Genomic DNA, 57053 nt, shown 5'->3' on the forward strand with positions numbered 1-57053 from the left:
TGTCTCGGCGATGACGGTGTCCCGGGTGCTCAACGATCCGGAGCGGGTACGGGCCGAGACCCGGGCGCGGGTGCTCGCGGCGGTGCGCGAGCTCGACTACCGCCCCAACCTCGCCGCCCGGCAGCTGGTCACCGGCCGGTCCGGCGTGCTCGGCGTGGTGAGCATCGACACCACCCTGTACGGCCCGGCGTCCACGCTCTACGGCATCGAGCAGGCCGCGCGCGGCCGCGGCTACTCGGTGAGCATCGCGAGCCTCGAGGCGCTCAACCGCGCGTCGCTCGAGGACGGCGTGCGGCGGCTGCGCTCCCAGGCGGTGGACGGCATCGTCATCGTCGCCCCGCACGAGTCGGCCGCCGAGGGCCTGCGCAACCTGCCCGAAGGGCTGCCGGTGGTCGCGGTCGACGCGGGCGCCGACCTGCCGGTGCCCGTGGTCATGGTCGACCAGCGGCTCGGCGCGGCCCGCGCCACCCGGCACCTGCTCAGCCTCGGCCACGAGACCGTGTGGCACATCGCGGGCCCGGTCGACTGGACCGACGCGAGCGGCCGGATCGAGGGCTGGCGCGCCGCGCTCGAGGCCGAGGGCCGCCCGGTGCCCGAGGTGCTGCGCGGCGACTGGAGCCCGCGCTCCGGCTACCTGCTGGGTCGGCGGCTCGCCGCCGACCCGGAGGTGACCGCGATCTTCGTGGGGAACGACCAGATGGCGCTCGGCGTGCTGCGCGCGCTGCGCGAGGCCGGGCGGCGCATCCCCGAGGACGTGAGCGTGGTCGGCTTCGACGACGTGCCCGAGTCCGCCTACTACTGGCCGCCGCTCACCACGGTGCGCCAGGACTTCGGCGAGGTCGGCCGGGAGGCGTTCCAGCTGCTGCTCGACCGCATGTCCGGCGCCGAGGCGGCGGCCCGCCGCCTGGTCGAGCCGGAGCTGATCGTCCGGGACAGCACGGGCCCGGCCCCGTCCGGCGCGGCCCGGCGCGGGCGGTCCTGACCGTACCGCCCGCCGGAGCCGCGGACGCCGGGAACGGAGCCGGGCCGATCAGGGAGACGGTCAGCGTACGGCCGTGGCGGCGCGGCGCTTGGTCCACACGTCGAAGGCGACCGCGGCGAGCAGGACCGCGCCCTTGACCAGCATCACCCGCTCGCTGGGCGCGCCGATCAGCGACATGCCGTTGTTGATCACGCCCATGATGAGGCCGCCGGTGACCGCGCCGACCACCTTGCCGACCCCGCCCTGGACGGCCGCGCCGCCGATGAACGCCGCCGCGATCGCGTCCAGCTCGAAGGCGTTGCCCGCGGTCGGCCCGGCCTGGTTGAGCCGCCCGGCGAAGATGATCCCGGCGAGCGCGGACAGCACGCCCATGTTCACGAACAGCCAGAACACGATCGACTTGACCTTCACGCCGGAGAGCACCGCCGCCTGCAGGTTGCCGCCGATCGCGTAGATCTGCCGGCCTGCCACGGCGCGGTTGGTGAACAGCGAGTAGCCGAGCACGAGCGCGAAGAGCAGGATGAGCACCCACGGCAGGTTGCGGAACCGGGCGAGCTGCACCACCACGAACGCGATCACCGCCGCGTAGGCGGCGAGCCGCAGCAGGAACAGCGGCAGCGGCTCCACCTGCTGCCGGTAGCGCAGCCGCCCGGTGCGGGCCCGCCACTGGGCCACCACCAGCCCGGCGATCACCGCCGCGCCGACGAGCAGGCTCACCAGGTCGGCGCCGCCCAGCGGCCCGAGCCCGACGTTGCCGAGGTAGCCGTCGGTGAACCCGTTGGCGAGGGTGCGCACCTCGTCCGGGAACGGCCCGATGCCCTGGTTGCCGAGCACGGTGAGGGTGAGCGCGCGGAACAGCAGCATGCCGGCGAGGGTGACGATGAACGCCGGGATGCCGAAGTAGGCGACCCAGTACCCCTGCCACGCCCCGATCAGCCCGCCCGCGACCAGGGTGATGAGCAGGGCGAGCGGCCACGGCACGTCGTGGTTCACCATGAGCACGGCCGCGATCGCCCCGGTGACCGCGACCACCGACCCGACCGACAGGTCGATGTGCCCCGCGATGATGATCAGGATCATCCCGATCGCGAGGATCAGGATGTAGCTGTTCTGCACGATGATGTTGGAGATGTTCTGCGGCTGCAGCAGCGCCCCGTCGGTGATCACCGCGAAGAACGCGACGATCGCCGCGAACGCCACGTAGATGCCGCTCTGCCGCAGGTTGATCGGCAGCCGCAGGGTGCGGGCCGGGCGCCGGGGCTCCGGGGCGCGCGGCTCGGTGCCGCCGACCGCGGCGTCGGGGGAGGAGATGCTGGTCATCGGGGCCTACCCGAGTCCTTCCGTCACGTACCGCTCGATGTCGTGGCCGTCATGAACTGCATGAGCCGTTCCTGCGTGGCCTCCTCGCGGGTCACCTCGCCGGTGATGCGTCCGGCGGACAGCGCGTAGATCCGGTCGCACAGGCCGAGCAGCTCCGGCAGCTCCGAGGAGATCACCAGGATCGCCTTGCCCTCGTCGGCGAGCCGGTTGATGATCGTGTAGATCTCGTACTTGGCGCCGACGTCGATGCCGCGGGTCGGCTCGTCGAGGATGAGCACGTCGGCGTCCGTGAAGATCCACTTGGCGAGCACCACCTTCTGCTGGTTGCCGCCGCTGAGCTGCCCGGTGACCGCGAGCACGTTCGGCGCCTTGATGTTGAGGTCGCGCCGGAAGTCGTCGGCGACCCGGTACTCCTCGTTGTCGTCGACCCAGCCGCGCCGGGCGAGCTTGCCGAGCGCGGCGGCCGAGACGTTCCGCTTGATGTCCTCGATGAGGTTGAGGCCGTACCGCTTGCGGTCCTCGGTGGCGTACGCGATGCCGTGCCGGATCGCGTCGCGCACCGTGCGCACCTCGATCGGCCGCCCGTCCTTGTACAGCCGCCCGCTGATGCGCGTGCCGTATGCCCGGCCGAACACGCTCATCGCCAGCTCGGTACGGCCCGCCCCCATGAGCCCGGCGAGCCCGACGATCTCGCCCCGGCGCAGCGTGAGGTTGACGCCGGAGAGCACCGGGCGCCCGCGGGTGGGGTCGTGCACCGTCCAGTCCTCGATGCGCAGCGCCTCGGCCCCGGCGCCGGGCCGGGGCCGGGAGGCGCGCGGCGGGAACCGGTGGGTGAGGTCGCGGCCGACCATGCCGGCGATGATGCGGTCCTCGGTCACCTCGTCCCGGGCGGTGTCGAGGGTCTCGATCACCTGCCCGTCGCGCAGGATGGTGATCGAGTCGGCGATCGCGATCACCTCGTTGAGCTTGTGCGAGATGATCACGCAGGTGATGCCGTCCTCGCGCAGCCCGCGCAGCAGGTCGAGCAGGTGGGCCGAGTCCTCGTCGTTGAGCGCGGCGGTCGGCTCGTCGAGGATGAGCAGCCGCACCCGCTTGGCGAGCGCCTTGGCGATCTCCACGAGCTGCTGCTTGCCGACGCCGAGCTCGGACACCGGGGTGACCGGGTTCTCGCGGAGGCCGACCCGCTCCAGGAGCAGGCCGGCCTCGTGGTTGGTGCGGTTCCAGTCGATCAGCCCGCGCGTCGCCCGCTCGTTGCCGAGGAAGATGTTCTCCGCGATCGACAGCTGCGGGCAGAGCGCGAGCTCCTGGTGGATGATCACGATCCCGCGCCGCTCGCTGTCCCGGATGCCGGAGAACCGGCACTCCTCGCCGTCGAAGAAGATCTCCCCGGTGTAGGAGCCGTACGGGTACACCCCGGACAGCACCTTCATCAGCGTGGACTTGCCCGCGCCGTTCTCCCCGCAGATGGCGTGGATCTCGCCGCGCCGTACCGAGAGGTTGACGTCGCGCAGCGCCTGGACCCCGGGAAAGGACTTGGTGATCCCGCGCATGCGCAGGATGTGGTCGGTCATGGCGATCGGTCAGCCGAGCTGGGACTCGTTGTAGTAGCCGGTGTCGATCAGCGCCTGCCGGTAGTTCGTCTTGTCGACGATCACCGGCTCGAGCAGGTACGACGGCACGACCTTCACACCGTTGTCGTAGTCGGTGGTGTTGTTCACCTCGGGCGTGCCGCCCTTGAGGACGGTGTCGGCCATCTGCACGGTGACCTCGGCGAGCTTGCGGGTGTCCTTGAAGATCGTCGAGTACTGCTCGCCGGCGATGATCGACTTGACCGAGGCGAGCTCGGCGTCCTGGCCGGTCACGATCGGGTAGGGCTGGTCCTTGGTGCCGTACCCGTTGCTCTTCAGCGCCGACAGGATGCCGATCGACAGCCCGTCGTACGGCGAGAGCACGCCGTGCACCACGGTGCCGTCGCTGTAGGTGGAGGTGAGCAGGTCCTCCATGCGCTTCTGCGCGGTGGCCGGGTCCCAGCGCAGGATCGCGATGGTCTTGAAGTCGGTCTGGCCGCTGCGGACCACGAGCGTGCCCTTGTCCAGGTACGGCTTGAGCACGCTCATCGCGCCGTTGTAGAAGAAGGTGGCGTTGTTGTCGTCGGGCGACCCGGCGAACAGCTCGATGTTGAACGGGCCCTTGGCGTCGCCCTCGGAGCCGTCGGGCTTGAGCAGCCCGAGCCCCACCAGCAGCGAGGTCGCCTGCTGCACGCCGACCTTGAAGTTGTCGAAGGTGGTGTAGTAGTCGACGTTCGGGCTGTTGCGGATGAGCCGGTCGTAGGAGATCACCGGGATCTTCTCGTCGGCCGCCCGCTGCAGCTGGGTGGTGAGCGCGGTGCCGTCGATCGAGGCGATGATGAGCAGCTTCGCGCCGCGCGTGATCTGGTTCTCGATCTGGTTGACCTGGGTGGGGATGTCGTTCTCGGCGTACTGCAGGTCAACCTGGTAGCCCAGCTTCTCCAGCCCCGCCTTGACGTTCTCGCCGTCGCTGATCCAGCGTTCGGACGACCTGGTCGGCATGGTGACGCCCACCAGCGCGCCGGCGTTGCCCGCGGCGGACGCCTCGCGGTCGACGGTCTTCTCGCTGGAGCCGCACGCGGTGACGGCGAGCGCCAGCACCGCGACGGCCGTGGCGAATCGACGGATTCTCATGATCTCTCCTAGCGGGGGATGTGCGCCGGAAACCGGCGGAACAGGGGGGTGACGGGCCGGTCCGGTCCGGCCCGGGCAGGGGTGAGCCAAGGCGACCCGCGGATCCACGGCTGTGGCCCCGATTGTTTGCGCTAACAAAATCTCTGTCAATAGATCCGGGTAACGTCCCCGCAACACACACTGAGAGCGACGGAACCCGGCTGTGACCCGGGCGTAATAAAAGTCGGTCTTGACGAACAGTGATGTTAACGCTCACAGTCGTGAGGCAACGAGGACGAGAGGAGCACGACGTGGGCGCGGAACGCCGACCCCCGGTGATGGCCGACGTGGCCAGGGCCGCCGGCGTGTCGCACCAGACCGTCTCCCGGGTGCTCAACGGCCACCCCAACGTGCGCCCCGCCACCCGGGCGAAGGTGCTGGCGGCGATCGAACGGCTCGGCTACCGGCGCAACCAGGTCGCCCGCGCCCTCGCCACCCGGGACTCCCGCACCCTCGGCGTGATCAGCTTCGACACCACCCTGTACGGCCCGGCGAGCACGCTGCACGGCATCGAGCGGGCGGCGCGGGCCGCCGGGTACTTCGTCAGCATCGTCAGCCTGCGCACCATCGACCGGGACGGGGTGCGCGAGGCGATCGACCACCTCGCCGAGCAGGGCGTGGCCGGGGTCGTCGTGGTCGCGCCGCAGCGCTCGGCCGCGAGCGCCCTGGAGGACCTGCCCCCGGGCATGCCCGCGGTCGCGGTCGAGGGCGCCCACACCGGCCCGGTCTCCACGGTCTGCGTCGACCAGGTCGCGGGCGCCCGGCTCGCCACCGAGCACCTGCTCGCGCTCGGCCACGAGACCGTCTGGCACGTCAGCGGCCCGCCGGACTGGCTGGAGGCCGAGGGCCGGGTGGCGGGCTGGCGCGCCGCGCTCGAGGCCGCGGGCCGCCCGGTGCCCGAGCCGCTCGAGGGCGACTGGAGCCCGCGCTCCGGCTACGCCGCGGGCAGGCGGCTCGCCGCGCTCGCCGGAGAGGTCGGCGCGGTGTTCGTCGCCAACGACCAGATGGCGCTCGGCGTGCTGCGCGCCCTCGCCGAGGCGGGGGTGCGGGTGCCCGAGGAGATGAGCGTGGTCGGCTTCGACGACGTGCCCGAGTCGGAGTTCTTCTCCCCGCCGCTCACCACGGTCCGGCAGGACTTCGGCGCGGTCGGAAGGCACAGCCTCGACGTGCTCATGCGCCAGATCGCCGAGCGGGACACCACCCGCCACGAGCGCATCGTGGTGCCGCCCGCGCTCGTGCCGCGGGCGAGCACCGCCCCGCCCGCGGGCGGCCCGCACACCGGCCCACCAGCCTCCCTTGAGACCTGAGCGCCGGGACACCGGCGCATCGGCAGAAAGGACACCCCCCGATGAAGAAGATCACCAGGCTCCTCCTGATCGGCGCGCTCGCCGTGACGGCGGCGTGCGGCGGTGGCGGATCCGGCGGCTCCGGCGGCGGGGGCGGCGGAGGCGACGGAAAGATCGTCATGGGCTTCTCGCAGGTGGGCGCGGAGAGCGGCTGGCGCACCGCGAACACCAAGTCGATCCAGGAGGCGGCCAAGGAGGCCGGGATCGAGCTGAAGTTCTCCGACGCCCAGCAGAAGCAGGAGAACCAGATCAAGGCGATCCGCTCGTTCATCCAGCAGAAGGTCGACGTGATCGCCTTCTCGCCGGTGGTCGAGTCCGGCTGGGACCCGGTGCTGCGGGAGGCGAAGAACGCCGGCATCCCGGTGATCCTCACCGACCGCGCGGTGGACTCCACCGACACCTCGCTGTACCGGACCTTCCTCGGCTCGGACTTCGTCGAGGAGGGCCGTAAGGCGGCGCGGTGGCTGGTCGAGGAGTTCAAGGACGACCCCGGCCCGGTGAACATCGTCGAGCTGCAGGGCACCACCGGCTCGGCCCCGGCCAACGACCGCAAGGCGGGCTTCGAGGAGGTGATCGCCTCCGAGCCCAAGTTCAAGATCGTCGCCTCGCAGAGCGGCGACTTCACCCGGGCGAAGGGCAAGGAGGTCATGGAGGCCTTCCTCAAGTCCACCCCGGACATCGACGTGCTGTACGCCCACAACGACGACATGGGCCTCGGCGCGATCGAGGCGATCGAGGGCGCGGGCAAGGTGCCCGGCAAGGACATCAAGATCATCACGATCGACGCGGTGCGGGACGGCATGCAGGCGCTCGCCGACGGCAAGATCAACTTCATCGTGGAGTGCAGCCCGCTGCTCGGCCCCCAGCTGATGGACCTCGCCAAGAAGATCGTCGCCGGCGAGGAGGTGCCCGCCCGGGTGGTGACCGAGGAGACCACCTTCACCCAGGAGCAGGCCCGCGAGGTCCTGCCCAGCCGGCCCTACTGACCGCCCCGTGAGCCCGGACGCCGCCCCGGCGGCCTCCGGGCCCCGGCCGGGGACCGGTACGGCCCGGCGGGCCGAGCGCCCCCGCCGGGCCGTACCCCCTCCCCGCCGTCCGAGAGCCACCGGAGAGAGGAAGCAGCCCGATGACCGAACCGGAGCCGATCGTGCGCATGCGCGGGATCGGCAAACACTTCCCCGGTGTCAAGGCGCTGGACGGGGTCGACTTCCGCCTGCTGCCGGGCGAGGTGCACGCGCTCATGGGGGAGAACGGCGCGGGCAAGTCGACCCTGATCAAGGTGCTCACCGGCGTGCACCCCGCCGACGAGGGGGAGATCGAGCTGGCCGGGCGGCCGGTGGCGTTCTCCAGCCCGCTCGCCGCGCAGCGCGCCGGGATCAGCACCGTCTACCAGGAGATCAACCTCTGCCCGAACCTGTCGGTGGCGGAGAACATCTTCGCCGGCCGCCAGCGGCGCCGGTTCGGCCTCATCCGGTGGCGCGAGCTGCGCCGCCGGGCCGCCGAGCTCATGGCCCGCCTCGACATCGACGTCGACGTGTCCGCGCCGCTGTCGGCGTACTCCCCGGCGGTGCAGCAGATGGTGGCGATCGCCCGCGCCCTCGACATCGACGCCCGCGTGCTCGTGCTCGACGAGCCCACCTCGAGCCTCGACGCCGGGGAGGTGGAGCGGCTGTTCCGCGTGATGCGGCGGCTGCGGGACGAGGGCATCGCGATCCTGTTCGTCTCGCACTTCCTCGACCAGGTGTACGCGATCGCCGACCGGATGACGATCCTGCGCGACGGGCGGCTCGTCGGCGAGTACCGCACCAGCGAGCTGTCCCAGGTCGAGCTGGTGGCGAAGATGGTCGGCCGCGACATCGAACGGCCCGCCGCGCCCGCCCGGGCCCGGCGCGGGCCGGAGACGAACGGCAACGGCAACGGCAACGGGCGGGCCGCCCGGCCGCTGGTGGAGGCCGAGGGCCTCGGCCGGTCCGGCGCGATCAACCCGTTCACCCTCACCATCCCCGAGGGCGAGGTGGTCGGGCTCGCCGGGCTGCTCGGCTCCGGCCGTACCGAGCTCGCCCGGCTGCTGTTCGGCGCCGACCACGCCGACACCGGCACGGTGCGGGTCGGCGGCGAGACCGTGCACCTGCGCTCGCCGCGCGCCGCGATCCGCCACCGGATCGCGTTCTGCCCGGAGAACCGCCGGGCCGACGGCCTCGTCGACGACCTCAGCGTGCGGGAGAACATCGTGCTGGCGATGCAGGCGGCCCGCGGCTGGAGCCGGCCGCTGCCCCGCCGCCGCCAGGACGAGCTGGTCGAACGCTTCATCGCCGCGCTCGACATCCGGCCCGCCGACCCCGACCGGCCGGTGCGCACCCTGTCCGGCGGCAACCAGCAGAAGGTGCTGCTCGCCCGCTGGCTGATCATGGAGCCGCGGCTGCTCATCCTCGACGAGCCCACCCGGGGCATCGACGTCGGGGCGAAGGCGGAGATCGAGCGGCTGGTCGCAGAGCTGTCCGCGCAGGGCATGTCCGTGCTGTTCATCTCCGCCGAGCTGGAGGAGGTGCTGCGGCTCAGCCACCGGGTGGGCGTGCTGCGCGACCGCACCCTCGTCGCCCGGCTCGACAACGACGAATCCCTCACCACCGACGCGCTCATGCGCGCGATCGCGAGCGGAGCGGCCTCATGACCCCGATCTCCTCCCCGCCGCGCGCCACCGGACCGGCCGCGGCGGCCGGCACGGCGCGGGCCGGGCTGCGGTCCGTGCTCGGCGCGGCCGCCCGGCACCACCTCGCCTGGCCGTGCCTGGTGCTGCTCGCGCTGCTCGGCCTCAACGTCGTGCTCACCGACGGCTTCCTCGCGGTCGAGCTCAAGCAGGGCCACCTGTACGGCGGGCTGGTGGACATCGCCCGGTTCGGCGCGCCCCTGATCCTCGTCGCGCTCGGCATGACCCTCGTCATCGCCACCGGCGGCATCGACCTGTCGGTCGGCTCGGTGGTGGCGATCGCCGGGGCGCTCGCCTGCCTGCACATCAGCGGCCTGGACGACCAGAACTCGGTCGCCGGGGTACTGACCGCGGTCGCCCTCGCGCTCGGGCTCGCCGTCCTGCTCGGCGTGTGGAACGGCCTGCTCGTCGCGGTCGGCGGCATCCAGCCGATCATCGCCACGCTCGTGCTCATGGTCGCCGGGCGCGGCGTCGCCCAGCTCATCACCGACGGGCAGATCATCACCATCAACAGCGCGCCGTACAAGCTGATCGGCGCCGGTTACTGGCTCACCCTGCCGTTCTGCCTCATCGTGGCGGCCGCGATCACCGCGCTCGCCGCGCTGCTCACCCGGCGGCTCGCGCTCGGCCTGTTCATCGAGTCGGTGGGCGGCAACGCCGAGGCGAGCCGGCTGTCCGGCATCCGGGCGCGCGGCGTGCTCATCGTCGTGTACGCGTTCTGCGGGCTGTGCGCGGGCATCGCCGGGCTGATGATCAGCTCGAACGTGTCGAGCGCGGACGGCAACAACGCCGGGCTGTGGATCGAGCTCGACGCGATCCTCGCCGTGGTCATCGGCGGCACCTCGCTCTCCGGCGGCCGGTTCTCGCTCGCGGGCACCGTGCTCGGCGCGCTGATCATCCAGACGCTCACCACCACGATCTACGCGATCGGCGTGCCGCCGGAGACCACGCTGCTGTTCAAGGCCCTCGTGGTGACCGCGGTCTGCCTGATCCAGTCGCCCGCGTTCCGCCGCCGGGTCTTCCGCCGCCGCGGCCCACGGGGCGGCGGCGCGGCGGCCGAGGCCCGCCGTGACGTCCCCGAGGAGGTGACCTCGTGACCGTCCAGGGCGCAACCACGGTACGGCGGGCGGCGCGGCCGACCATCCCGCGGGCGCGGGTGCCGGTGCTGGTGACCGCGGGCCTGCTCGTGGCGATGTTCGTCGCCGGCGGCCTGCGCTACGACGGGTTCGCCAGCGGCCAGGTCGTGCTCAACGTCTTCATCGACAACGCGTTCCTGCTGGTGATCGCGGTCGGGATGACGTTCGTGATCCTGTCCGGCGGCATCGACCTGTCGGTGGGCGCGGTGGCGGCGCTCGCCACCATGCTCGCCGCCACCCTGCTGCGGGACGGCTGGCCCGCCCCGGTGGTGTTCCCGCTCGTGCTCGGTGTCGGCACGGTGCTCGGGCTCGCGATGGGGGCGATCATCCACTACTTCGAGATCCAGCCGTTCATCGTCACCCTCGCCGGCATGTTCCTCGCCCGCGGGCTGTGCTTCACCATCGGCACCGACTCGATCCCGATCAACGACCCCGGCTTCACCGCCCTCGCCTACGGCCGCATCGACCTCGGGCCCGACCTGTGGCTGTCGCCGAGCGTGCTCATCGCCGCCGCCGTCGTGCTCGCCGGGGCGTACACGCTGCACCACACCCGGCTCGGCCGTACCGTCTACGCCATCGGCGGCAACGAGCAGTCCGCGCTGCTCATGGGCCTCCCGGTGGCCCGCACCAAGGTCGCGGTCTACACGATCAGCGGGTTCTGCGCCGCGCTCGGCGGGCTGCTGCTCGCCCTCTACATGCTCTCCGGGTACGGCCTGCACGCGGTCGGCATGGAGCTCGACGCGATCGCCGCGGTGGTGATCGGCGGCGCGCTGCTCAGCGGCGGCTACGGCAACCTCGCCGGCACCGTGCTCGGGGTGCTCGTGCTCGGCCTCACCCAGACGATCATCAGCTTCGAGGGCACGCTCAGCTCCTGGTGGACCAAGATCTTCATCGGCCTGCTGCTGTTCGTCTTCATCCTGCTGCAACGGATCATCGTCGGCCGCCGCGAGTGACGGCGGCCGGCGGCCCAACCCGACGGACATCGACCCCCGCCTGCTCCTGGAGTGTCATGTGAACGCTAACCATGAAGACCGGTACGTGGTCGGCGTCGACTTCGGCACGCTGTCCGGCCGCGCCGTCGTCGTCCGGGTGCGCGACGGCGCCGAGCTGGGCTCGGCCGTGCACGAGTACGCCCACGGCGTGATCGACACCGAGCTGCCGAGCGGGGTACGGCTCGGCCCGGACTGGGCGCTGCAGGCCCCCGGCGACTGGATCGAGGTGCTGCGCGTCGCGGTGCCGAAGGCGCTCGCGGTCGCGGGCGTGCCCGCCGAGCACGTGATCGGCATCGGCATCGACACCACCGCCTGCACCGTGCTGCCCGCGACCGCGGACGGCACGCCGCTGTGCGAGGCGTACCCGGACCGGCCGCACGCCTGGCCGAAGCTGTGGAAGCACCACGCCGCCCAGCCGCACGCCGACCGCATCAACGCGGTCGCCGCCCGCCGCGGCGAGCCGTGGCTCGCCCGGTACGGCGGCAAGCTCTCCTCCGAGTGGCAGTACGCCAAGGCGCTGCAGCTGCTCGAGGAGGACCCGGAGATCTACCACCTCGCCGAGCGCTGGATCGAGGCCACCGACTGGCTCGTCTGGCAGCTCACCGGGGTGGAGACCCGCAACATCTGCACCGCCGGGTACAAGGGCGTCTACCAGGACGGCCGCTACCCGGGCGACGACTTCCTCGCCGAGCTCAACCCCGCCTTCGCCGGGTTCACCGCCAAGCTCGGCGGCACCCCCGCCCCGCTCGGCGGCCTCGCCGGCCGCCTCACCGCCCGCGCCGCCGAGTGGACCCGGCTGCCCGAGGGCATCGCGGTCGCGGTCGGCAACGTCGACGCGCACGTCACCGCGGCCGCCGCCGACGCGGTACGGCCCGGCCAGATGGTCGCCATCATGGGCACCTCCACCTGCCACGTGATGTCCTCCGACCACCTCGCCGAGGTGCCGGGCATGTGCGGCGTGGTGCGCGACGGCATCGTGCCCGGCCTGTGGGGCTACGAGGCCGGCCAGTCCGGGGTGGGCGACATCTTCGCCTGGTTCGTGGAGAACTCGGTGCCCGCCGCCTACGCCGAGCGCGCCGCCGAGCTCGGCATGAACCTGCACGAGTACCTCACCTCGCTCGCCGAGCGCCAGCCGGTCGGCGCGCACGGCCTGGTCGCGCTCGACTGGCACAACGGCAACCGCTCGGTGCTCGTCGACCACGACCTGTCCGGGGTGATCGTCGGCCAGACCCTCGCCACCCGGCCGGAGGACGTCTACCGCGCGCTGATCGAGGCGACCGCGTTCGGCACCCGGGTGATCGTGGAGACCTTCGAGGCGTCCGGGGTGCCGGTGGAGGAGTTCATCGTCGCCGGCGGCCTGCTGAAGAACCGCTTCCTCATGCAGGTCTACGCCGACGTGCTGCGCCGCCCGCTCTCGGTGATCGGCTCGGCCCAGGGCCCGGCGCTCGGCTCGGCGATCCACGCCGCGGTCGCCGCCGGGGCGTACCCGGACATCACCGCGGCCGCCGCGGCGATGGGCAAGCGCACCCCCGAGGCGTACCTGCCCGACCCGGCCCGGGCCGACGTCTACGACCGGCTCTACGCCGAGTACCGCAGGCTGCACGACCACTTCGCCGACGGCGCGATGCTGCACCGCCTCCGCGCGATCCGCAACGAGGCCCGCGCGTGACCGGCCGCCTCGGTCCGGCGGCGGCGCGCCCGCCCCCGCGCCGCCCGGCCCGCCCCCATCCGCGCCGTACCGCGGCCCCGCGGTGGCACGGCGCGCACGCACCCCACGTGACGAGGAGAGAGAAGTGACGGAGAACCCCGACAAGGCCGCCGCGGCGCCGGTGGCCGGCCCACCCGCGGAGGAGGCCGCGGCGCGCGGCACGCCCGCAGGCGCGGAGTCGCCGGCGGTCGCGCGCATGCGCGAGACGGTCTGCGCCCTGCACGCCGAGCTGGTCCGCTACAACCTGGTCGCCTGGACGGCGGGCAACGTCTCCGGCCGGGTGCCGGGGGAGGACCTGTTCGTCATCAAGCCGAGCGGCGTGCCGTACGACGAGCTCACCCCCGAGTCGATGGTCGTCTGCGACCTCGACGGCAACCGCGTGTCCGGCACGTACACCCCGTCGAGCGACACCGCCGCGCACGCGTACATCTACCGGCACATGCCGCACGTGGGCGGCGTGGTGCACACGCACTCGCCGTACGCCTCGGCGTGGGCGGCCCGCGGCGAGCCGATCCCGTGCGTGCTCACCGCGATGGCCGACGAGTTCGGCGGCGACATCCCGGTCGGCCCGTTCGCGCTCATCGGCGGTGACGAGATCGGCAAGGGCGTGGTGGAGACCCTCACCGGCCACCGCTCCCCGGCCGTGCTCATGCGCAACCACGGCGTGTTCACCATCGGCGACTCGCCGCGGGCCGCGGTGAAGGCCGCGGTGATGTGCGAGGACGTGGCCCGCACCGTGCACCTGGCCCGGCAGCTCGGCGAGCCGCTGCCGCTCGCGCAGGACGACATCGACCGGCTCTACGACCGCTACCAGAACGTCTACGGACAGAGGGGATCACGGTGAAGATCTGGTTCCTCACCGGCAGCCAGGGCCTGTACGGCGAGGCGACGCTGGCCCAGGTCGCCGAGCAGTCCCGGCGGATCGCGTCGGAGCTGAACGCCGCCCTGGGCGCGGCCCTCGGCGACGGCATGGCGGTCGAGGTGGAGTGGCGGCCGGTGCTCACCGAGGCGGACGCGATCCGCCGCGCGTGCCTGGAGGCGAACGCCGACGACGACTGCCTCGGCCTCATCGCGTGGATGCACACGTTCTCGCCCGCGAAGATGTGGATCGCCGGGCTGGACGCGCTGCGCAAGCCGCTGGTGCACCTGCACACCCAGGCGAACCTGGAGCTGCCGTGGGGCACCATCGACATGGACTTCATGAACCTCAACCAGGCCGCGCACGGCGACCGCGAGTTCGGCCACATCCAGACCCGGATCGGCGTGGCGCGCAAGACCGTGGCCGGGCACGTCTCCGACCCGCACGTGGTCGCTCGCATCGCCGCCTGGACCCGCGCCGCCGCCGGGCGGGCCGAGCTCGCCTCGCTGCGGCTGGTCCGGTTCGGCGACAACATGCGCGACGTCGCCGTCACCGAGGGCGACAAGGTGGAGGCCCAGCTCCGGCTGGGCGTGTCGGTGAACACCCACGGCGTGACCGAGCTCGCCGACGTGGTGCACGCCGCCTCCGACGCCGAGGTGACCGCGCTGGTCAAGGAGTACGCGGAACGCTACCGCGTGGCGCCGGAGCTGCTCCCCGGGGGCGAGCGGCACGAGTCGCTGCGGTACGCCGCCCGCATCGAGGTCGGCCTGCGGCACTTCCTGAAGGACGGTGGCTTCCGCGCGTTCACCACGAACTTCGAGGACCTCGGCCCGCTGCGCCAGCTGCCCGGCATCGCCGTACAGCGGCTCATGGCCGACGGGTACGGCTTCGGCGGCGAGGGCGACTGGAAGACGTCGGCGCTGCTGCGCACGGTCAAGCGCATGTCCGAGGGCCTGCCCGGCGGCACCTCGTTCATGGAGGACTACACCTACCACCTGGTGCCCGGCGAGGAGCTCATCCTCGGCGCGCACATGCTCGAGGTCTGCCCGTCGATCGCCGCCGACGTGCCGAGCTGCGAGATCCACCCGCTGTCGATCGGCAACCGGGAGGACCCGGTGCGGCTGGTGTTCGACGCCGCGCCGGGGCCCGCCGTGGTGGTCGGGCTCGCCGACCTCGGCGACCGGTTCCGGCTGGTGGCCAACGAGGTGGACGTGGTGCCGCCGCCGCACCCGCTGCCCCGGCTGCCGGTGGCCCGCGCGGTCTGGCGGCCGCGGCCGAACCTGCGCACCTCGGCCGAGTCCTGGCTGATCTCGGGCGCCCCGCACCACACCGTGCTCACCGCCGGGGTCGGGGTGGAGGAGCTCAACGACCTGGCCGAGATGCTCGGCGTCGAGCTGCTCGTCATCGACGCCGACACCACGCCCCGCCGGTTCGCCGCCGAGCTGCGCTGGAACCAGGCCTACCACCGCCTCGCCCAGGGCCTCTGACGCGCCCGCGCCGCCGTCCCCGCCGCGCCGCGCCCGCGTCGGCGGGGACGCGGCGAGGTCACGCGCGGCCGGAGCGGCCGGCGGGCGGCCCGTGGCCATCGCCGCCCGCCGTGCCGGCCGCGACGCCGCAGGCGGGCCGGGGAATGGCGGGCGGGCGGCGGGGTAGGCGGGTCGGGTCCGGACGACCGCACAACGGGGGAGGCGACATGGCAGGCAAGCCGAATCCGATCCAGCTGCAGAAGCACCTGTCCGGCGTGGACTATCCGGCGAGCCGGGACGACCTGGTGAAGGCGGCCCGCGAGCACGGTGCCGACGAGCAGATGGTCGAGGCGCTGCAGAACATTCCGGACCGGCGGTACGACGGCCCGAACGCGGTGAGCAAGGCGGTCGCGAGCGGCCGCTGACCGCGCACGCGGACGCGGGTACCGCCCCTTCCGCTCCCGAGCGGGAGGGGCGTGCCGGTAAAGGGCGACCCTTGTGCCGATAGTTAGGTAAGCCTAATCTAAACTGTCGGGAGCAGGAGGTCGCCCATGTCCGTATTCCAGAGGATCGCCGCATTTGCGGTCGTCCCCATCCTCATGATCGCTTTGTCCGCCTGTGGCGGAGGCTCCGGCGAGTCCGACACGCCAAGCCCCGCCGGCTCGGGCGCCGCGAGCGGCGCCGGAGGCACGCTCACCGTCTACTCCGGGCGGAACGAGAATCTCATCGCCCCGCTCATCGACAGGCTCAAGGCCGCCACCGGCCTCGACGTCCAGGTCCGGTACGGCGACAGCGCCGAACTCGCCGCCCAGATCCTCGAGGAGGGTGACAATACCCGCGCCGACCTGTTCTTCTCCCAGGACGCCGGGGCGCTCGGCGCGCTCACCAAGGCCGGGATGCTCGCCACGCTGCCGCAGCCGATCCTCGACAAGGTCCCGGCCGCCTACCGCGCCGCCGACGGCACCTGGGTCGGCGTCTCCGGCCGGTCCCGCGTGATCGTGTACGACCCGCGGGAGGTCGAGGCCCCGCCGCGCAGCGTGTTCGAGCTCACCGACGCCAAGTACCGCGGCCAGGTCGGCTGGGCGCCCACCAACGCCTCGTTCCAGTCGTTCGTCACCGCGCTGCGCGTGCTGTCCGGCGAGGACCGGGCCAGGAAGTGGCTCGAGGACATGAAGGCGAACGACACCAAGACCTTCCCCAACAACAACGCCATCCTCGACGCGGTCGACAACGGCGAGATCCGGCTCGGCCTGATCAACCACTACTACTGGTACGAGAAGGTCGCCGAGAAGGGCGAGTCGGCCGTGCCGTCGAAGCTCGCCTTCCTGCCCGGCGGCGACCCGGGGGCGCTGGTGAACGTCGCCGGCGTCGGCGTGCTGAAGGCCTCGGCGAACGCCGCGGCCGCGCAGCGGGCGGTGGAGTTCCTGCTCGGCCCCGAGGCGCAGAAGTACTTCGCCGACGAGACCAAGGAGTACCCGCTCGTCGCGGGCGTGGCGACCGCGCCCGGCCTGCCCCCGCTCGACTCGCTCAACGCGCCCGACCTCGACCTGTCCCGGCTGGAGTCGCTGGAGCAGACCCTCACCCTGCTCCAGGACGTCGGCCTGGTGTAGGCCGGGCCGTACCGTCCATGGGTGAGGCATGATCGCCACCAGGTCGAAGGGGCGTCCCGCGCGCGGCACCGCGCCCGGGACGCTCCGGCGCGTCCCGCCCGCGCTGCTCGTGCCCGCGGCGGTCGCCGCCCTGCTCGCCCTCGCCCCGATCGGCTACCTCGTGGTGCGGGCGGGGGAGGGCGGCCTGGAGACCGTGCTGCGGGTGCTGTCCCGGCCCCGCACCCTCGAGCTCACGGTGCGCAGCCTCGGCCTCGCCGCCGTGGTGACCGCGCTGTGCACGGTGGTCGGGGTCTCGCTCGCCTGGCTCGTGGTGCGCACCGACCTGCCCGGGCGGCGGCTGTTCGGCGTGCTCGCCGCGCTGCCGCTCGCCGTCCCCTCGTACGTGGCCGCCTACACGTGGGTGGCGGCGCTGCCGCGGGTCGCCGGGTTCGGCGGGGCGGTGCTGGTGCTGACGCTGTGCTGCTACCCGTACGTCTACCTGCCGGTGGCCGCCGCGCTCGGCCGGATGGACCCGGCGATGGAGGAGGTCGCGCTCTCGCTCGGGCGGTCCCGGTTCTCCGTGGTGTGGCGGCGGCTGCGCCCGGCCGCCGCGGCGGGCGGGCTGCTCGTCGCGCTGTACGTACTCGGCGAGTTCGGCGCGGTGTCGATCATGCGGTTCGACGTGTTCACCACGCAGATCTACACCTCCTACCGGGCGAGCTTCGACCGCACCCCGGCGGCCGTGCTCGGGCTGCTGCTCGTGCTCATCACCCTGGTCATCGTCGCCGCCGAGGCGCGGACCCGGGGCCGGGCGGCGTACGCGTTCCGGGGCGCGGTCGCCCGGCGGCCGGCCGTGGTGCGGCTGCGGCTCAAGCCGCTCGCGCTCGCCTGGGCGGGCGGGATCGCCGCGCTCGCCGTCGGGTTCCCGCTGGTGAGCATCGGCTACTGGCTCGTCGCGGGCGCCTCGGCGGCCCGGCTGCGGCCCGGCGAGCTGGGGGAGGCCGTGGCCGCCACGCTCGCGGTCTCCGCGGCCGGGGCGGTGCTCACCACCGCGCTCGCCGTACCGGTCGGCATCATCGCCGCCCGGTACCGGGGGCGGACCGCGACGGTCCTCGAGCAGAGCGCCTACGCCGGGCACGCGCTGCCCGGGATCGTGGTCGCGCTCTCGTTGGTGTTCCTCGCCGTCCGGTACGCCGAGCCGCTCTACCAGGAGGCGCCGCTGGTGGTGATCGCCTACGCCGTGCTGTTCCTGCCCGCCGCCGTCGGGGCGGTGCGGGCCGCGGTGCTCCAGTCGCCGCCGGTGCTCGAGGAGGTGGCGCGGTCGCTGGGCCGTACCCCCATGCAGGCGGTCCGCGAGGTCACGCTGCCGCTCGCGTTCCCCGGCGTGCTCGCCGGGGCGGCGCTGGTGTTCCTCACCGCGATGAAGGAGCTGCCCGCCACGCTGCTGCTGCGGCCGACCGGCATGGAGACGCTCGCCACCCGGCTGTGGACCGAGACCGGGTCGGCGTCGTACGCCGCGGCCGCGCCGTACGCGGCGCTGCTCATGCTGCTCGCCGCGATCCCCGGCTTCCTGCTCGGCCACCGACCCGCCACCCGGGATGAGGCGTGATGCTCACCGTCACCGAGATCCGTAAGTCCTTCGGCCGCACCCAGGTGCTCGACCGGTGCTCGCTCACCGTGGAGAAGGGCAGCCTCGCCGCCGTGCTCGGCCCGTCCGGCTGCGGCAAGACCACGCTGCTGCGCATCATCGCCGGGTTCGAGCACGCCGACGCCGGGACCGTGACGATCGGGGACCGCGACGTCACCGCCCTGCCGCCGGAGCGGCGCGGCGTCGGCATCGTGCCGCAGGAGGCGGCGCTCTTCCCGCACCTGTCCGTCGCCCGCAACGTCGGCTTCGGCCTGCCGCGCGGCTCCCGCGAGCGGGTCGAGGAGTGCCTGGAGCTGGTCGGCCTCGCCGGGTACGGCGAGCGCATGCCGCACGAGCTGTCCGGCGGCCAGCAGCAGCGGGTCGCGCTCGCCCGGGCGCTCGCCCCGCGGCCCGGCGTGGTGCTGCTCGACGAGCCGTTCAACGCCCTCGACCGCTCGCTGCGCGCCGCGGTGCGCGACGACGTGCGCGCCGCGCTGGAACGCGCCGGGGCCACCGCGGTGCTCGTCACCCACGACCAGGAGGAGGCGCTGTCGATGGCCGACACGGTCGCGGTGATGCGCGCCGGCCGCATCGTCCAGCAGGACACCCCGGCCGCCGTCTACACCGCCCCGGCCGACCTCGGCGTCGCCACCTTCGTCGGCGAGGCCGTCGTGCTGCCCGCCCGCGCCACCGGCGAGACCGCCTCCTGCGTGCTCGGCGACCTGCCCCGGCGGTTCCCCGGCCCCACCGGCCCCGGGCACGTCGCGGTACGCCCCGAACAACTCGCCCTCACCCACGCGGGCGACGCCCCCGGCACGGCGGCCCGCGGGCGCGTCGAACGCCTGGAGTACTTCGGCCACGACGCCGCCCTCACCGTGCTGCTCGACACCGGCGAGCGGCTGCGGGTCCGCACCGGCGGGGACGTGCGCCACCGGCCCGGCGACCGGGTCGGCGTCGCGGTCCGCGGGACCGTGCTGTTCTTCCCGGAATGAGCCCGTTCAGCCGCTTACAAGAGGATTGCCAGCGCCCCGGTACACGATGACGGCGTAACGCAGACCGTTCGGCAGTACCGAGGAAGGTGCGTCATGTGCCGGCATCACCCCGCATGTCCCAGCGCGTACGCATCCGACCGCGCGGCCGCGCGCGTGGTCGCCACCCACCCCGGCCAGGGGTGGAGCCTGCTGTGCAACGGCGTCGTCCTGTTCGAGGACACCGGCCTGCTGCTCCCCGACGGGACCGTCGTCGCCCCGTCCCGCACGCCCGTCGCCGCCTGACGGAGCCGCCCGCCGTACGGCCATCCGGCCCCCGCACCCCAGGCGGTCCGGGAGGGCGGCGAACGCGGACCGGTGGCGGATCGGCGCGGGACGCCGAGCACGCGCGGGCGGCTCCCACCCCGGCGCGACCGTCCGCCGCCTCCGCTAGCGTCGGACCATGCGGCTTGCAGTGGGGTGCGCGATGTGGGCGCACACGCCGTGGCAGGGGCGGTTCCTGCCGCACCCGCTCGGCCCGGACGAGCGGCTCCGGGCGTACGCGAGCTGGTGCAACGCGGTGGAGGGGAACACCACCTTCTACGCCACACCCGACGCCAGGACCGTGGCGTCGTGGGCCCGGCAGACCGGCGAGGACTTCGGGTTCCTGCTGAAGCTGCCCCGCACGGTCACCCACGAGCGGCGGCTCGCCGGGGGAGAGGCGGAGCTGCGCGCGTTCCTCGACGCGATCGATCCGCTCGGGCCGCGGGTCGCGGCGCTGTGGGTGCAGCTGCCCGGCTCGTTCGGGCCGGGCGACCTTCCGGCGCTCGCCGCGTTCCTGCGCACGCTGCCGCGCACCCACCGGGTCGCGGTCGAGGTACGGCACCCGGCGTTCTTCACCCAGGAGCGGGCCGCGCGGCTGCTCGAGGGGGTGCTGCGCGGGGCGCGGGCCGAATGGGTGCCGTTCGACACCACCGTGCTGTTCGCCGAGCGGCCGGTCACCGACGCCGAGCGGGAGGCCTGGACCCGCAAACCCCGGCTGCCGCGCCGGACCCGCGCCCTCACCGACCGGCCGTTCGTCCGCTACATCGGCCGCGACGACGCCGAGCGCACCGCCGAGGGCTGGCGGCCGTGGATCGAGGTGTTCCGCACCTGGCTGCGCGAGGGGCGCAGCCCGACCATGTTCATCCACACCCCCGACAACGCCGACGCGCTCGCGCTCGCCCGCCGCTTCCACGACGAGGTGCGGGCCGGGTTGCCCGAGCTGGAGCCGCTGCCCGAGCCGATGCCCGCCGCGCCGCCCACCCTCTTCTGAACGCTCCCCGCCGTTCGCCGGCCCGGGCTCCGGGTATCCCGCATGGACGTACGGATCAGGGGCGACCGGGGGACGCGGGTGAGGATCGAGCCGGGGGAGCTGCGGGCGCGGGGCCGGGCCCGGGCGCGCCGCGAGCTCCGCCGCCGGTGGGCGCGGCTCGCCGCGACGGCGCCGACGATCATCCAGTGCGCGGTCGCCGCCGGGCTCGCCTGGCTCGTCGCCAACGACCTGCTCGGCCACCCCAGGCCGTTCTTCGCGCCAGTGGCCGCGGTGATCTGCATCGGGGTCGCGTCCGGGCGGCGGCTGCCCCGGCTGGTGGAGCTGATGGCCGGGGTGAGCCTCGGCGTCGGCGTGGCCGACCTGCTCGTGCTGCGCATCGGCTCCGGCGCGTGGCAGATCACGCTCGTCGTGGCGCTGGCGATGGCCGTCGCGGTGTTCCTCGGCACCGGGACCCTCATCACCATCCAGGCGGCCTCGTCCGCGGTGCTCGTCGCCACCCTGCTGCCGCCCACCGGCAGCGGCGGCCTCTACCGGATGATCGACACCTTCGTCGGCGGCGTGCTCGGCATCGTCGCGGTCGCGCTGCTCCCGCCCGACCTGATCGCCGCCACCCGCCGCGACGCGCGGGAGATCTTCGACGCGCTCGCCGACACCCTCACCGAGACCGCCCGCGGCATGGCCGAGCGCGACCCGGCCCGGGTGTCCGCCGTGCTCGACGAGGCCCGCGCCGGGCAGCGGGCGTTCACCCGGTTCACCGCCGGGCTCACCGCGGCCCAGGAGGTCGCCAGGATCTCCCCGCTGCGCCGCCGCCACCGGCGCGCGCTGCACCGCTACGCGGCCGCGAGCGTCCCCCTCGACCGCGCGCTCGGCAACGCCCGGGTGCTCGCCCGCCGTACCCTCGCCGCGATCTGGGCCGGCGAGCCGATCCCGCCGGCCCTCCCGGACGGCATGCACCGGCTCGCCCGCGCGGTGCGGCTGCTCCAGGCCGACCTGGAGCGCTCCCGCGACCCGGAGGAGGTACGGCGCGCCGCGCTCGCCGCGGCCGAGGTCACCAGCGGCCTGCCGCCCGGCGGCACCGGGTTCTCCGCCCACGTCGTCACCGCCCAGCTCCGCTCGATCGTCGTCGACCTGCTCATGGCCACCGGCATGGACAACGCCGACGCGACCGCCGCGCTGCCGCCCCTCCCCGGGCGCTGACCGGCGGATCAGTACAGCTCGTACCGCTTGAGCTTGCGGTACAGGGTGGCCCGGGAGATGCCGAGCTGCCGGGCGACCGCGGACCGGTCGCCGCCGGTACGGCGCAGCGCCTCGGCCAGCACGTGCCGCTCGGCCGCCCGCACCTCGTCGAGCGGGTTCGCCCCGCGGGACCGCCGGTGCCGGGCGGGCAGGTGCGGCAGGTCGATCACCGGGCCGCAGGCGTGCACCCGGGCGGTGGCGAGCACCTGGACGAGCTGCCGCACGTTGCCCGGCCAGTCCTCCGCGGTGAGCGCGGCGAGCGCGCGCGGGGTGAGCTGGGGCGGCTGCTCGCCCGGGTCGCACAGCTCGGCGAGGACGGCCTGGCACAGCTCGGCGAACTCGTCCCGGCGCCGCCGCAGCGGCGGCACGGTTAGCGTCACCGGGAAGCTCTCCAGCAGCAGCACCGCGGCGCTGTCCTCGCCGTCGTCGCTCGTGGTGCCGACCACCCGGGCACGGGCCCGGGACACCAGGTCGGCCACCGCGGTCATCAGCCCGGCCGGGACGTCGGCGACGTGGCGCAGCAGCACGGCGCGGCCCGGGTCGGCGAGCGCCTCGGCGAGGCGGCGCAGCCACCCGTCCGGGTCGAGCCGGGCGCACGCGGCCTCGAACTCGGCCACCCCGCCGGGCGGGTCGAGGGTGCGCAGCGTGGCCAGCGCCTCGTGCCGCTTGCCGCAGCCGCGCTCGCCGGTGAGCAGCAGCGGCCGGCCCGCGCGCAGCGCCCGCGCCAGCCGGTCCCGGAACTCGGTGGCCGTGCCGTACCCGGCCGTGCCGGTCTCGAGGGCCGGTACGGCGCCGCGGTCGCCGCCGTCGAGCGGCCGGAGCACGAGCACCGCGGCGAACTCGCCCTTCGGCTGGGGGACCGGGTGCACCCGGACCTGCACGGTGCGGCCCGAGCTGAGGTCGCGGCGCACCGTGCGCTCCCGTGAGCCGCACTCCTCGGCGAGGTTGCGCAGCAGCTCCTCGTCGGCCTCCCGCACCAGCGCCCGCGCCCGGGTGCTCACCACGAACAGCCGGCGGCTCACCGCGACCACCACGCCGCGGTGGCGGCGCTCGGCCGCCGAGTACGCGTCGAACAGGGCCCGCTCCCCGTCGGTACGGCTCGCCAGCAGCTGGGTCTCGATCGACCGGCCGATCTCCACCACGAGCGGGAGCAGCGCGGCCGAGCCGTACTCGCGCAGGCAGTGCACGCCCAGCGACCCGGCGTACCGCTTGGTGAACGGGTCGCGGATGATCACGCCGGTGGTGGTGAGGATCTCGGAGTCGGTGCGGAAGTGCTCGGTGCCGGAGATGATGAACGCCTGCTGGGTCTCGTGGGCGCAGCCGAGCCCGTTCGTGCCCATCAGGTCCTCGGCGAAGCACATGCCCGGCCGCAGGTTCTGCCGGTGCACCCGCCACGCGGTCGGGAAGTCGCCGACCGCCACGGTGAGCAGCCGGCAGGCCCGGTCGGCGAGGAACCCCCAGCAGCTCAGGTCGGCGATCTCGTCCTTGAGCCGGTTCATGATCGGCTGGGCGACGGCGGCGAACCGGGAGTGCGCGGGGAAGTCGAAGTCGTCGTCGATCACGTACTCGCGGGCCTCGGGATCGACCCCGGCGAGCATCGAGCGCCGCCACGAGGCGACCACCTCCGGCCGCACCTCGGGGAAGTCGGCCGGGTCGAGGGTGCGCGGGTCGCGGCTCAGCGCCCTCAGCTTCGCCGCCCGCACGCGCTCCCATTCGGCGGCGGTCCGCGGAACCGGCGGGCCGCCGGGCGGTGGCGATACGGGCATCAGGTCGCCTCCCGACGCGGGTCTGCCATCGGCCGCTCGCGACCGTGCGGGGCCCGCCGTCCGCGAGCGCCCTCATCGTGCACCAGCGTCCGGCGGCGGGACCAGACCGGTTTCCACATTCCGGCAGACCTCCCGACGCCGGTCATGACCGGCGCAGGCTCGGCGGGTGAAGTGGGGCGGTGGCCGCCGGAGTGCCGCGGCTCCGGCGGCCGGGCCGCCCGCGAGCCCGCCCGGCCGCACGGTCACCCTTGGCCGGGCGCGCTCATCCGGACACCTCCGGCAACGCCGCCGGCGTGCCGAAGGTCCGCCTGTGGTAGACCAGCGGCGCGTCGCCGGTGGTCTCGGCGGCGACCACGTTGCCGAGCACGATGAGGTGGTCGCCGCCGTGCGCGAGACCGGCGACGGTGCAGCCGACGAAACCCGCCGACCCGGGGATGCGCGGCACCCCGGCGTGCGGCTCCCAGGCCACCCCGGCGAACTTCGCCGCGCCGCCCTTGGCCGCGAACCGCCGGGCCAGCCCCGCCTGGCCGGCGCCGAGCAGGTTGAGCCCGAACCGCCGGGTCCGGCGCACCAGCGCCAGCAGCTCGGAGGTGCGGTCGAGGGCGACGAGCACCATGGGCGGGTTCATCGACAGGGAGGCGAACGCGCTCACCGTGGTGCCGTGCGGCAGCCCGCCCTCGAGGCCGGTCATCACCGCGACGGGCGCGCACACGGCGGCCATCGTCTCCCGGAACGCTGCGGCGACGCCGGGGTCCGCGCCGCCGCGGGCGGGGCCGGTCACCTCGGCCGCCCGCTACGCGAGCACCCGCACCGGGCCGCGGCGCATCGACCGGGCCTTGGGCAGCACCTCGCGGGCGAACAGCTCCAGGCTCGCCCGCGCCTGGTCGTACGGCATGCCGCCGAACGACGGCGCGAGGGAGAGCTCGAAGTCGCCGAGCACGTCCCGGATCGCCTCGATCTGGCCGAGGATGCGCTCCGGGCTGCCGTACAGCGCGGCCGCCGCGTAGTCGTTCGCCGCCTTCTCCAGGCCGATCGAGCGGAAGTACTCGGCGTTCGCCGCGTACCGCTCGTGGCCCTTGAGCCCCTTGAAGTGCTCCCCGGCCATCTCGTAGTGCTCGACGTTCGCCATGAAGAACCGGGTGACGTACTCGAAATGCCGCTCGCGGGCGAGCTCGTCGTCCTCGTGGCAGTACATGTTCACGCTGAGCGCGATCGGCGGCGCGGGCTCGCCGTGCTCCCGCTCGTACAGCTCCCGGTACCTGGTGAACGTCGGCATCAGGTCCGGCACCGGCTTGGTGATGAACGACATCATCTTCGCCTTGAGCCTCGCGGCCATCGCCACCGAGTCCGGCGACCCGGCGACACAGTACCGGCGGCCGTGGAAGGTGCCGCGCGGCCGCGGCCGCAGCACCGCGCGCGGCTGCGGGTAGTACGGCCCGGCGCCCTCGATCACGCCGGTCTCCAGCGCCTCGAAGATCATCGGTGCGGCCTCGTCGAACCGGTCCCGGGTCTCCTCCAGCGGGATGCGGAACGGCACCATCTCCTTGCGGGAGAGCCCGCGGCCCACGCCGAGCAGCAGCCGCCCGCCCGAGATCGTGTCCACCATGAGCGCCTTCTCGGCGACCCGCAGCGGGTCGTTCCACGGCAGGATCACCGCGGCGGTGCCGAGCAGGATCCGCGAGGTACGGCCCGCCAGGTGGGCGAGCACGAGCAGGTTGTCGGGGCAGACGGAGTAGTCCTCGAAGTGGTGCTCGACCGCCCAGACGCTGTCGTAGCCGAGCTTGTCGGCGAGCACGGCGATGTCGAGCTCGTTCCGGTACATCTCCTCGTCGGAGACGCCCGGCCGGAGCGTGGCGAAGCCGAGGTTGATCCCGATGTGGAGCTGCTGCAACGCTGATCCGCCTTTCTCACGGGTTCAGGTCGGAAGGCGCGCGCCCGGCGGGGGCCGCGGCGCCGGCGGTCAGTCCGCCGGGATCACCGGCAGCCGGATGGCGCTGGGGCGTGCGGGGCCGAAGAAGACGCGCTGGGTGGCGGTGACGAAGTCGTCCTCGGTGACCTCGCCCGCCGGTTTGCCGCTGCCGGAGTTGCGGTCGTAGCAGGGGAAGTTGGAGCTGGCGATGTCGACGCGGATGCGGTGCCCCGCCTTGAACACCTGGCTGGTCGCCCCCAGGTCGATCGTGTACTCGTACACCTCGCCCGGCACGATGGGGCTCGGGTTGTCCATGCCGTTGCGGTAGCGGGCGCGCACGATGCCGTCGGCGATGCCCATCGCCCGGCCGTCCGGGTGGACGTCGATGAGCTTGGCGGTGAAGTCGGTGTCGGCGGCCGAGGTCGCGGCGAACAGCCGTACGCTGAGCGGGCCGGTGACCTCGACGTCGTGCTCGAGCACCGGGCCGACGAAGCGCAGGATGTCGGTCCGGCCGTCGAGCACCCGCTGGTCCCGGGAGCCCGGCTGGTAGCTCAGCCCGCCGTCCGGGCTGCCCGCCATGAGGATCGCCCCGCCCACGGTCGGCACCGGGTCGTGCGGGTCGTGGACGTACTCCAGCGACCCCTCGGCGGGCATCTCGCGGCCGAGCGTGCCGTCCGGCCCGAGGTACCAGGTCTGCCAGTCGGTGCGGGCGAGCGGCCACTCGTTCTCCACCCGCCACCGGCCCGCACCCATCACGTAGATCTGCACCGGGGGCAGCGTGGTCGGGGTGCCCGCGATGCTCTCCCGGAGGAAGCGCAGCTGCTGCTCCTCCAGGCCGATCGCCTGGGCCGAGCCGTTGGCGTAGAACACCTCGCCGGTGACGCCGGACTCGTCCCCGTGCGCCCAGGGGCCGATGATCAGGTGCTGGTTGCGGGCGGTCTCCGGGTCGGCGTTCGCGACGATCGTGGTGTAGTTGTCGATCGTGCCGCGCAGGAACAGGTCGAACCATCCGCCGATGTGCAGCCCGGGCACGGCGGTGCGGGCGCGGTGCCGGGAGTAGCCGATGCGCCGCCAGTACTCCGGGTCGTTCTCCTTCTCCAGGAAGGTGCGCCAGCTCGGCAGCACGTCGCTCACCGCGGGCCGGTCGATCAGCGGCAGCGCCCGGTAGGCGGCGGGGATGTCCGCCGACAGCCGGCCCAGCGCGGCGAACCTCTCCGCCACGTCCTCGCCGCGGGCGGCCGCCTCGCCGAGCGACTGCGCGGCCTTCAACATGTGCCAGGCGAGGGACTGCCCGAGCTGGAAGGCGCCCTGCCGGTAGGCGAGCCCGTCCCGGTAGTCGTCCGGGGCGACGATCGGCACGATCGCGCGCAGCCCCTGCGGCCGGTGGCCGCTCACCGCGAGCTGGCACATGCCCAGGTAGGACATGCCGAACATGGCGACGTTCCCGTCACACCACGGCTGCTTGACCAGCCACTCGATGGTGTCGAGGCCGTCGTCGGTCTCGTTCTCGAAGGTGCGCAGCTCGCCGTCGGAGCCGCCGGTGCCGCGGCAGTACTGCACCATCACCGTGAACCCGGCGTCGAGCAGCGGCAGGATCGGGAGCGTGCGCGTCATCGGCTCGCCGTACGGGGTGCGGACGAGCAGCACCGGCCGCGGTGCGCCGTCGACGCGGTGGACGACCCCGCGGAGCCGCAACCCGTCCCGCATGGGTACCTCGACCCGCTCGAGCACGGCGGTGTCCACTCGCTGTGGCGTTCCTGCCATGGGTGACCTCTCGCTTCCTGACTGCCGCCGTAACGGCGGCCCCTGTTCGGTACGGTACGAACGGATTTTTCCGATCTAAGTCTCATTTGTGAGACACCCCGGCGGGCGTTACGGCAGGCCCCGTCGCGGGGTGGCGCCACCCGTGACATCCGTCACGGCCACGTCCGGAGATCCGGCACTGGGAGCGGGCCGGGCGCGGCATGACGATGGGCGCATGAGACCGAGGACCGTGTCCGAGCGCGCGCCCGGGCCGCCCTCGCCGAGCCGGCTGCGCCGGGTGCGCGCGTTCGCCTGCGGGTTCGTCGCCTTCCTCGGCTACCCGGCGGCCGAGCTCGCCGGGCTGGGCCTGCCCGGCCCGGTGGCGGTGGCCGCGGCGGCCGGGCTGGTCGCGTTCGGCGGCCTGTTCGTCTGGGTGATCTGGCACAACGTGCCCCGCCCGCGCACCGCGGCCACGCCGTACGCGCTGGCGGCGATGGCGGCGCTCGCCGTGGCCCTGCAGTTCGCGCTGCGCGGGACCTGGCTGATCACCGCGTCGTTCTACCTGGTCACGCTGGCCGTCCTGGTGCTGCCGCCGCGCCGCTGGCCGCTCGCCCTGGCCGCGTTCTGGGCCGGGCACGTCGCGCTCGCCGTCGGCGTGCTGGGCCGGCCGTTCGGGGCCGCCGCGCTCACCGGGGCCGGCATCGCCCTGTACGGCGCGGCCTGCGCCTCCCTGCACGGGCTGATGTGGCTGGCCACCCGGCTGCGCGCCGCCCGGGCCGAGCTCGCCCGCGCCGCGATCACCGCCGAGCGGCTGCGCATCGCCCGCGACCTGCACGACACGCTCGGCCGGCGGCTCACCGAGGTGGTGCTGCGGTCGGAGCTGGCGGCCCGGCTCGTGGACCGGGAGCCGGAGCGCGCCGCGGCCGAGATGCGCGAGGTGGGCCGCGGCGCCCGGGAACTGCTCGCCGAGGTGCGCGCGACCGTGTCCGGCTACCGCGAGGCCGACCTCGACAGCGAGCTCGCCACCGCGCGCGAGATCGCCCGCGCCGCGGGCATCACGCTCACCGTGAGCCTGCCGCCGGACCCGCCGCCGCCCTCGGTGGCCGCCGTCGCCGCCTGGGTGGTGCGCGAGGGCGTCACGAACGTGCTGCGGCACAGCGTCGCGCGGGCCTGCGCGGTCACCGTCGCGGAGGAGGATGGAGGTGGGCCGGGCGGCGGACGCGGCTACACGGTGACCGTGGCCGACGACGGGCCCGCGCTCGGCGGCAGGCCGGTGGCCGAGCCCGGCGCCGGGCTGACCGGGCTCACCGAACGGCTGGCCGCGGCAGGCGGCGAGCTGTCGATCGAGGTGGACAAGGAGTGGTTCATGCTGCGCGCCCGCATCCCGGAGGTGGCGGCGTGATCCGGGTGCTGCTCGCCGAGGACCAGCACCTGGTGCGCGGTGCGCTGGCGGCCCTGCTGTCGCTGGAGAAGGACATCACCGTGGTGGCGGGGGTGGCCGACGGGGCGGCGGCGGTGCGGGCGGCGGCCGAGCACCGGCCGGACGTGGTGTTGCTCGACATCGAGATGCCGGTGATGGACGGCATCACCGCGACCGCCCGGGTGCGCGAGGCGGTCCCGACCGCGAAGGTGCTCATCCTCACCACGTTCGGGCGGCCCGGCTACCTGCGGCGCGCGATGGACGCCGGGGCGTCGGGGTTCGTGGTCAAGGACGCCGAGCCGGAACGGCTCGCCGACGCGGTGCGCCGGGTGCACGCCGGGCAGATCGTGGTCGACCCCGAGCTCGCCGTGGCCTCCCTGGAGCGGGGCCGCAACCCGCTCACCGAGCGGGAACGGGAGGTGCTGCGCGCCGCCGAGGACGGCGCCACCGTCGCCGACGTGGCCCGGCGGCTGCACCTGTCGGAGGGCACGGTGCGCAACCACCTGTCCAGCGCGATCGGCAAGACCGGTGCCCGCAACCGGGCCGAGGCGGCGCGCACGGCCCGGGAGAACGGCTGGCTCTGACCTCCCGGCGGTACGGCGGCACGCCCCGCGGCGCGGCACGAGCCCGGGCGGCCCGCCGTACCCCGGCGGTGGGGTGTCCGGCTCCCGCGGCCCCGCCGTTTGCGCCGGTTTGAGGTTGGTGACCGTTTCGGTGCGGGCCTGACGGGGAGGGCGTCGGCGAGGCGGGCGGACGGGCGTTCCCGCCCGCTCCGCGCCGCCCGTGGCGTCCGCCGGTGCGCGGGTCCCCCGGCGCCGGGGCGGGCGCGGCCGATCGGGAACCGGAGGAGGGGCCATGGAATCCACCTGGGTGCGCGACGCGGTGATCCTGCTCGCCCGGCTCGGCGTGGGCGTGATCTTCATCGCGCACGGCCTGCGCAAGCTCGCGGTCGACGGCATCGGGGCCACGGCGGAGTCCTTCGCCGAGGCCGGGATGCCGCTGGCGACGCTCTCGGCCTGGCTGGTCGCGCTCGTGGAGCTGCTCGCCGGGATCGCGATGGTCATCGGCCTCGCCGTACCGGTCGCCGGGGTGGTCCTCGCCGCGCTCATGCTCGGCGCGTACCTGTTCGTGCACCACGGGCGGGGGATCTTCGTCGACGAGGGAGGCGCCGAGCTCGTCATCGCCCTCGGCGCGGCGAGCCTGCTGCTCGCGCTGACCGGCGCCGGGCGGTTCGGCCTCGACGACACGGTGGGGCCCGCGGTGCGGGAGCGGATGCACCTTGGGGAGCGGCGCCACGAGCGCGTCGGTTGACAACGCCGCCGGCATGCCGAAAAGCCGGATTATGTGAACCATTCTCGCATTTTGGGGTGCGGGCTCCCGTGGCGGTCGGCTGTGTATTCCGTTCCCGGCCGACTGTCGTACCTCGTTTGTACGCTCAAGGTGCCCGGCGCTCGATTTTGGACCGATTCAAGCGCGGTTCACCGGTGGCCGTAACGCGCCGTTTCGCGGACTGATCTGCGACGAGAACCCTCGATGCGCTCAGGGGTTCTGCTTTGGCACGGTCCAGACGAAAATGTCACGGAATCCCGTCCCGGCCGTAATTCCGAAGCGTGAACCACTATCAACTATTAGGATTCGGGAGGTGTGCGATCCAGATACCGATCGTGATCAAGGGAGTAATTTCGTGACACAGTCCCGAAACAGCACCGCTAGACGCGCCGGCGCGCTCACCGCTCTCGCGCTCGCCGCCGGTCTGCTGGTCGCACCGTCCACGGCCGCGCAGGCGAGCGCCCTGCCCGCCGCGCCGCAGACCGCCGTGACGGTGTCGCAGGGCACCGTGACGCTGAGCACCTCCGCGGTCACCACGAGCACCGCCGCGGCCGAGAGCAGCGCTCTCGCCCGGCCGGCGAACGGCCGTATCCTGTACCGCCGGGTCAGCGGGGGCCTCGGTCGGCTGAAGATCCGGAACCGCCTGAGCCGGGACGTGGTGGTCACCCTCACCCGCGGCGGCAAGAAGGCGCTCAGCGTGTACGTGCGGGCCCGCAAGTCCGCGACCGTGCGCAGCATCCCGGACGGCACCTACCGGCTGTTCTGGATGGCCGGGTACCGCTACAACACCTCCAAGCGCCGGTTCATGGTGGGGGCCGTCTACCGGCGCAGCTACCAGTCGCTGCGGTACACCACCATCGGCAACACGTACCGCACCTACACGCTCACGCTGCGCATGAGCAAGTACGGGGGCGGCTCGAGCCAGCCGATCAACCCGCGGAACTTCCCCGTCTGATCTCTCCGGCGGTGGTGCCCGTCCCGCCCGTGTGCGGGGCGGGCACCCGCATGTCCGGGGTATGCGAAAAGGCCGCACCGGCGTCCGGGCGGCCCTCAGCGGCTGGTGGGCGATACTGGGATTGAACCAGTGGCCTCTACCGTGTCAAGGTAGCGCTCTCCCACTGAGCTAATCGCCCCTGCGTCGACGTACGTCGAGGTGGAGACGGGATTTGAACCCGTGTACGCGGCTTTGCAGGCCGCTGCCTCGCCTCTCGGCCACTCCACCGGGTGCGGCCACACCGCTCTCCGAGCGGACGACGGGATTCGAACCCGCGACCCTCACCTTGGCAAGGTGATGCTCTACCAACTGAGCCACGTCCGCGTGTCCGGTCGTTGCGGATCTCGCGACCCCGACCTGACGTGATGAACTCTAGCGAATTCCCGGCGAGTCCCCAAACCGGAGCCCGCCCGAACGCGTCACGTGCCGCCGCGTAAGGACCTAAGATGGCCTACGCAAGTTACAGGTCGCGCCGGCGCTGACCGCCCGGCCGCTACCGGGTAGGGATGCACCCATGCACGACAACGAGGTCGTGACCGTCGGCCCTGCGCCGCTCAGCCCCGAGGACGTGATCCGCGTCGCCCGGTACGGCGCGGCCGTACGCCTCACCGAGGACGCGTTCGCCGAGATGGCCGCCGCCCGCTCCCGGGTGGAGGAGCTCGCCGAGGCCGCCGTCCCCGCCTACGGGATCTCCACCGGGTTCGGCGCCCTCGCCACCCGGCACATCCCCACCGAGCTGCGGGCCAGGCTGCAGCGCTCGCTCATCCGCTCGCACGCCGCGGGCTCCGGGCCGCAGGTGGAGACCGAGGTGGTGCGCGCCATGATGGTGCTGCGGCTGCGCACCCTCGCCACCGGCCACACCGGCGTGCGCCCGCGCGTCGCCGCCGCCCTCGCCGCCCTGCTCAACGCCCACCTCACCCCGGTGGTGCACGAGTACGGCAGCCTCGGCTGCTCCGGCGACCTCGCCCCGCTCGCCCACGTCGCCCTCGCGCTCATGGGGGAGGGGCGCGTCCGCGACGCCTCCGGGACCGAGCTGGAGGCCGCCGAGGCGCTGTCCCGGGCCGGGATCACGCCGGTCGAGCTCGCCGCCAAGGAGGGCCTCGCGCTCATCAACGGCACCGAGGGCATGCTCGGCATGCTCGTGCTCGCCTGCCACGACCTTTCCCGGCTGCTCACCGCCGCGGACATCGCCGCCGCGATGACCGTGGAGGCGCTGCTCGGCACCGACCGGGCCTTCGCCGCCGACCTGCAGGCGCTGCGGCCGCACCCCGGCCAGGCGGCCTCCGCCGCGAACCTGCGCGCCCTGCTCGCCGACTCGGCGATCATGGCCTCGCACCGGGACGGCTCGTGCACCCGCGTCCAGGACGCCTACTCGCTGCGCTGCGCCCCGCAGGTCGCCGGGGCCGCCCGGGACACCCTCGAGCACGCCCGCACGGTCGCCGCCCGCGAGCTCGCCGCCGCGATCGACAACCCGGTCGTGCTCCCCGACGGCCGGGTCGAGTCGAACGGCAACTTCCACGGCGCCCCGGTCGGCTACGTGCTCGACTTCCTCGCCATCGCGGTCGCCGACCTCGCCGCGATCTCCGAGCGCCGCACCGACCGCATGCTCGACGTCGCCCGCTCCCACGGCCTGCCCGCGTTCCTCGCCGACGACCCCGGGGTCGACTCCGGGCACATGATCGCCCAGTACACGCAGGCGGGGATCGTCGCCGAGCTGCGGCGGCTCGCCGTACCGGCGTCGGCCGACTCGATCCCCAGCTCGGCGATGCAGGAGGACCACGTCTCCATGGGCTGGGCGGCCGCCCGCAAGCTGCGCCGCGCGATCGACGGCCTGACCCGGGTGCTCGCCATCGAGATCCTCACCGCGGCCCGCGCCCTCGACCTGCGCCACCCGCTCACCCCGGCGCCCGGCACCGGCGCGGTGGCCGCCGCGATCCGCGAGGCCGTACCCGGGCCCGGGCCCGACCGGTTCCTCGCCCCGGAGATCGAGCACGTGGTCCGCATGGTCGCCGACGGTACGCTGATCCGCGCCGCCGAGTCGGCGGTCGGCCCGCTGCGCTGAGACCGCCCGGACCGCGTGCCGGTCCGGGCCGCCCCGGCGGCGCGGGCATAACCTGGGGACGCGATCGAGACGGGGGTACGGCCGCGCCGCCCCGGTCTGGTGTGGGCAACCTCGTACAGGAAGGCGACGACTGGTGACAGCAACGGTTCCCATCTGGATGAACGAGGAGCTGGTGGACCCGGCCGAGGCGACCGTGCCGGTCTTCGACCACGGCCTCCTCGTCGGCGACGGCGTGTTCGAGACCGTCAAGAGCGTGCGCGGCGAGCCGTTCGCGCTCACCCGTCACCTGGAGCGGCTGGTGCGGTCCGCCCGCGCCATCGACCTGCCCGAGCCCGACACCGACGCGATCGCCGAGGGGGTGCGGGCCTGCCTCGCCGCGGCCCCGCGGTGGGAGCTCGGCCGCATCCGCATCACCTACACGAGCGGCACCGGACCGCTCGGCTCGGACCGCGGCCCCGGCCCCGGCAACCTCATCGTGATCGTCTCCGAGCTGCCGCCGCTGCCCAAGGTCGCCGACGTGGCCGTGGCGCCGTGGCCGCGCAACGAGCGCGGCGCGCTCGCCGGGGTGAAGAGCACCTCCTACGGCGAGAACGCCCGCGCCCTCGCGTACGCCAAGTCCCGCGGGTACGGCGAGGCGATCTTCGGCAACCTCGCCGGCAACCTGTGCGAGGGCACCGGCAGCAACGTGTTCGTCGTCCTCGGCGGGCGGGTGGTCACCCCGCCGCTGTCGGCGGGCTGCCTGGCCGGGGTGACCCGGTCGCTGGTGCTGGAGTGGTTCGGCGGCGAGGAGGCCGACGTGCCGCTGTCCGCGCTGTACGAGGCCGAGGAGGCGTTCCTCACCTCGACCACCCGCGACGTGCAGCCGATCCGGCTCGTCGACGCCACCGCCGACCCCGGCCGCGGGGCGAAGGTGGAGCTGCCCGCCGCCCCGGGCCCGGTCACCGCGAAGGCGATGGAGGTCTTCGCCCGGCGCGCCGCGGCGGACCTCGACCCCTGAGCACACGCGGGCGGCGCCACCGTGTGATGGCGCCGCCCGAGGCCGGCGGTTCCGCCGCCGGACCGCCGCCGCGGGCGGTCCGGCCCGTGGTCAGCTCGCCGGGTAGGACGTCTGGGTCTGCGGGTTGAACTCGGTGAGCCTGACGTTCTTCGCCGGGTCGGTGAGCGGGTCGTTGATCTCGATCACGTCGAGACCCTTGGTGATGTCGCTCGAGTAGATGTAGCCGTTGTAGTAGTAGGCCGACCAGGAGCCGCCGAGGTCGCCCTCGGACGCCGGGATCGGGCCGCGCTCGAAGTAGCCGATCTCCTTGGGGTTGGCCGCGTCGGTGAAGTCGATCACGGACACGCCGCCCTGGTACCAGGCCTGCACCAGGATGGTCCTGCCCGGCACCGGGATCAGCGAGCCGTTGTGCGACACGCAGTTCTCGCGCGGCGTCTGCTCCCGCGGGATCTTGAAGAAGCCGCGCCGTACCAGCCTGCGGTCCTCGGTGATCTCGTAGATCGCGTTCGCGCCGCGGGTCGGGCCGGTCCTGCGGTCGCAGGTGGGCGCGATTCCGCCGCCGAGCTCGTCGCCGAAGATGACGTGGCGGGCGTCGTTGTCGAAGATCGCCCAGTGCCAGATGGAGAAGTTCTCGGTGTCGGTGACCTCCTGCAGCACCTTCGGCCGGACCGGGTCGGAGATGTCCATGAGGATGCCGTTGCCGAGGCAGGCGCCCGCGGCGAGGTCCTTCTCCGGGTAGACCGTGATGTCGTGGCAGCCGGAGGTCTCGACGGTCTCCCCGCCGCCCTCGCCCTCGGCGAGCCCGCCGTCCGGGAAGAGCACCGGCTGGGCGACCACCTTCGCCTTCTCCGGGGCGTCCAGCGGCACCTCGACGATCGCGATGCTGTCGTGCGGCGGCTTGCAGTTCGCCGCCTCCGGCATCGGGCCGTACGAGGAGACGTACAGGTAGACCTTGTCCTTGTCGTCACCCTTGCCCGGGACGAGCGTGTGGGTGTGCGAGCCGCACTTGGTGGCGACCGACTTGACGTACTTAGGGTTCGCCTTGTCGCTGATGTCGAAGATCCTGATGCCCTCCCAGCCGTTGACGACGTCGCCGGGACGGCTCTCGCACGAGTCGTCGGCGCGCGGGTCGTCGACCGAGAGGAACAGCAGGTTCCCGGTGACCGAGATGTCGTTCTGGCCGCCCGGGCAGAGCACCCGGGAGACCACCTTCGGCCGGGTGGGGTCGCTGACGTCGTGGATCGTGAACCCCTCGTAGTTGCCGGTGAAGACGTAGTCACCCTGGAAGGCGAGGTCGGTGCCCCACGCCTGCCGCAGGTTGAACGGCGCCCCCAGCGGCACGTTCGCCACGAGCCGCATGTTCGCGCTGTGGCCGATCTGACTCGTTCCAAGGGCGGTGCCGGAGAGGCCCACCCCGGAACCCGAAGCGGAGGCCTCGGGCGTCGCGGCCGCGCTCGTCCGCCCGCCGTCGGTCACGCTCGGCTGCGCCGAGGGCTCGGGGCCGGCCGTCCCGCCCCCGCAGCCCGCCAGGGCCACCATCCCCACGCTCAGCAGCGCCGCCGCGCCGGTCCGCCATCTTCTCAACGAGACCCCCTGTCCCTCGGCAACATGCCCCAGTATGGAAGCTATGTCGGCTTGGCGAGCGGTGGGCGGGATTTTCGTAACGATGACCGTGCTCTTGGGAACGCCCGGCTGCACCGGCGACCCGGAACCGGACCGCGGACACCGCGTGGCGGGCACCGACGCGCCCGTCGTCGTCCCCGGGCGGCCCGGGGAGGCCGGCCGTACCGCGCGGCCGGGGGAGACCCTCGGCCCCGGTGAGTCGCACCCGTCGGCCGCCGACGTCGTCTTCGCCGAGGGCATGATCCCCCACCACCGCCAGGCCCTCGAGATGTCCGGTCTCGCCCCCGAGCGGGCCGCGGACGCCGCCGTGAAGGCCCTGGCGGCCCGGATCGCGGCCGCCCAGGAGCCGGAGGTACGGGTGATGTCGTCGTGGCTACGCGCCCTCGGCCGCGAGGTCCCCACCGGTCACGCGCACGGCACCGCGTCCCCCGGGGCGTACGGCATGGCCACGCCCGAGCAGCTCAACCGGCTGCGCCGGGCGCGCGGCCGGGAGTTCGACGAGCTCTTCCTCCGCCTGATGATCACCCATCACGAGGGGGCGGTGCGCATGTCCGCCGAGGAGCTGCGCGCGGGCACCGACCGCACGATGCTGTCGATGGCGCAGGACATCCTGGACGGCCAGCGCATCGAGATCAACCGCATGCGCGCCCTGCTGGCCACGATCACCGGCTAGCCACGGGAGGTGCGTCCCAAAGGCCGCTGCAGGGCCGTACAAGCGCGCACCGGACCCGTTCGGGACCCGGTGCGACTGATCGTCTGGAGGTCGGGGTCAGGAGCTCCAGAGCATGTTGGAGAGCTCCGCGTCGAGGTCCATGAAGCTCGACTCCCGTCCCGCCGGAACGATCTCGTAGGTGCGGTGCAGGAACTCGGTGAGCGGAGCCAGCGGCACCTCGAACAGCGCCTGCCCGAACGGCGAGGTCAGGCTGATGTTGAGCGTGCGCTCCCCGTCGGAGCGGGCCGGCCACACCTGCACGTCCCCGTCCCCGACGCGTCGCACGATCCCCACCGTCAGCAGCTCGCGCGCGAAGATCCACTCGACCGGCTCGTCGTTGCCCACGTGGAAGGCCATGCGGATGGCGTACGGGTCCGCCGCGGTGTAGCTCAACCCGGCGAGCAGGGGCACCGTGGCACGGTCGGGGACCACAAGCCGAAGGACCAGCTCGGCGGAGACGGTGGTGCTGTTCATCGTCAGCCAAACCTTTTCGTCGTCGGGTCCCCAGGGTAGGGGCTTGCTGTGCTCCAACGGACCTCGTCCAGAGCCCATGACATGAGAACGAAGACACCTCCAGGAAGGATTCCGCTCGAGACCCCTTGTGTAACGCTCCTCACAGCGCGACACATAGGGTTCTACCTGCGCAAACATGGACAGATCGCCCCGAGTTTGCCCAGCCTTTGCGTGTCCTGTCGCCCCTCCTCGTCGAGGTGTCGCGTTCCGTGGTCCCGGCCACGCGTTCCGGTCGAGTATGGAGTATGACGATGCTAAGCCACCAGAGCCCTCCACAGTGGCTCTCCTGGCAAGCTTTCCTCCCCGCGTCGCGGATCTTTCCCCGGCCGGCCGCCACCCCCGCCCTCCGACGGCCGCCGATCGCACACTCACCCCGGATTCGTTTCGCAACCACCCCCCAGAGTGCGGTATGGTTTTAGCCGTCGGCACCGCACGGAGCCGATCACCAGGGCGATTAGCTCAGCGGGAGAGCGCTTCGTTCACACCGAAGAGGTCACTGGTTCGATCCCAGTATCGCCCACCACTCAGCCCAGTTCAGAGGCCGGTCCGCAGTCAGGCGGATCGGCCTTCTTGATCATCTGACCCCGATCTGACCCCGGGACGAGACGTCCGGCATCCGAGGTCACAGAGCGGCCGCTCATGGCACCCAAGGACGGCCGACGAGCCAGGTCCGTCTGTTCAACCGGCGTCGGCTTGGCGAGGGTCGTCACAGATGTCGAAGGCGCGAGGCTCGCACGGCGAGTGGAGGGCCCGCCACCGCCCTGTACTGCCCGGGGATCAGGTGGGGTGGCGCGTCAGAGGCGAACCGGGTGCTGGTGAACCTTCGCGCCGCCGCCACGGCGAGCTACGGCAGGCCGACCTCGCCCGTGTCTTTCCCATAGCGCCAGGCGATACTCCAGCCACGCTCTGGGGGCGTCGGCGGCTCTCTGCCGCCGGCCACGCGGATCCCGGGCCCTGGGCTGCCATCGCGGAGGGGAACGCGCCCATCACAGCGGCCAGACCGGTCACGGCATCGGCAGGTGCCACCCGCCTTGTCCTCGTTGCAGCTGCCGCTGGAGGTCCACAGATCGTCGACGACGGGGAGGCCGAGGGCCCGCAGCACCGGCACGGTAGCGGAGGCAGTGAGCCCGTCGCCGGGCGTTCCGCGTACGTCGTGCGGGGTGTGGTGGACGAACCGGCCTGCGACGCGACGGCAGGAGACGGCGTCTCCTCGGACGGCGTGGCCGGGTTGCCGGTGAACCGCGGGACGTCGCCGGAATCCCGCCGTGCGCTACGCCCGCGCCGTGCCTTGGCCCGGCTCGCTCGGTTTCGGTTTCTCGGAATCCGGGTTCGCCGATGTGGGCTTGGCCGGCTCTGGATTTGCCGGTTCCGGCGCCCGCTCCGGTTCGGCGAGCTGCTCGCGCAGGTAGCCCCAGACCACGGCGAGCAGTGCGGCGGCCGGTACCGCCAGCAGGCTGCCGACGACGCCCGCCAGGCTGCCGCCCAGCGTGACCGCGAGCAGGATCACCGCCGCGTGCAGGCCCAGGCCGCGGCTCTGCAGCATGGGCTGGAAGACGTTGCCCTCGAGCTGCTGCACCACCACGATGATGGCCAGCACGATGAGCGCGTCGGTCAGGCCGTTGGACACCAGGGTGATGAGGACGGCCACGAATCCGGCGAACAGGGCGCCGATGATCGGCACGAACGCCGCGACGAACGTCAGCACGGCCAGCGGCAGCACCAGCGGCACGCCGACGATCCACAGCCCCACCCCGATGGCGACGGCGTCCAGCAGGCCGACGAAGGCCTGGGACCGGACGAACGCCCCCAGGGTCTCCCAGCTGCGCAGGGCGACGGCCGGCAGGTCCACCGCGAGCCGGCCGGGCAGCTGGCGGGCCAGCCAGGGCAGGAACCGGGGCCCGTCCTTCAGGAAGAAGAACATCAGGAACAGGGCGAGCACCGTGGTGACCACACCGTTGATCACCGTGCTCACCCCGGAGACGGTGGCGTTGACGATGCTGCCGACGCTGTCCTGCACGCGGGCCGTCGCCGCGTCGAGCGCCTGGGTGAGCTGGGCGTCGCTGATGTTCAGCGGGGGACCGGCCGCCCACTGCCGCACCTTCTGGATGCCGTTGACCACCCCGGCGGTGAGCTCCCCGGCCTGGGAGGCGACCGGTACGGCGACCAGCACCACGATGCCCGCCGCCACCACGAGGAACAGCACGGTCACCGCGGACGCGGCCAGGGCCGGGCGCCAGCCGCGCCGCCGCAGGAACCGGGCGGGCGGCCAGGTCAGCGTGGTCAGCAGCAACGCGACGATCACCGGCCAGGTGACCGGCCACATCCGGCCCAGCAGCCACAGCACCACGCCGGCCAGCAGCACGACCAGCAGCAGGTCCAGGGAGACGCGGGCCGAGGTGCGCAGCACGGCCCTGGTCTTCTCGGGGCTCAACCGGGCAGGCATGAGATCACTCTAGAACGCGCCGTGTCCTCGGCCGCACGCCGTTTTACGTCCTCGTCTCCTCGGCGGTCACCGGCGGTCTCCATGCCGGTACGGTGTACCGCTCACGAGGTCTCGACCTCCCACACCTTGTGCTCCTGGATCACCGGACGATCCTGGTCGCGTTCGGTGGTCATCACCGGCACCCAGAGGGTCCGCACGCCTCGCCGGTTGACCAGGCGGAGCTGGGAGCCGCACCCGGGGCAGCGGACGGTGCCGCGCTCCAGCTCCTCGCGCCGGGCCGGGAAGTAGCCGAAGTAGTCGACCGCCGGCGAGGAGTCCGCCAGGTGCATGTGCCGGAACCAGTCCACCTCCTCGGGGCGGCGACCGCGCGGCCGGCACCTGGGGCAGGGCACCCGCACCACGTGCCAGTAGTCCTCGCTCATGAACTCCGGATCGTAGAAACCGAGCCGTCGCCGGGTGATGAGGGCGATCAGCTTGGCCAGGCCTTCCGGCGGAACCTGGGTCTCCGGTGCGGACGTGAGCGGATCGCCGTTGTTGAGCAGCTTGGCCAGGCGATCGATCGCCTCGGGTGCGAGTCCCGGGATCGATCGTGCGCGAATGCCGTCCTTGAAGGGGAGGAGCGCGGTGCCGTGCGGGGACGCCACGAACTCCGCCGTGAGCGGCCCCCAACCGGGCCGATCGTGCTCTGCGCGGGAGATGAGGCGCCGGCCGTTCCACCCGCACCGTGCCAGGGTGAGGAGCAGCTCGGAGGAGGTCCAGAAGGAGTCGAAGTAGTCGCCGGTCTGGAAGATGATCACGTGGCCTGCGGCGTGCATCTCGTAGCCGAGCCGGGCGACCCCCTCCCACATCTGTTGCTGGGTGACCACCTCGGTCGGATACGAATACTCGTTCGGTGGCACCATGCGTACGGTCGTCCGGCTTTCCTGCTGGAACATCTCCCGCCACCGCTCCGCCTCCGCCTGGTGGCTGCCGCGGAAGCTGAGAAAGTATCCGCCCGGCCGGTTCAGCCACCAGTTCGTGGCGAGGTCCGAGCGCTGGGGACGGTACGTCGCCGGCGTCCCGCGGAGTACCGCGAAGATGTGGCTGTCCAGCCATTCGGCCAGCACGTCGTTGGTCAGCGTGTGGCCGTGGATCGGCGCGCACTGGTGGTGCGCCAGCACGTTGCGGGGCAGCGGGGTGCGGCTGACGAGCAGGTTCTTCTTGGAGAGCTTGCTCCACATGTTGAAGGCGCGATAAACGTTCTCCGGGCCTTCCACCGAGCAATCCCACACCACGAACGTGGAGAACCTCTGGTGGATCATCGCCGTGGCCCGGTTCTCCTTCTCACCGGCGACCACGAGCTGGAGACCGTGGCGCCGGCAGATGGGGGATAAGAACTTCTCCAGCAGCTCCTGGCTTTGCTCGTTGGGAAGACCGAAGAAGGTCAGCCGTTCCATTTACGGTCACCGTCCGTGTAAGGGGGAGGGGCGTTCTTCGGACCGTTTTCGCCGGACGACCGGGTGAGTCCTTCGTACGCGGCACAACGTGATCTGACCCGTACCGTAGGAGGGCGGGGATCCCGTGCCAAGAGCCCTGGTGCCGTACGGCCGGCGGAGGCCGCCCACCGTCCGGACCCCTGGCGCGGAGAGGCCGCACGCCCGGAGGGGAGCGGCCTAGAGAGCCCTGCGCCGGTCAGGGGAGCGGGTGGCCGCGGTCGGTGAGGGCCTGCACGATGAGGCCGAGGGTGGCCCAGTCGACGAGGCGTTCCGTGCGGATCCGGCGGAAGGTGGCGATCTCCGGCCAGGTGCGCTCGGATTCGGCCGCCACCCCTTGGGGAACGTCGGCCAGGCCCCGGATCACCTCGAGCTCCTCCGGGGTGATCTCCGCCGAGAACAGGTGGGCGTGGTGGGCGGACATCGGCGCGGTGAGCTGGCGGCTGCCGTGGGCGCGGAAGCGGCCGGGATCGAGGTGGAGGCCGGTCTCCTCCCGCACCTCGCAGGCGACCAGTGACCGCGGGTCCGTCGTCCGCATGCTGGAGCCGCCCGGGAGCTCGTGGACGAACCCGTCGGGAGTGGAGGCCGCGGTGCGGAACTCCCGGACGAGCACGATCTCGGTGTCGTCGATGGTGGCGCCGGGGACGTACAGCACGGCCGTGGCGATGTCGGGCCGGGAGATGACGACCTCGTTGTCCTTCACCCGGTCCTCGGCGGTGACGTGCACGACGGCGTGCAGCGCCCAGTAGAAGACCAGGCGGCGGTCGGCGCCGATCCGCAGGCTCCAGACCGGTCGCGCGGCCAGCAGGGTGTTGCCCGCCGCCCGCTGCGCGCCGTACCAGCGCTGGAAGCTGTCGGTGCGCCAGATCGGCAGCGGCACCTGGCGCTGCACCCCGGTGCGCTCCGCCCCGGTGCCCAGGTGGGCGAGCGCCGCCGTCACGGCGTCCGCGACCTCGGGGCCGCCGGGCTCGGGCCGTTCCCCGGCCGCGGGCCGCGCGGGCACCCTGAGGACGATCCGGCCCGAGTCATGGCCCGCGCCCCATCCGGCGACGCCGGCCGGGCACCCGCCGCCGGGGGACCGGCAGATCACCACGTCGGAGTGGGCGAGCGCGGTGCCCCTCCAGTCGCTCGCCCACCCCTCGGCGTGCTCCGGCGCCGCGGAAGGGAAACCGCGCCGGCCGCCGGCGAACACCACCAGCCGCCCCGGTCCCGCCCACCGGTCGCGCAGCAGCCTGATCGCCTCCTCCTGCCAGGGCGGCGCGTCGGCGGAGGGGTCCGGGTGCTCGGTGAGCAGGACGGCGGCGGCCCAGCTCTCGGGGGGCTTTTCCGTCTCGTGAACGACCAGTACGTCACCCCGCATGTCCGCAACCCCTTCCCGGTGACGATCTCGTGCTCCTCCGATCTAGTGCAAGAGCCGCCGAATCACCAGGGAAGTGGCCCGGATATCGCAGGGGGACATCAGTCGCCGGGGTCCGCGGCCAGGGTCTGGAGGGCGGCCAGGGCCGTCTCGACCCGCCCTCGGGCGTCCTCCAACGCCTTCCGCTTCACCTCGGCGCCGGGCTCGTGCAGTCTCGCCTCCGCCGCCTCGACCAGCAGGGCCTCCGCCGCCTCGGCCAGGTCCGCCATGGCGGTCGCCAGTTGCCCGGCGGTGTGGCGCCCGCCCGGCGTGGCCGCCCTCGCCGCCAGGTTCGTCGCTTCCTCGCCCGTCTTGCGGGCCCGTTCGATGACGCCCGTCAGCCATTGGCGGCGGACCGCGCCGGCCTCCCCCGGCTCGCACGCCTCGATCGCGTCCCAGGCCAGCGCGCCGAGGGCGCTGTGACCGGCGATGCACAGGCTCTGCCCCCGGTCGCGCCATGCGCTCTCCTCGCCCCGGTCGTGCGCGGGCCGCGAGGCGGAGGACGGCGGAGCGGACTCACCTCGGTGATTTATGAGTCTGCGAATGCAGACATAGCCGCAGACGGTGAAGGCGGCGGCAGCGCCAATGACCGCTAGCAGTTCCACGACCACTCTCCTGAACACCGCCATCGTGGTCGGCTTGGAGAACTCCCGACGCTCCTCAGCGCGTTCCACGCTCGGCCCCATCTCTCAGGCGGGCGGCCCTCAGCGGCCCGCCGTACCAATACCTGCCCGCGGTCACCTGGCCTCCTCGAACGCGCTCCACAGCGTGGTCAGCCGCGTCGAGTCCTCGAGCAGGACCGCCTTCTTCGCGCGGACCTCCTCGAGTCCGGCTTCCACGGTGCGCACCGTGTTGTCATACAGGGACCTCACCCGGTTGGTCTGGTCGTGCAGGAAGCCCAGCAGGGCGTCCTGCCGGTTCTTGACGACCCGCTCCGCGTTGGCGGCATAGCGCTCCGCGAGGGTTGCCACGTTGCCGGTTCCGTCGGTCAACGCCGCGGCCACCGCTCGGCACGCGTACTTTTCCAGCAGCTCGTCCAATGCGTTCCGCACCTCGGCGTCCGTGCCGACCAGGACCGAAGCCAGCTGCTGCAGACCGGCGGTGATCTCCTGCTGGAGCTCCCACACCGCCTTGAGAAGGTCCGAAGCGTCGGAGGAACCGCCGGGATCGGCGAGCCGGAGGAAGATCTCCTGGATCCGCTCGGTCACGTTCCTCATGATCAGGGTGGTGACACCGACGGGCTGGATCTCCAGGGGAATGCCGGTGAAGTCCTTGAGCAGGTCCTGGATGGCGCCGCGCAGGTCGGCGACGGGCGGACGGGCGTTGGGGTCCGACAGCACCTCCTGCCACATCCGCGCGATCTCCCGCTCGAACTCGTAAAGGGCGGGCTCGGCCAGGTCATAGGTGTCCTGGAGCGCCTGCCAGATGGGCCGGGACGCCCCGTCGTTCCCGTCACCGCGGGAGGCGAGCTCCTCGGTGAACCTGAGCAATTCCTTCTGGAACCGATTCAGCAGCTCTGCGGCGATCAGCTTGATCCTGGCACGGACCCGGTGTGGCCCGAGGCGCATGAAACGGTTTCCGTCGGGACGAGGACGGTCGGCCCGCCCTACCCTTGCCCAAGCCGGCAGCCGATCGAGGTAGTTCGTGAAGCGGATCTCCGCGGCGTGGCGAACCGACTGCCGGCATGCCCGCAGAATTCCCGCTTCCTCGCAGGTCCGGCGGATTTCGGACGCGATCCGCTCCAGCTTGTCGATGGAGCCGTCGATGGTCTGTCGATGCGCCAGCAGCTTCTCGGCGTCGGCGTCCAACAGCCGGTACTGGTCTTTGATCGTCCGCTGGAGATCGGCCAGCTGCCGGAGCAGGACACGCCGGGGCCGGTCCAGCTTCTCCGCGATCAGATCACCGTCGGCCATGGCCGCGAGGTCTCGTTCGAGCCGGGCGAACTCCTTCACCCCGGTATCGGGCGCGCTGCGGCCGAGCTTGCGCTGGAGGGTGTTGAACGAGTCGATGAAATAGACCCGGTCGCGCAGCGGCTCTTTGATCTCGGACGGCAGGTCCAGAGAGTCGAGGAACCTGGCCCAGCGCTTGGGGAATTCGGCGATGAGTTCCGTCTGCTGCTCCGGGCGGAGCGTGTCCAGCTTGTTGACCGCGATGAACACCGACTGGTGCTCCAGATCGAGCAACGCGGTCTCCAGCCGATCGCTCTCCACCTTGCCCAGCGCGGCGTCGGCGAGCAGGACGGCTATCAGCGCGTCGCAGCTCCGCATGGCGTCGTCGGCTATCGCCTCATGGCTGGAGAAGCCGGAGTTGTGTCCCGGCACGTCCACGAAGACGAGACCCGACCGGAGGAGGGGGCGATCCAGTTCGATGATCGCCTTCAGGTAGTCGATGGCGGGGTCGACGGGCTTTCCCGCCTCCTCCGCCGCCTTCAGCTTCTTGTTGCGCTCGTTGAACTCCTCCTGGCTGACCTCCTCAACGCCGTTCTCGGTCAGCAGGGTGATCCGGTCCGACGGTCCGTAGCGGATCTCCGCGAGCCGTGCCGTGAGGGGGAGCACGCCCGTGAGGAGCATTTCGGCGCCGATCATGGCGTTGATCAGGGTGCTCTTGCCGGTGCTGAAGTTACCGATGACACCGATGCGGAAGGCGTGGTCCTGCAGCGCCCGGGTCGCCTTGTCGAGTGCCGTGAAGTCGGCCTTGGCTTCCACCCGCTCGGCGATTTCCTTCGCCTCCGCCACGGCCTTCTCGATCTCCTCGCGGGCCTGTTGCCATGCACTCCAGTCGCCCGCCGAGATCCGATCGGTTCGGACATCGAAGCCCGATCCGGTCATCCCCCCTCCAATCGATGCACCACATTTCTGTGAAAACGGTCAAACATCAGAAATCCGTGAAAACGGTCTGATGTGCACATGTGTCCTCTCTGTTCAATTCACGAAGATCTCGGGAAATCCTCTAGTATCAGAAGGGGTTGCCTGTTGCCTTGGAGATCGGCAACGGTCAACGCCCGCAGGCGCGGTGGGTCGCACGGCGGGGAGGACCGCGTGGCGGACAACGAGTTCGGGCGGGAGCTGCGGCGACTCCGGGTGGCGAAGAAGATGTCGCTGGCCGACCTGTCCGCCCGCATCAACTTCGACAAGGGGTACATCAGCAAGATCGAGAATGGCCGCCCGCCCACGCTGAATTTCGCCGAGCGCTGCGACGTCGTGCTGGGGGCGAACGGCAGGCTCATCGACCTGGCACAGGCTCGGCTCCGTCCGAGCCGCGGCCGCCGGTCGGCGGACAAAGGGCCCGGTGCGGGCATCCCGGCGGCCCTGGACGACGCCCTCGCCTCGAACGCCGCGGTACTCGCCGCGGACGGCGACGTCTACCAGGCCTCCCGCACGGTCGCGAAAGCCCTGCGCCGACTGGGCCAGGTGTTTCCTCCCACGCAGGTGTTATGGCAGGCGGCCGCCCACGCCGAGGCGCTGAAGCGGCTGGCCGTACCGGACGATCCGGCCGGGGCGCGCGTCCTCCTGCTGGCCGCCTGGTGCGCCGAGTACGCCGGGTGGATGGCGCAGGAGGCCGGTCACCCCGACGAGGCCCAGCGCTGGATCGCGGAGGCCGCCGCGCTCGCGTCCCAGGCCGGGGACCGGGACATCCCCGCCCACACCTTCGTCCGCCGCGCCGAGCTGGCGCTCTACCGGAACGACGCGCAGCAGGTCGTCGAGCTCGCCAGGCAGGCCCAGGCGAAGCCGGGCACCTCCCCCCGGATCCGGGCCCTGGCCGCGCAGCGGGAGGCCCAGGGGCACGCCCTGCTCGGTGATCGGTATGCCTGCGAACACGCCCTCGACCGCGCGGAGGCGCTACTGGCGGACCCCGGTTCCGCCAACGGCCGCCCCGGCGAGCTGGTGGTCGGTTCGTCCACCGTCCGCGACCTCGGAGCCGCCATCGCCGGCTGGTGCTATCACGACCTCGGCCTTCCGGGGCGGTCGGTGGACCTGCTCGAGCAGGTGGTGGAGGGCATCCCGGAGTGGGCCAAGCGGGCGCGCGGCCGCTTCGCCGCCCGGCTCGCCCTGGCCCACCTGCGCGCCGGAAACCTCGACCAGGCCTGTCTCGTCGGCTACGACGTCCTCCATCTCCTCCGGTTCACCCACTCCGCGACCACCTTCGGCGAGGTGCGGAAGCTGGCGCGCGCACTGGAGAAGACCGGCCACCGCCCGGCGCGGACGTTGCACAAGGAGCTGTCCGCCGCGTTGCGCCACGCCCCCACACCCCACTAGCCGCGGTTCCCTTCCGGGCACGGCGAGCCGGATCTCCGCCCGGTCCGCGCCGGCCTCCCGGGCCGGTCGTGCCGGGCACGTGCGCCGATGCGCCCCGGTCCGGCCGCACCCGGGCGGGGCGCTCCTCACAGCTCGGCCCGGGCCTGGCGGACCAGGCGCAGGACGCCGCCGGCCTGCGCGGCGGCGGCGATCGAGGCGGCCTCGTCGAGCAGTTTCCGCGCCTCCTCGCGGTGTCCCTGCTCGGCGGCGAGGTCGGCCAGCGCGGCGAGATTGGCGGCGACGCCGGGGAGGAAGCCGATCTCGCGGCGCAGGCGGGTGGACTCCTCCAGGCGTTCCCACGCCGACTCCAGGCGATCCGCCTTCAGGTCGGCGAAGCCCAGGTGCCGGAGGGCGTAGGACGCGGTCAGCGGGTCGCCGGCCTGCACGGCCTTCCGGTGCGACTCCTCGAGCACGGGAACCGCGGCGGCGTCGTCATCCCGTACCACCTGGTGGAAACACCCGATCCAGAACAGCGCCTCGGCCTCACCGCGCACGTCGCCCAGCCTCCGGTACATCTCGGCCGCGTGTTCGAACAGGCTCAGCTCGCGGGGGTCCTCGCGCCGGGTGTTGAGGAACCGCGCGTGCAGGAGACGCCCCCGGGCGAGCGCGAGATTCGCCTCCACCGCGTCGAGCTCCCGCTCGCCCGCCGCGATGGCGTTGCCGTCACCGCCGAACACCGCCCGCTCATACAGCCGCCTGGCCCGCTCGATCCGATCGTCCGCCTTCATCGCGTCCCCTTCCGGCTCACCGTCGACTCATGGAGGTCAACGATCAGGAGCCGGGACGGGTACGGCCCGTTGCAGACCGGGCCGCCGGGCGTAGGCCCGGCCCGCCGTACGGCGTTGCTCTCGAGGCCCCGGCGCCGCGGCTCCCCACGACCTCGCGATGTCCGGCCCGGCGCCGGCCCTCACCGCTCCCGGCGCCAGCGGGCGGCCTGGGCCTGCAGGATGCGTACGAGGTGGCGGATGGGCTGGGGCAGGTGGCGGGTGCGGGCGTGCTGGGCGATGAGGAGGACGTCCCCGGCGTCGGCGGCCAGCGGGCGGTGGGTGATGAGGCCGCTGCGCTCGAGCGGGTCGTCGACGACGCTGTAGTCGGGCAGGAGCGTGACGCCGAGGCCCTCGGCGACCATCACCTTGCCCATCTCGGCCCCGTCCGCGGAGTAGGCGAAGGCCGGTGGCCGCCCGGCGGTCAGCCGGTGGATGTAGCGGTGCATGAGGTAGCCGGAGCGCATCGCGATGAACGGCTCGTCGAACAGCCGGTCGAGCGGCACCGCGTCGAGCCGGGTGAGCGGGCTGTCGGTACGGCAGCACACCACGGGCCGCCCGCGCAGCAGTTCGACGGCCGCGATGTCCGGCGGCAGGTCGTCGCCGTCGATGATGTTGACGATGCCGAGGTCGAGCCCGCCGCCGCGGAGCGCCTCGTGGATGTCGGCCTGCTGGGTGGTGACGAGCTCGACCTGGGTCTGCGGATGGGCGGCGTGGAACTCGCGCATGGCCGGGGCGACCAGCGGCACGGTCGCGGCCTGCACGGTGCCGATCCGGATCATGCTGCGCGTCCTGACCTGGGCGTCGGCCGCCGCGCGCAGCCGGTGCACCGCGTCCAGCACCTCGGTGATCCACGGCAGCAGCTCGCGCCCGCCCGAGCTGAGCCGGGTGCCCGTGCGGTGCCGTTCGAGCAGCTTGACGCCGAGCTCGCGTTCCAGGTTGCCGATCGTCTGGCTCAGCGCCGCCTGGGACACGTGCAGCGCCTCACCGGCCCGGCGCATCGAGCCGAGCCGGGTGACGACGGTGAGGTACTCGAGCTGTTCGATTCGCATGGTGCCGTCCTCGGCTCAGGCTGACAGGTTCTCCTTATCGCCCTATCGCGAATGCGTCATTGACCGGGGGTCGAACGCACTGCAATATCCTAACTATGTCAGTAGGAAATGCAGGTAATTCTGAGCCGGTCAAGTTCGCGTACTGGGTGCCCAACGTCAGCGGCGGCCTCGTGGTCAGCACGATCGAGCAGCGCACCGACTGGAGCTACGACTACAACGCCAAGCTCGCCGTACTCGCCGAGAACAACGGCTTCGAGTACGCGCTCACCCAGGTCCGGTACGTCGCCTCGTACGGCGCGGCCTACCAGCACGAGTCCACCAGCTTCAGCCTGGCGTTGCTGCTCGCCACCCAGCGGCTGAAGGTGATCGCCGCGATCCACCCCGGGCTGTGGCACCCGGGCGTGCTCGCCAAGTGGCTGGCCACCGCCGACCACCTGTCCGGCGGGCGGGCCGCGGTGAACATCGTGAGCGGCTGGTTCAAGGACGAGTTCACCAAGCTCGGCGAACCCTGGCTGGAGCACGACGAGCGCTACCGGCGCAGCGAGGAGTTCATCCGGGTGCTGCGCGAGATCTGGACCAGCGACCACGCCGAGTTCAACGGCGACTTCTACCGCCTGCACGACTTCGACCTGCGGCCGAAGCCCGTCCGGCTGCCCGGCCGCCCGCACCCGGAGATCTTCCAGGGCGGCAACTCCACCGTCGCCCGCAAGATGGCCGGCCGGGTGTCGGACTGGTACTTCAGCAACGGCCGCGACTTCGACGGCGTGGCCGAGCAGATCGCCGACATCCGCGCCGAGGCGGACCGCCACGGGCGGCGGGTCAAGTTCGGCCTCAACGGCTTCATGATCGCCCGGGACACCGAGGCCGAGGCACGCGAGACGCTGCGCGAGATCATCGCCAAGGCCGACCGCAGGGCGGTCGAGGACTTCGGCGCCGCCGTACGGCAGGCCGGCCAGTCGACCTCCGACAAGAAGGGCATGTGGGAGGACTCGACCTTCGAGGACCTCGTCCAGTACAACGACGGCTTCCGCACCAGGCTGATCGGCACCCCCGAGCAGATCGCCGAGCGCATCGTCGCCTACAAGCGCCTCGGCGTGGACCTCTTCCTGCTCGGCTTCCTCCACTACCACGAGGAGGTGGAGTACTTCGGCAAGCGGGTGCTGCCGCTGGTGCGCGAGCTGGAGGCCGAGGCGGCCGAACGCGAGGAACCGGTGCCGTCCGGCGCCTGACCCGGTTCCCCGCCCGCAGCGGCCGTCCGCGCGGGGAGCCGGTGCGGTCCGGGGTCCGGCCCCGGCTCCCCGCCCGACGCCGTCCCGCGCCGTGTCGTGATCGCACGTCCATGACCGGTTCATCGCCGTCCTAAGGAGGGACCAGCATGTCCGTCGTCACCGACCAGTCCACCAACGCCGCGCGCTTCGCCGCGGCCCTGGACCGCGCCGACCGGGTCGCCGCCGAGCTGCGCCGTACCGCCGCCGAGCGCGACCGCGCCAACAAGCCCCCGCGCGCCGAGATCGAACTGCTCCGCGAGAACGACCTGCTGCAGGTGCAGGAGCCCGTCGAGTACGGCGGGGACGGCCTGAACTACGCGCAGGCCTCCCAGATCACCCGCCGCATCGCCCGCGGGGACACCTCGATCGCGCACCTGCTCGGCTACCACTACGCGCAGACCCGGATCGCCCACCTGTTCGGCACCCCCGAGCAGGCCGACGAGCTGTCCCGGCGCAACGCCGAGCAGAAGCTGTTCTGGGGCGGGGTGCAGAACCCGCGCGGCGGCTCCAGCCTCGTGCTCACCCGCGACGGCGACGGGTTCCGGCTCAACGGCCGCCGCTCGTTCGCCTCCGGGGCGAGCCTCGGCGACTACCTCTCGGTGACCGCCAGCTACGAGGGCGAGCTGGTCTTCATCTCCCTGCCCGGGGGCCGCGAGGGCTTCAAGCCGCTCGGCGACTGGGACAACATCGGCCAGCGCCTGACCGACTCCGGCGGCGTGGAGTTCCACGACACCCGGGTGGAACGTTCCGAGATCCTCGGCCCCGACCCGATCACCGGCCGCACGTTAACCCCCTACCAGACCCTGGTCACCCCGCACTGGCAGCTCGCCTTCGTCAACTTCTACATCGGCACGGCCGAGGGCGCGCTGGAGGAGGCGCTGGACTGGACCCGCCGGTACGCGGCGCCGTGGGAGACCTCGGGCGTCGAGCGCGCCACCGACGACCCGTACATCCTGCAGACCGTCGGCGAGCTGCAGAGCGAGATCCGGGCCGCGGCGCTGCTCGCCGACCGCGCCGGCGAGGCGCTGCAGGCCGCGCTCGACACCGGCCCGTCGCTCACCGCCGAGCAGCGCGCCGAGGCCGCGATCGCCGTCTACGAGGCCAAATACCTGACCACCAAGGTCTCGCTGGCGGCCGCGTCCCGGCTGTTCGAGATCCAGGGCGCCCGGGCGACCACCACCGCGTACGGCTTCGACCGGCACTGGCGCAACCTGCGTACCCACACCCTCCACGACCCCGTCGCCTACAAGGCCCGCGAGGTCGGGGACTGGACGCTCAACCGGCGCGCCCCGCAGTTCTCCCTGTACCGCTGACCCGCACGCCGGTCCCCACGGCCCGATCCGCCGCGGGGACCGGCTCCGGCCCGCACCCACCGAGGAGGACCCATGACCACGCTGACCGGCCGTCGCCGGGTCACCACGCCAGCCGGGCGGGAGCGATGGCGACGGCACACCTGATCCGCTCGGAGGACGAGGCCATCGAGACGGCCCGCGCGCTGGCGGCCTCCTTCGCCCGGCAGGCCGACGCCCGCGACCGCGACCGGCGGCTGCCCGCCGCGGAGGTCGCGGAGCTGTCGGAGTCCGGGCTGCTCGGCATCACCGTCCCGGCCCGGTACGGCGGGGCCGAGGTGAGCGTGGCGACGCTCGCCGAGGTGTTCCGGCTGCTCGCGGCGGCCGACGCCAGCCTCGCCCAGATCCCGCACAGCCACTTCGTCTTTCTCGAGGCGCTGCGCCTGCAGGGCACCGAGGAGCAGCGCAAGCACTACTTCGCCGAGGCGCTCGCCGGGGCCCGCTTCGCCAACGCGCAGGCCGAGCGGGCCGGCCGTACCGCCGCCGAGGACGCCACGACGCTGCGCCGCCGCCCGGGCGGTGGGTACGTGCTCGACGGCGAGAAGTTCTACAGCACCGGCTCGCTGTTCGCGGACTGGCTGGTCGTGCGCGCCGTACTCGCCGACGCGCCGCCGGTGGCCGGGGCCGCCCCCAAGGCGCTCGCCTACCTCCGCCGGGACACCCCGGGCGTCACCGTCGAGGACGACTGGGACGGCATCGGCCAGCGCACCACGGCCAGCGGCACGGTCCGGCTGTCCGGCGTGCACGTCGACGAGGACCAGGTCGTGCCGTACACCCCGATCTTCGCCCGGCCGACGACCTTCGGCGCGCGGGCCCAGGTGCTGCACGCGGCCCTCGACGTCGGCATCGCCCGGGGAGCGCTCGACGCCGCGGTCGCGGCGGTGGCCCGGGCCCGGCCCTGGTTCGAGAGCGGCGCGGCCACCGCGGCCGAGGACCCCCTGGTCGTGCAGCAGGCCGGGGAGCTGGAGATCACGGTCCGGGGCGCCGAGGCGCTGGTCCGCGAGGCCGCGGCGGCGATCGACGCGGCCGAACGCGACCTCACCGAGGACACGGCGGCACGCGCCTCCATCGCCACCGCCGCGGCGAAGGTGGCCGCCGCCCGGGCCGCGCTGGAGGCCTCGGCCGGGCTGTTCGAACTCGGCGGCACCCGCTCGGCGGCCGCCTCGCTCAACCTGTCCCGGTACTGGCGCGACGCGCGCACCCACACCCTGCACGACCCGGCCCGGTGGAAGGTCCAGCACATCGGGCGCTGGCTGCTGTCGGGCACCCGCCCGCCGCGCCACGGACAACTGTGACGGAGGATCACCCCCAATGACCTTGGCGTTCCACTGGTTCCTGCCCACCTACGGCGACTCCCGGTTCATCGTGGGCGGCGGCCACGGGCAGCGCGCCGGCGTCGCGGCCGGCGACCGTCGCCCCTCGATCGGCTACCTGTCCTCGATCGTCCGGGCCGCCGAGGAGTTCGGCTTCACCGGTGCGCTCATCCCCACCGGCGCGTGGTGCGAGGACGCCTGGCTCACCGCGGCGATGCTCGCCCGCGAGTCCGAGCGGCTGGCTTTCCTGGTGGCGTTCCGCCCCGGCCTGCTCAGCCCCACGCTCGCCGCGCAGATGGCCGCCACGTTCTCCCTGCACGCGCCCGGGCGGCTGCTGCTCAACGTGGTCACCGGCGGCGAGTCCCACGAGCAGCGCGCCTACGGCGACCACCTGGCCAAGGACGAGCGGTACGCGCGGTGCGCCGAGTTCCTGGCGATCGTGCGGCGGCTGTGGGCCGGGGAGACGGTCACCGCCCGGGGCGCCCACCTGCACGTCGAGGAGGCACGGCTGCCGCGGCTCCCCGCGCCGGCCCCGCCGCTGTACTTCGGCGGCTCGTCCGCCGCGGCCGGCCCGGTCGCCGCCGAACACGCCGACGTCTACCTCACCTGGGGCGAGCCGCCCGAGGCGGTGGCCCGCAAGATCGAGTGGATCAGCGGGCTCGCCGCGGCCCACGGCCGCAAGCTCCGTTTCGGCATCCGGCTGCACGTCATCACCCGGGACACCGCCGAGGACGCCTGGCGGCAGGCCGGGCGGCTCCTCGACGCGCTCGACGAGGAGACCGTCGCCGCCGCCCAGGCCGGGCTGGCCCGCAGCGAGTCCGTCGGCCAGCAACGCATGCGGGAGCTGCACGAACGGCACCGCGCCGACGGCAGCTGGCGCGATCCACGCGCCCTGGAGGTGGCCCCGAACCTGTGGGCCGGCGTGGGGCTGGTCCGCGGCGGCGCGGGGACCGCGCTCGTCGGCAGCCACGCCGAGGTCGCCGAGCGCATCGCCGAGTACGCGAGCCTCGGCATCGACGAGTTCATCCTCTCCGGCTACCCGCACCTGGAAGAGCTGTTCTGGTTCGGCGAGGGCGTGCTGCCGCACCTGGTCCGCCGCGGCCTCTTCCCCGACCTCGGCGCCGGCGGCGGCAGCGGCCACATCCCCTTCCTCCCGGACGGAGGGTCGGCATGACCACGGTGGAACTCGAACTGCGCCGCGTCTACGGCGCCTACCCGCAGGGGGTCACGGCGGTGGCGGGCCTGGTCGGAGGCCGCCCGGTCGGCATCGCCGCGAGCTCGTTCGTCCCGGTCTCCCTGAACCCGCCCCTGGTGTCGGTGTGCGTGGCGCACACCTCCTCGACCTGGCCGCTGCTGCGCGACCTGCCCCGGATCGGGATCAGCGTGCTGGGCGCGCACCAGGAGCGCATCGGCCGGCAACTGGGGTCCCGTACCGGCGACCGGTTCAGCGGCGTCGCCTGGCGCTCGACCGCCGACGGCTGCGTGTTCATCGAGGGCGCGGCCGCCTGGTTCGACTGCGCCATCGAACAGCAGATCCCCTCCGGCGACCACGACATCGTCGTCTTCCGCGTCCACGACCTGGACGCCCGCGCCGACGTCACCCCGCTCGTCTTCCACGCCAGCCGCTTCCGCCGGCTGGCCTGACCCGGCCATGCCGGCCACTCGCCGGGAGCGGGACGTGATCTCGGCGCCTCAGAAGAGAATGTCCGGTTCATCCGAGGAACGGCCGGCCAGCGTGGTGGACACTGCGCCGCACTCGCCGGTGCCAAGGACCGCATCCGCCAGGTGGTCGGGCCGTTCCTCGACCAGCCGACCGGCGTCACGGGCTCGCCTCGCCGGGCGGCGGCCTGGTGCTCTCCCAGCCGTGGACCGAGGTTACGCGCCCGCTCGGCGTATCGGTCTCGAGCCGCCGGCCGAAGAGCCACGGTTCGGGGCACATACGGCCGCCTTTTCCGCTCGGCAGCCAGTGGCGACCGGACAACGGCTCGCGCGTCTTGGGGTGGCGAATGCCTTTCCGCGCTCGCGGCAGAGGCCGGCGATGACGTGACGCATCGGCCAGGGCGCGGTGTGCGGTTCGGCACGGATCGGACCGGCCGGCGAATGCTGTCCCAGGACGTGCCTTGGACGATCGAGGCAACGCCGGGTCCGCACCCGTCCCACCTGCCGTGTTCGCGGGCCGAGGCTCGGCGAGGCGGCTGAGCCACGCCCTCCGCTCGCGGTCCTTGTAAGGGCGTTTTGCTCCCGCTGGTCGACGGCCTGCCGGTTGCGTTGTACGCCTGGAACACGTCACGGCGGGCGGTCGATGCGTGGCCGTACGGTCCGGGACACACGCAGCGTGAACACCGGAATCAGTCGACGAACCAGGCCTCAAGAACGCGGGTCCTACCGTCGTGGTAGTCGTTCACCTGCAGCTCGATACGGCGGCCGTCGACCTCCTTGCCGAGGCTCATGACGCAGGTATCGGTGCAGGGAGGCTTCCCATTCGGCACATCGACCCATCCCGCGGCATGGAATCTGTCCACGATATCCCGGGGCGGAGTATCAGGATCGAGGTTGTAGGCCGCGTAAGCTCCCCCCTCGGGATTCGAGTCGCAGTCGCTGCCCTCGTAAAACGTGGACCGCTCCTTCGCTGTCAGTAAGGGACCTATTATCTCGTCCAGCCGAGCGCTTTCCTTCCGATCCTTCACGATGCACTCGCGGAAGGCGCGGTGGAGTCCCTCCTCGTCATGACCGGCACAGCCACATAAGAGCACTGTCACGCAGCCGAGCAGCAGCGCCAGGCACTTGCCCATCGGATACGCTCCCACCAGGTCGTCTCGTTCCGTCTGATCGGCAATGCCAAGGTTGCAGAACCTTATCGTGTGTCGTCGCCGGGCGATCGTATCGCTGGGGCTGCCTGTCCTTTGGGCGGGCGGTCGTGGGTGGTGATCCGGACCGAGTATCGACGCCAGGGAAACCGATGTCGGCGAGTGTCTCGTGGACATCTCCTCTGGCGTCAGGCAGGTGATCCGCGAGAGTCACTTTCCATCACAATGCCAACGGCGCAGGCTTATCGATTGATCTACGACGTAAAGGCGGTCGCAGGTCATCCACGCTCATTCACGCCCTTGTCTTGCCGGAGTCCGCCGGAACTTAGAGTAAGCCAGGCACGCACTCACCGCACCGTAAAGGCCGTGAAGGTGAACAACGCTCGCTTATGCAAGCGGCTGCGTCCGAGGGCGAGAAAGTCACGCTGATGCCGACCCTGTTAGTGGGCCTTGGTGACGATGACCTGAGGGATGTTCAGCCGATCAAGATCGGCGACACCCGCCGAAACCTGTCGGCCGGGAGCGGATCGCCCGCTGTTCGGTGTTGCGCGATGGCGATTCACTCTTGTCGGCATCGTCGCCTGTGTTATCACCCATGTCGGGCGGCTTTGGCGAGGCCATCTCTGTCAGGGAATGTCCGAGCGTTGGCGAACGGATGCGGTCGCGCCGTTTCGGCCGTCGCGGGATTCGCCTGACCTGTGAAGACCGGGAAGCGAGGGGATGCGTGGCTTCCGCAGAGGTATGGGGTGCCTCTCAGGAAAGAGATGAGAATCGGGGCTCACGACCGCTGCCCCTGCGCCTGGTCGCCGCCCTGACCATCTGGGTGCAGATATGTCTGTCAGGTGTCCCGGTGTTCTTGGTGCTGTACGAACCGCTGAAGGGATCACCTTTGATCCGGTACCTGCCCTATGCGGTCACGTTCACCCCGATGCTGGTTCTGGCCGTCGTCGCCCGATGGGTCGGTTACCGGAGCCGGGACGCGCTCCTGTGGCTTCTCCCCGGGTACGACGTCGCGTGGGCCTTCAAGATCTCATGGCGGCTCGCCAACCTCCCGTACCGGGACTGGCCTGAGTGGGATGCCACGGAGCCTCCGGAGATGAGGTGGTCCCGGGTGGTTTCACGGCCTCCTTGGCGGTGGTGGGGCCGGTCCTGAGCCGCCGGACCGAGGCCGTCGCAAGTCCGGCGGCCCAGGACCTTGAGGGCGGCCGCGTCATTGCGGCCTGGTGGAGGGGGCGGGCGGTACGGCCGGGCGTCGTGGGCGCGTCTCCGGCGGGGGACCGGCGGCGGAGGGGGCGACGCCCGGCCGCGGCGGTGGCGGCGGGGTTATCGACGGGCGATCTCCCACACGTGATCGAGGCTGCGCCACAGCGGGTTGTAGTCGATCCGGACGCGCACCGGCTTGCCGGTCGGCAGCGCCCGGTTGAAGTGGACCCTGGTGCAGGGCTTGGTGCCGAGCCCGGCGGGGGAGGCGTTCACCTGGTTGGCCAGCCACCGGTCACCGCAGCGTCGCGTCACCCGGCTGAAGCCGAGGTGCGGCGAGTAGCCGAGCTTGTAGGTCCTGCCGGGCGTGCGGAACCAGACCGTGTTGTCGTTGAGGCGCGTGAGGGTGCCGTACTCGAGCCTCCGCTCGGTGCCGGCGGCGAGGAACTCCTGCACGAGCAGCCTGCCCCGGCCGACCGTGATCCGGACCGGCACGGGACCCTGGTCCAGCATGAAGGCGAGGTGGCGGTCCTTGCAGCGGGTGCGCCCCAGCCCGTTCCGGTCGAGGAAGGCGACGCCTTCGTTCTCCTTCAGGTCGCACCGGGCGGTGACGCGGCGGTAGTCGGCGCCCGTG

The 57053-nt window shown here is 72.7% G+C and carries 47 protein-coding genes and 4 tRNA genes (2 of these 51 cut by a window edge); 30 read left to right on the forward strand and 21 right to left on the reverse strand.

Going from position 1 to position 57053, the window contains the following annotated elements:
- Positions 1 to 982: the 3' portion of a LacI family DNA-binding transcriptional regulator gene (locus tag FHX40_RS08315; RefSeq protein WP_142259073.1), read on the forward strand. 71 nt of this gene lie to the left of the window's left edge; only the last 982 of its 1053 coding nucleotides appear in the window; its start codon lies beyond the left edge, outside the window; it ends in the stop codon at positions 980 to 982.
- A 60-nt stretch (positions 983 to 1042) separates the two neighbouring features.
- On the opposite strand, the gene mmsB is transcribed toward FHX40_RS08315, so the two are convergent.
- The 3 genes from mmsB to chvE are packed head-to-tail and all read right to left on the reverse strand — an operon-like array spanning position 1043 to position 5004.
- On the reverse strand, positions 1043 to 2302 hold the full coding sequence (gene mmsB, locus FHX40_RS08320) for a multiple monosaccharide ABC transporter permease (protein WP_142259074.1): 1260 nt from the start codon (positions 2300 to 2302) through the stop codon (positions 1043 to 1045).
- Positions 2303 to 2325: 23 nt separating this feature from the next.
- On the reverse strand, positions 2326 to 3873 hold the full coding sequence (mmsA, locus tag FHX40_RS08325; protein ID WP_142259075.1) for a multiple monosaccharide ABC transporter ATP-binding protein: 1548 nt from the start codon (positions 3871 to 3873) through the stop codon (positions 2326 to 2328).
- A 9-nt stretch (positions 3874 to 3882) separates the two neighbouring features.
- Positions 3883 to 5004 (reverse strand): multiple monosaccharide ABC transporter substrate-binding protein, encoded by a 1122-nt coding sequence (chvE, locus tag FHX40_RS08330; protein ID WP_142259076.1) that lies wholly within the window; start codon positions 5002 to 5004, stop codon positions 3883 to 3885.
- Positions 5005 to 5321: 317 nt separating this feature from the next.
- Between chvE and FHX40_RS08335 the strand changes: the two genes are divergently transcribed.
- The 15 genes from FHX40_RS08335 (at position 5322) to FHX40_RS08405 (ending at position 21953) form a co-directional block, all read left to right on the forward strand.
- Positions 5322 to 6350 (forward strand): LacI family DNA-binding transcriptional regulator, encoded by a 1029-nt coding sequence (locus FHX40_RS08335; RefSeq protein WP_142261632.1) that lies wholly within the window; start codon positions 5322 to 5324, stop codon positions 6348 to 6350.
- 41 nt (positions 6351 to 6391) lie between these two features.
- Entirely contained in the window at positions 6392 to 7375 is a 984-nt protein-coding gene (locus FHX40_RS08340) for an ABC transporter substrate-binding protein (protein ID WP_142259077.1), read from the forward strand.
- 140 nt (positions 7376 to 7515) lie between these two features.
- Entirely contained in the window at positions 7516 to 9060 is a 1545-nt protein-coding gene (locus FHX40_RS08345; protein ID WP_142259078.1) for a sugar ABC transporter ATP-binding protein, read from the forward strand.
- The gene (locus FHX40_RS08350; RefSeq protein WP_142259079.1) at positions 9057 to 10193 is read left to right on the forward strand and encodes an ABC transporter permease; all 1137 of its coding nucleotides are present in this window, start codon (positions 9057 to 9059) and stop codon (positions 10191 to 10193) included. The genes FHX40_RS08345 and FHX40_RS08350 overlap by 4 nt, the downstream gene beginning before the upstream one ends.
- Positions 10190 to 11185, forward strand: a complete 996-nt coding sequence (gene yjfF / locus FHX40_RS08355) for a galactofuranose ABC transporter, permease protein YjfF (RefSeq protein ID WP_229789141.1) — start codon at positions 10190 to 10192, stop codon at positions 11183 to 11185. The genes FHX40_RS08350 and yjfF overlap by 4 nt, the downstream gene beginning before the upstream one ends.
- Positions 11186 to 11243: 58 nt before the next feature.
- Positions 11244 to 12893, forward strand: a complete 1650-nt coding sequence (gene araB / locus FHX40_RS08360; RefSeq protein WP_170198765.1) for a ribulokinase — start codon at positions 11244 to 11246, stop codon at positions 12891 to 12893.
- 235 nt (positions 12894 to 13128) lie between these two features.
- The gene (locus FHX40_RS08365; protein ID WP_142261635.1) at positions 13129 to 13776 is read left to right on the forward strand and encodes an L-ribulose-5-phosphate 4-epimerase; all 648 of its coding nucleotides are present in this window, start codon (positions 13129 to 13131) and stop codon (positions 13774 to 13776) included.
- Positions 13773 to 15278, forward strand: a complete 1506-nt coding sequence (araA, locus tag FHX40_RS08370; protein ID WP_142259080.1) for an L-arabinose isomerase — start codon at positions 13773 to 13775, stop codon at positions 15276 to 15278. The genes FHX40_RS08365 and araA overlap by 4 nt, the downstream gene beginning before the upstream one ends.
- Before the next feature lie 206 nt (positions 15279 to 15484).
- Positions 15485 to 15682 (forward strand): DUF2795 domain-containing protein, encoded by a 198-nt coding sequence (locus FHX40_RS08375; RefSeq protein WP_142259081.1) that lies wholly within the window; start codon positions 15485 to 15487, stop codon positions 15680 to 15682.
- Between the two features lie 126 nt (positions 15683 to 15808).
- Complete coding sequence (locus FHX40_RS08380; RefSeq protein WP_142259082.1) at positions 15809 to 16867, forward strand: iron ABC transporter substrate-binding protein; 1059 nt, start codon at positions 15809 to 15811, stop codon at positions 16865 to 16867.
- Positions 16868 to 16895: 28 nt separating this feature from the next.
- Positions 16896 to 18455 carry an ABC transporter permease gene (locus FHX40_RS08385; RefSeq protein WP_142259083.1) on the forward strand — a complete coding sequence of 520 codons (1560 nt, stop codon included), beginning with the start codon at positions 16896 to 16898 and terminating at the stop codon, positions 18453 to 18455.
- Positions 18455 to 19465, forward strand: coding sequence for an ABC transporter ATP-binding protein (locus FHX40_RS08390; RefSeq protein WP_142259084.1), 1011 nt, complete (start codon positions 18455 to 18457; stop codon positions 19463 to 19465). Before FHX40_RS08385 ends, FHX40_RS08390 begins: the two co-directional genes overlap by 1 nt.
- A 93-nt stretch (positions 19466 to 19558) precedes the next feature.
- Positions 19559 to 19747 (forward strand): DUF5999 family protein, encoded by a 189-nt coding sequence (locus FHX40_RS08395; protein ID WP_142259085.1) that lies wholly within the window; start codon positions 19559 to 19561, stop codon positions 19745 to 19747.
- Positions 19748 to 19904: 157 nt separating this feature from the next.
- The gene (locus tag FHX40_RS08400) at positions 19905 to 20756 is read left to right on the forward strand and encodes a DUF72 domain-containing protein (protein ID WP_142259086.1); all 852 of its coding nucleotides are present in this window, start codon (positions 19905 to 19907) and stop codon (positions 20754 to 20756) included.
- Between the two features lie 78 nt (positions 20757 to 20834).
- Complete coding sequence (locus tag FHX40_RS08405; protein ID WP_229789140.1) at positions 20835 to 21953, forward strand: FUSC family protein; 1119 nt, start codon at positions 20835 to 20837, stop codon at positions 21951 to 21953.
- A gap of 8 nt (positions 21954 to 21961) precedes the next feature.
- On the opposite strand, the gene FHX40_RS08410 is transcribed toward FHX40_RS08405, so the two are convergent.
- From FHX40_RS08410 to FHX40_RS08425, 4 genes are all read right to left on the reverse strand, one after another.
- On the reverse strand, positions 21962 to 23758 hold the full coding sequence (locus tag FHX40_RS08410; RefSeq protein ID WP_142259088.1) for a sigma-54-dependent Fis family transcriptional regulator: 1797 nt from the start codon (positions 23756 to 23758) through the stop codon (positions 21962 to 21964).
- A 262-nt stretch (positions 23759 to 24020) separates the two neighbouring features.
- Positions 24021 to 24539, reverse strand: a complete 519-nt coding sequence (locus tag FHX40_RS08415) for a flavin reductase family protein (protein ID WP_211350211.1) — start codon at positions 24537 to 24539, stop codon at positions 24021 to 24023.
- A 12-nt stretch (positions 24540 to 24551) separates the two neighbouring features.
- On the reverse strand, positions 24552 to 25649 hold the full coding sequence (locus FHX40_RS08420; protein WP_142259089.1) for an LLM class flavin-dependent oxidoreductase: 1098 nt from the start codon (positions 25647 to 25649) through the stop codon (positions 24552 to 24554).
- A gap of 69 nt (positions 25650 to 25718) precedes the next feature.
- Positions 25719 to 27431, reverse strand: a complete 1713-nt coding sequence (locus FHX40_RS08425) for a CocE/NonD family hydrolase (protein ID WP_142259090.1) — start codon at positions 27429 to 27431, stop codon at positions 25719 to 25721.
- A 214-nt stretch (positions 27432 to 27645) separates the two neighbouring features.
- Between FHX40_RS08425 and FHX40_RS08430 the strand changes: the two genes are divergently transcribed.
- From FHX40_RS08430 to FHX40_RS08445, 4 genes are all read left to right on the forward strand, one after another.
- Entirely contained in the window at positions 27646 to 28812 is a 1167-nt protein-coding gene (locus tag FHX40_RS08430; RefSeq protein WP_142259091.1) for a sensor histidine kinase, read from the forward strand.
- Complete coding sequence (locus tag FHX40_RS08435; RefSeq protein WP_142259092.1) at positions 28809 to 29414, forward strand: response regulator transcription factor; 606 nt, start codon at positions 28809 to 28811, stop codon at positions 29412 to 29414. The genes FHX40_RS08430 and FHX40_RS08435 overlap by 4 nt, the downstream gene beginning before the upstream one ends.
- Positions 29415 to 29685: 271 nt before the next feature.
- Positions 29686 to 30141, forward strand: a complete 456-nt coding sequence (locus FHX40_RS08440; RefSeq protein ID WP_142259093.1) for a DoxX family protein — start codon at positions 29686 to 29688, stop codon at positions 30139 to 30141.
- 373 nt (positions 30142 to 30514) lie between these two features.
- The gene (locus FHX40_RS08445) at positions 30515 to 31114 is read left to right on the forward strand and encodes a hypothetical protein (protein WP_142259094.1); all 600 of its coding nucleotides are present in this window, start codon (positions 30515 to 30517) and stop codon (positions 31112 to 31114) included.
- Between the two features lie 103 nt (positions 31115 to 31217).
- On the opposite strand, the gene FHX40_RS08450 is transcribed toward FHX40_RS08445, so the two are convergent.
- The 3 genes from FHX40_RS08450 to FHX40_RS08460 form a co-directional block, all read right to left on the reverse strand.
- Positions 31218 to 31292: transfer RNA gene (locus FHX40_RS08450), tRNA-Val, on the reverse strand.
- 18 nt (positions 31293 to 31310) lie between these two features.
- A tRNA-Cys gene (locus FHX40_RS08455) sits at positions 31311 to 31381 on the reverse strand.
- A 23-nt stretch (positions 31382 to 31404) separates the two neighbouring features.
- Positions 31405 to 31477 (reverse strand) — tRNA-Gly (locus FHX40_RS08460).
- A gap of 190 nt (positions 31478 to 31667) precedes the next feature.
- Between FHX40_RS08460 and hutH the strand changes: the two genes are divergently transcribed.
- On the forward strand, positions 31668 to 33215 hold the full coding sequence (hutH, locus tag FHX40_RS08465) for a histidine ammonia-lyase (RefSeq protein ID WP_142259095.1): 1548 nt from the start codon (positions 31668 to 31670) through the stop codon (positions 33213 to 33215).
- A gap of 157 nt (positions 33216 to 33372) precedes the next feature.
- On the forward strand, positions 33373 to 34212 hold the full coding sequence (locus FHX40_RS08470; RefSeq protein ID WP_142261637.1) for an aminotransferase class IV: 840 nt from the start codon (positions 33373 to 33375) through the stop codon (positions 34210 to 34212).
- Between the two features lie 90 nt (positions 34213 to 34302).
- Here the strand turns inward: FHX40_RS08470 and FHX40_RS08475 are convergent, their stop codons facing one another.
- Complete coding sequence (locus tag FHX40_RS08475) at positions 34303 to 35751, reverse strand: LVIVD repeat-containing protein (protein WP_142261638.1); 1449 nt, start codon at positions 35749 to 35751, stop codon at positions 34303 to 34305.
- Positions 35752 to 35878: 127 nt separating this feature from the next.
- Here FHX40_RS08475 and FHX40_RS08480 point away from each other — a divergent pair, with 127 nt between their 5' ends.
- A complete protein-coding gene (locus tag FHX40_RS08480; RefSeq protein ID WP_142259096.1) occupies positions 35879 to 36508 on the forward strand; it encodes a DUF305 domain-containing protein in 630 nt (209 codons plus the stop codon).
- Positions 36509 to 36604: 96 nt separating this feature from the next.
- Here the strand turns inward: FHX40_RS08480 and FHX40_RS08485 are convergent, their stop codons facing one another.
- Positions 36605 to 37021 carry an SsgA family sporulation/cell division regulator gene (locus FHX40_RS08485; RefSeq protein WP_142259097.1) on the reverse strand — a complete coding sequence of 139 codons (417 nt, stop codon included), beginning with the start codon at positions 37019 to 37021 and terminating at the stop codon, positions 36605 to 36607.
- Positions 37022 to 37508: 487 nt separating this feature from the next.
- Here FHX40_RS08485 and FHX40_RS08490 point away from each other — a divergent pair.
- Positions 37509 to 37583, forward strand: a tRNA-Val gene (locus FHX40_RS08490).
- Between the two features lie 747 nt (positions 37584 to 38330).
- Here FHX40_RS08490 and FHX40_RS08495 read toward each other — a convergent pair.
- From FHX40_RS08495 to FHX40_RS08515, 5 genes are all read right to left on the reverse strand, one after another.
- Positions 38331 to 39503, reverse strand: a complete 1173-nt coding sequence (locus FHX40_RS08495; protein WP_142259098.1) for an AI-2E family transporter — start codon at positions 39501 to 39503, stop codon at positions 38331 to 38333.
- A gap of 101 nt (positions 39504 to 39604) precedes the next feature.
- Complete coding sequence (locus FHX40_RS08500; protein ID WP_142259099.1) at positions 39605 to 40939, reverse strand: hypothetical protein; 1335 nt, start codon at positions 40937 to 40939, stop codon at positions 39605 to 39607.
- A 235-nt stretch (positions 40940 to 41174) separates the two neighbouring features.
- Positions 41175 to 42335, reverse strand: a complete 1161-nt coding sequence (locus FHX40_RS08505) for an NUDIX hydrolase (RefSeq protein WP_142259100.1) — start codon at positions 42333 to 42335, stop codon at positions 41175 to 41177.
- Positions 42336 to 42433: 98 nt separating this feature from the next.
- Entirely contained in the window at positions 42434 to 43045 is a 612-nt protein-coding gene (locus tag FHX40_RS08510; RefSeq protein ID WP_170198766.1) for a hypothetical protein, read from the reverse strand.
- A gap of 63 nt (positions 43046 to 43108) precedes the next feature.
- Complete coding sequence (locus FHX40_RS08515) at positions 43109 to 45199, reverse strand: dynamin family protein (RefSeq protein ID WP_142259102.1); 2091 nt, start codon at positions 45197 to 45199, stop codon at positions 43109 to 43111.
- Between the two features lie 210 nt (positions 45200 to 45409).
- On the opposite strand from FHX40_RS08515, the gene FHX40_RS08520 reads away from it, so the two are divergent.
- Positions 45410 to 46627, forward strand: a complete 1218-nt coding sequence (locus FHX40_RS08520) for a helix-turn-helix domain-containing protein (RefSeq protein WP_170198767.1) — start codon at positions 45410 to 45412, stop codon at positions 46625 to 46627.
- Between the two features lie 125 nt (positions 46628 to 46752).
- Here the strand turns inward: FHX40_RS08520 and FHX40_RS08525 are convergent, their stop codons facing one another.
- The gene (locus tag FHX40_RS08525) at positions 46753 to 47394 is read right to left on the reverse strand and encodes a tetratricopeptide repeat protein (protein ID WP_142259104.1); all 642 of its coding nucleotides are present in this window, start codon (positions 47392 to 47394) and stop codon (positions 46753 to 46755) included.
- A gap of 179 nt (positions 47395 to 47573) precedes the next feature.
- Positions 47574 to 48482 (reverse strand): LysR family transcriptional regulator, encoded by a 909-nt coding sequence (locus FHX40_RS08530; protein ID WP_142259105.1) that lies wholly within the window; start codon positions 48480 to 48482, stop codon positions 47574 to 47576.
- Positions 48483 to 48577: 95 nt separating this feature from the next.
- On the opposite strand from FHX40_RS08530, the gene sfnG reads away from it, so the two are divergent.
- The 5 genes from sfnG to FHX40_RS08555 all read left to right on the forward strand — a co-directional run bounded on the left by sfnG (position 48578) and on the right by FHX40_RS08555 (position 54056).
- The gene (sfnG, locus tag FHX40_RS08535) at positions 48578 to 49711 is read left to right on the forward strand and encodes a dimethylsulfone monooxygenase SfnG (RefSeq protein ID WP_142259106.1); all 1134 of its coding nucleotides are present in this window, start codon (positions 48578 to 48580) and stop codon (positions 49709 to 49711) included.
- 146 nt (positions 49712 to 49857) lie between these two features.
- Positions 49858 to 51063, forward strand: a complete 1206-nt coding sequence (locus tag FHX40_RS08540; protein ID WP_142259107.1) for an acyl-CoA dehydrogenase family protein — start codon at positions 49858 to 49860, stop codon at positions 51061 to 51063.
- A gap of 125 nt (positions 51064 to 51188) precedes the next feature.
- Positions 51189 to 52394: an SfnB family sulfur acquisition oxidoreductase gene (locus FHX40_RS08545; RefSeq protein WP_142259108.1), complete on the forward strand. Its 1206-nt coding sequence runs from the start codon at positions 51189 to 51191 to the stop codon at positions 52392 to 52394.
- Positions 52395 to 52410: 16 nt separating this feature from the next.
- Positions 52411 to 53586, forward strand: a complete 1176-nt coding sequence (locus FHX40_RS08550; RefSeq protein ID WP_142259109.1) for an LLM class flavin-dependent oxidoreductase — start codon at positions 52411 to 52413, stop codon at positions 53584 to 53586.
- A complete protein-coding gene (locus FHX40_RS08555) occupies positions 53583 to 54056 on the forward strand; it encodes a flavin reductase family protein (protein ID WP_142259110.1) in 474 nt (157 codons plus the stop codon). The genes FHX40_RS08550 and FHX40_RS08555 overlap by 4 nt, the downstream gene beginning before the upstream one ends.
- 704 nt (positions 54057 to 54760) lie before the next feature.
- Here FHX40_RS08555 and FHX40_RS08560 read toward each other — a convergent pair.
- Entirely contained in the window at positions 54761 to 55204 is a 444-nt protein-coding gene (locus FHX40_RS08560; protein WP_142259111.1) for a hypothetical protein, read from the reverse strand.
- Between the two features lie 1338 nt (positions 55205 to 56542).
- Positions 56543 to 57053, reverse strand: partial view of a hypothetical protein gene (locus FHX40_RS08565; RefSeq protein WP_142259112.1) — the 3' portion only. Its footprint extends 239 nt past the window's final position; the window shows 511 of its 750 coding nt (coding positions 240-750); the start codon falls outside the window, past its right edge; the stop codon is at positions 56543 to 56545.

Origin of the sequence: Thermopolyspora flexuosa (genome assembly GCF_006716785.1) — a bacterium.
Taxonomy (GTDB): domain Bacteria; phylum Actinomycetota; class Actinomycetes; order Streptosporangiales; family Streptosporangiaceae; genus Thermopolyspora; species Thermopolyspora flexuosa.

Coding starts and splice junctions, on each gene's coding strand:
- mmsB (WP_142259074.1), bottom strand. CDS start 2,302: ATGACCAGCATCTCCTCCCCCGACGCCGCGGTCGGCGGCACCGAGCCG.
- mmsA (WP_142259075.1), bottom strand. CDS start 3,873: ATGACCGACCACATCCTGCGCATGCGCGGGATCACCAAGTCCTTTCCC.
- chvE (WP_142259076.1), bottom strand. CDS start 5,004: ATGAGAATCCGTCGATTCGCCACGGCCGTCGCGGTGCTGGCGCTCGCC.
- FHX40_RS08335 (WP_142261632.1), top strand. CDS start 5,322: ATGGCCGACGTGGCCAGGGCCGCCGGCGTGTCGCACCAGACCGTCTCC.
- FHX40_RS08340 (WP_142259077.1), top strand. CDS start 6,392: ATGAAGAAGATCACCAGGCTCCTCCTGATCGGCGCGCTCGCCGTGACG.
- FHX40_RS08345 (WP_142259078.1), top strand. CDS start 7,516: ATGACCGAACCGGAGCCGATCGTGCGCATGCGCGGGATCGGCAAACAC.
- FHX40_RS08350 (WP_142259079.1), top strand. CDS start 9,057: ATGACCCCGATCTCCTCCCCGCCGCGCGCCACCGGACCGGCCGCGGCG.
- FHX40_RS08365 (WP_142261635.1), top strand. CDS start 13,129: ATGCGCGAGACGGTCTGCGCCCTGCACGCCGAGCTGGTCCGCTACAAC.
- FHX40_RS08375 (WP_142259081.1), top strand. CDS start 15,485: ATGGCAGGCAAGCCGAATCCGATCCAGCTGCAGAAGCACCTGTCCGGC.
- FHX40_RS08380 (WP_142259082.1), top strand. CDS start 15,809: ATGTCCGTATTCCAGAGGATCGCCGCATTTGCGGTCGTCCCCATCCTC.
- FHX40_RS08385 (WP_142259083.1), top strand. CDS start 16,896: ATGATCGCCACCAGGTCGAAGGGGCGTCCCGCGCGCGGCACCGCGCCC.
- FHX40_RS08390 (WP_142259084.1), top strand. CDS start 18,455: ATGCTCACCGTCACCGAGATCCGTAAGTCCTTCGGCCGCACCCAGGTG.
- FHX40_RS08395 (WP_142259085.1), top strand. CDS start 19,559: ATGTGCCGGCATCACCCCGCATGTCCCAGCGCGTACGCATCCGACCGC.
- FHX40_RS08400 (WP_142259086.1), top strand. CDS start 19,905: ATGCGGCTTGCAGTGGGGTGCGCGATGTGGGCGCACACGCCGTGGCAG.
- FHX40_RS08410 (WP_142259088.1), bottom strand. CDS start 23,758: ATGCCCGTATCGCCACCGCCCGGCGGCCCGCCGGTTCCGCGGACCGCC.
- FHX40_RS08425 (WP_142259090.1), bottom strand. CDS start 27,431: ATGGCAGGAACGCCACAGCGAGTGGACACCGCCGTGCTCGAGCGGGTC.
- FHX40_RS08430 (WP_142259091.1), top strand. CDS start 27,646: ATGAGACCGAGGACCGTGTCCGAGCGCGCGCCCGGGCCGCCCTCGCCG.
- FHX40_RS08440 (WP_142259093.1), top strand. CDS start 29,686: ATGGAATCCACCTGGGTGCGCGACGCGGTGATCCTGCTCGCCCGGCTC.
- hutH (WP_142259095.1), top strand. CDS start 31,668: ATGCACGACAACGAGGTCGTGACCGTCGGCCCTGCGCCGCTCAGCCCC.
- FHX40_RS08470 (WP_142261637.1), top strand. CDS start 33,373: ATGAACGAGGAGCTGGTGGACCCGGCCGAGGCGACCGTGCCGGTCTTC.
- FHX40_RS08475 (WP_142261638.1), bottom strand. CDS start 35,751: ATGGTGGCCCTGGCGGGCTGCGGGGGCGGGACGGCCGGCCCCGAGCCC.
- FHX40_RS08480 (WP_142259096.1), top strand. CDS start 35,879: ATGACCGTGCTCTTGGGAACGCCCGGCTGCACCGGCGACCCGGAACCG.
- FHX40_RS08485 (WP_142259097.1), bottom strand. CDS start 37,021: ATGAACAGCACCACCGTCTCCGCCGAGCTGGTCCTTCGGCTTGTGGTC.
- FHX40_RS08495 (WP_142259098.1), bottom strand. CDS start 39,503: ATGCCTGCCCGGTTGAGCCCCGAGAAGACCAGGGCCGTGCTGCGCACC.
- FHX40_RS08500 (WP_142259099.1), bottom strand. CDS start 40,939: ATGGAACGGCTGACCTTCTTCGGTCTTCCCAACGAGCAAAGCCAGGAG.
- FHX40_RS08505 (WP_142259100.1), bottom strand. CDS start 42,335: ATGCGGGGTGACGTACTGGTCGTTCACGAGACGGAAAAGCCCCCCGAG.
- FHX40_RS08515 (WP_142259102.1), bottom strand. CDS start 45,199: ATGACCGGATCGGGCTTCGATGTCCGAACCGATCGGATCTCGGCGGGC.
- FHX40_RS08525 (WP_142259104.1), bottom strand. CDS start 47,394: ATGAAGGCGGACGATCGGATCGAGCGGGCCAGGCGGCTGTATGAGCGG.
- FHX40_RS08530 (WP_142259105.1), bottom strand. CDS start 48,482: ATGCGAATCGAACAGCTCGAGTACCTCACCGTCGTCACCCGGCTCGGC.
- sfnG (WP_142259106.1), top strand. CDS start 48,578: ATGTCAGTAGGAAATGCAGGTAATTCTGAGCCGGTCAAGTTCGCGTAC.
- FHX40_RS08540 (WP_142259107.1), top strand. CDS start 49,858: ATGTCCGTCGTCACCGACCAGTCCACCAACGCCGCGCGCTTCGCCGCG.
- FHX40_RS08545 (WP_142259108.1), top strand. CDS start 51,189: ATGGCGACGGCACACCTGATCCGCTCGGAGGACGAGGCCATCGAGACG.
- FHX40_RS08550 (WP_142259109.1), top strand. CDS start 52,411: ATGACCTTGGCGTTCCACTGGTTCCTGCCCACCTACGGCGACTCCCGG.
- FHX40_RS08555 (WP_142259110.1), top strand. CDS start 53,583: ATGACCACGGTGGAACTCGAACTGCGCCGCGTCTACGGCGCCTACCCG.
- FHX40_RS08560 (WP_142259111.1), bottom strand. CDS start 55,204: ATGGGCAAGTGCCTGGCGCTGCTGCTCGGCTGCGTGACAGTGCTCTTA.